The sequence below is a fragment of the Stenotrophomonas sp. IS26 genome (assembly GCF_054188265.1).
This window is the reverse complement of record NZ_JBSZJV010000027.1, coordinates 1-42,983: the sequence shown is the minus strand read 5'-3', so window position 1 is coordinate 42,983 and position 42,983 is coordinate 1. Positions and strand designations below refer to the sequence as shown.

Sequence of the window (42,983 nt, the reverse complement as noted above, 5' to 3'; positions counted from 1 at the left end):
GGGCTCGGCCCTGGTGCAGACCGCCGGCCGGACGATGGAAGAGATCGTCACCGGCGTGCGCCGGGTCAACGACATCATGGCCGAGATCTCGGCAGCCTCGAAGGAACAGTCCGCCGGTATCGAACAGGTCAACCAGACCATCACCCAGATGGACGAGACTACCCAGCAGAATGCCGCGCTGGTGGAGGAAGCGACGGCGGCCGCGCGCGCGATGGAAGAGCAGGCGCAGCAGCTGGGCACGGCGGTGGCGATCTTCCGCCTGCAGGCCAGTGCGGCGGCGGCGGGCACACCGGCGCGTCGTGCCACCCCCGCGCGGACCGCTGCGCGCGTGCCTGCGGCGGCAGTGGTCGGCGAGGACTGGCAGACCTTCTGATCCGGACCGGCGCGCCGGCAGGGCCGGTTCACCCGGTGCTCACCGCCGGGCGTTGGTAATCGGCGCTATTCTGTTTGCCGATGGTGAGCACATGACCTCTCGTTCCGACCGGCTCGGCCTGACCGCGTTGACTGCCCTGGTGGTCGGATCGATGATCGGCGCCGGCATTTTCTCGCTGCCACAGAACATCGCGCGCAGCGCCGGCCCGGGTGTGGCCTTGATCGGCTGGATGATCAGCGGCCTGGGCATGTTGATGCTGGCCTTCGTGTTCCAGAACCTGGCCAACCGCAAGCCCGAGCTGGATACCGGTATCTATGCGTACGCGCGCGCCGGGTTCGGCGATTACATCGGCTTTTCCGCGGCGTGGGGCTACTGGGTCTGCTCGCTGCTCGGCAATGTCAGCTACTTCGTGCTGATCTTCAGCGGCCTGGGCTATTTCGTGCCGGCCTTCGGCGAGGGCAATACCTGGCAGGCGGTGGCATGCGCCTCCGTGCTGCTGTGGGCGATGCACGCAATGATCCTGCGTGGCATCCGCCAGGCCGCCCTGGTCAATGCGGTCGTCACTGTCGCCAAGATCGTGCCCATCGTGGTGTTTCTGATCATCGCCGCCGTGGGCTTCAAGGCCGATATCTTCACCGGCGAGTTCTGGGGCACGGCGGAACTGGGCAGCCTGGGTGAGCAGCTGCGGGGCATGATGCTGATCACGGTCTGGGTGTTCATCGGCATCGAGGGTGCCAGCATCTACTCGCGGCGCGCGGCCAAGCGTTCGGATGTCGGGCGCGCGACGATCATCGGGTTTGTGTGCGTGCTCGCGCTGCTGATGCTGGTCAATCTGCTGTCGATGGGCGTACTGCGCCAGGAGGCGCTGGCACAGGCGCGCAATCCCTCGATGGCCTTCGTGCTGGAGGCCATCGTCGGGCCCTGGGGCGCCACGTTGATCATCATCGGCATGATCGTCTCGGTGCTGGGGGCATTGCTGGCATGGGTGCTGCTGTGCGCCGAAGTGCTGTACGCGGCAGCGGGGGATGGCACGATGCCGGCGTTCCTCGGGCGCGAGAACGCACGGCAGGTGCCCGCCAACGCGCTGTGGCTCACCAACGGGCTGATCCAGCTGTTTCTGATCATCACCCTGTTCAGTGCAGGCACCTATACCAGCCTGGTGCTGCTGGGGGCATCGATGAGCCTGGTGCCGTATCTGTTCTCGGCCGGTTACGGTGCATTGCTGGCGCTGCGCGGGGAAACCTATGGCGGACAGCCCGGGCTGCGGGTCCGCGATCTGCTGGTGGCCGGTCTGGCCACGGTATACGCGCTGTGGCTGGTCTATGCCGGTGGGCTGTCACAGGTGCTGCTGTCGGTGTTGCTGTACGCCCCGGGCATTGCCATGTTCGCGGCCGCCAAGCACCAGCATGGGCAGCAGCTGTTCACCCGGGCCGAGCAGGTGATCGTGGCGGCCGTGATCGTCGTTGCCGGCTGGGCGGCGTGGGGCCTCTACCAGGGTCATCTGCACCTGGCATGACCGCGCCGGATCGGCTCAGCCTTCCCGGTTGCCGCGCGCCACCAGTTCGGTCAGCAGATCGATCTGCTGTTGTTGCTGTTGCAGGACCTGCAGCAGGATCTGGTTGCTGACCGTATCGACCTTCTCGTGCAATGCCATGATCTCCAGTTCGGCCTTGAGGTTCACTTCGTAATCGTAGCTGGCCATGCGCCGGTCTTTTTCCGCCTGGCGGTTCTGGCTCATCATGATCACGGGCGCCTGGAGCGCGGCCAGCATCGACAGCATCAGGTTGAGGAAGATGTAAGGGTAAGGATCGAACGCGGTCGCACCGAGCACCTCGGTGTTGAGCACCACCCAGATCAGCAGGGCTGCGCCGAACAGCAGGATGAAGCGCCACGAGCCGCCGAACCGCGCGACCTGGTCGGCCAGCCGTTCGCCGAAGGTGGATTGCTCGGCCAGGCGCTGGTTGGGATCGTCGATGACCGCCTGGCGGCCGATGACGCGCTTGGCGATTGCGTCCAGGTCATGGGTCTGGCGGCCCAGCCACCGGGCGGCTTTTTCCAGTCGTTCGCTGTTGGGATGCGTGGACATTGCGGACTCCGGCGGACAGGTGCGGGCAGGGTGAGCCGCGGTGGGAGAACGCGTGGTGATGATGTGGCTGCTTCACGCTCCGCCGTTGGCTGCCGGTGCTGTCTGGAAACCGCGACGCCCCAGCCGCAGCGCCAGATGGACCAGCACGATCAACACCGGCACCTCCACCAGCGGCCCGATCACGGCGGCGAACGCGACCGGTGAGCCCAGACCGAAGGCGGCAATCGCGACGGCGATGGCCAGTTCGAAGTTGTTGCCGGTCGCGGTGAAGGCGATGGCGGTGGTGCGCGGATAGTCGCGTGCGATCCAGCGGCCCATGAAGAAGCTCAGCAGGAACTGCACGAAGAAGTAGATCGTCAGCGGCATGGCGATGCGTACCGCATCCAGCGGAATGCGCACCAGATCGCCGCCCTTGAGGCTGAACATCGCCACGATGGTGAACAGCAGTGCGATCAAGGTGACCGGGCTGATGGCGGGCAGGAAGCGCGTTTCATACCAGTCAGCCCCGCGCACCCGCAGCAGCAGCCGTCGCCCGAGATAGCCGGCCGCGAAGGGAATGCCCAGATACACCAGCACCGCGCCGGCGATGGTCCACGTGCTGACATCGATCACGCTGCGCTGCAGCCCGAACAACGGCGGCAGCACGGTCAGGAACAGCCACGCATAGACGCTGAAGAAGGCGATCTGGAACAGCGAGTTGAACGCGACCAGGCCGGCCACGTACTGATTGTCCCCGCGCGCGAGCTGGTTCCAGACCAGCACCATCGCGATGCAGCGGGCCAGGCCGATCAGGATCAGCCCGGTCATGTACTCCGGCCGGTCGTGCAGGAACAGTGCGGCCAGCGCGAACATCAGCACCGGCCCCACCACCCAGTTCTGCAGCAGCGACAGCGCCAGCACGCGCTTGTCGGCAAAGACGGCGGGCAGCGACTCGTACTTCACCTTGGCCAGGGGCGGGTACATCATCAGGATCAGGCCGGCGGCGATCGGCAGGTTGGTGCCGCCGATGGTCATGGCGTCCAGCGCGGCGGGCAGGCCGTCGAACAGGGTGCCCAGGGCCACGCCAAGCGCCATCGCCGCGAAGATCCACAGGGTGAGCCAGCGGTCCAGGAAGGACAGGCGTGGCGTGGCAGGTGTCGTCATCGCGATGGGCCCGGCAACCAACGGATCAGCACGACGGCGCGCATGGGCCAGCGGAACCGCAGTCCGCCTCGCCGGCGCAGCAGTTCTCGGTGAGGTAGCCGATCAGGCCGTTCATCGCCTCGAAGTCGGCGCGGTAGCAGATGCTGCGCCCACGCGGCTCCGCGCTGACCAGACCGGCCGCGCTCAGTTCCTTGAGGTGGAAGGACAGCGTGGCACCGGGCAGGCCGAGGTCGGCGGCGATTTCCCCGGGCAGACGGCCACCCCGGCCGGCCTGGACCAGCAGGCGGAAAACGCTCAGGCGGGTGGTATGCCCGAGGGCGGCCAGGGCGTGGGTTGCAGTTTTATGTTCCATGTTTCTAGAATAGTCGAACAATTAAGCCGGAGCAACCTCATGTCCTTGCTGCCCAACCTGACCTGTGCGGCGGTCGATCTCCCGGATCCCAGCCGGTTCGCCGGGCCCGCCAGTGCCCACCCGCCCCGGATCCTGGTGCTGTATGGATCGCTGCGTCCCCAGTCCTACAGCCGCCTGTTGGCCAGGGAAGTCGAGCGCTTGCTGCAGCACCTGGGCGCCGAGGTCCGTCTGTTTGACCCACACGGACTGCCGCTGGCCGATGCGGTGGACGCCGATCACCCCACGGTCCAGCAGCTTCGCGCCTGGTCGCAGTGGTCCGAAGGCCAGGTCTGGATCAGCCCGGAGCGCCACGGCACCCTCAGCGCCGTGTTCAAGAACCAGATCGATTGGCTGCCGTTGTCCGAAGGCAGCGTACGCCCCACCCAGGGCCGCACCCTGGCGGTGATGCAGGTGTGTGGCGGCTCGCAGTCCTTCAACGTGGTCAACGCATTGCGGGTGCTCGGGCGCTGGATGCGGATGGTGACGATCCCCAACCAGTCTTCGGTCGCCAAGGCCTGGCAGGAGTTCGATGCGCAGGGGCGGATGAAACCCTCGGCGTACTACGACCGTGTCGTGGATGTAGTGGAGGAGCTGGTCAAGTTCACCCTGCTGGTCCGTGACAACAGCGATTACCTCACCGACCGCTACAGCGAGCGCAAGGACGACGCGCAGGCGGCGCAGCTGGCCCGCGATGCCGGCGTGGTGGAGCCGGCCGCGACGCTGCCGCTTGCCGTGGGAGACCGCGCATGAAGGCGGTGATCTATCACAACCCGGCCTGCGCGACGTCGCGCAATGTGCTCGCCCTGATGCGCCATGCCGGCGTGGCGCCGGAGGTGGTGGAGTACCTGTGCACTCCGCCGGATCGCGAGCGTCTGATCGCACTGATCGCCGCTGCCGGCCTGCAGGTCCGCGATGCGCTTCGCCAGAAAGGCACCCCGTATGCCGCACTGGGCCTGGCCGATCCAACGCTGGACGACACCCGACTGCTGGATGCGATGCTGGCCCATCCGATCCTGATCAACCGGCCGTTCGTGCAGACCGAACTGGGGGTGCGCCTGGCGCGGCCCTCGGAGACCGTGCTGGAGATCCTGCCGCCGGTGCAGGCGCCGTTCCGCAAGGAAGATGGCGAGGTGGTGATCGACGCCCACGGCCGACGCGCCACAAAAAAGCCCGGTCAATGACCGGGCTCTTATCCACGCCTGCGTGCTGCCTTACCAGCGCATGCCGGCGAAGGGGTTCCAGCTGGTATCGCCCTTTACCTTTTCAAGGTAGTACGAATAGTTGGTGGTCAACGCGATCAGCACCGACCAGGCCACACCGATCGCACGGCCGACCACGTCCGGCAGGAAGGCCACGACGACCATCAGCACCAGGGTGATGCCCAGGATGGTCAGCGCCTTGCGCCACATGCCCAGGATCAGCAGGTAGATCCAGCTGAAGAACAGGGCGAAGAAGTTGAAGTTGACCTTGATCTTCTGGCCGAACGGCAGCGTCTTGTACGCGGCCTTGAAGGTTGGCGAATTGGGGGCGCCGTGCTGTTCGAAGAAGTTGAAGCGGAACTGCCACTTGGGGCTGTAGGGGGAAGCAGTGTTGGAATCCATATCCGAATCGTGTGTTGAAAACGATTACATGATAGCCGCAAGCTCTTGATCCGCGCCAATTTTTCGACGCTCTACATGCCGCCTGTCAGGGACTGCGCGGACCGTCACACATTCGTCCCGGTTTTCCGATAGGGTGCGCAATCCGCGCGGCAGGAAGCCCCGTGGGAAATGAGAAGTCAACGAGATGCCAGACCATGTCCATTGATGTGATGTCCCCCGAGCGCCCGCAAGCAGGGCCGCAGATTACCCCGTGCCCGGTTGCCACCCAGGCGCAACACCTGCTCGCCCAGCTGCAGTTTTCCCAGGTGAGCGCGCGCGCGCTGTCGCGCCCGCCGGTAGAGACCGACCTGGCCATCGCCGCCACCGCCGCCTGAGCCGCTGCCGCGCCTGTCAACGCTGCCGGCCCGACCCCCTCCAGGGCAGAAAAACTGCGCACCACCGGCGCCGCCTGATCCTGCGCAGGCGATGAGGACCGGTCGCGTTGCAGTAGGGGGCTGATCGGCGCCGCCAGCAAGCTGAATGGGCAGAAGCCCATGGCACAGGGCCTGCGCGCCCTTGGCCGCGAGGGGGCCTCCACTTGTCTCGATCCAAAAGCTGAATGCGGAGAAATCCCCGCGCCGCCCTTCGCGCGCACCTTACAATTCGCGCCCTAGACTGAGCCGCATTTTTCGTCTCAAGCGGTTTGGAGAGTTCGTGGGTTCCGGTAGTCACAGACATACGCTGCGTGCCGGTCTCCGGCCCGCGCCGACAGGACGCATGCGTGCCATCGTGTACGCCGGGCTCAGGATGCCCCTTTCCACACTTGGCACCCCCGGCCTGGCACGCCCTGCACAGGGACACCGCGCATGAGTACCCAGACCCTGAACGCCCCGCTGGACGCCGGCCGGGCGACGTTGCCGGCCGAGTCGCCGTTGCCGATGCCTGAGCAGTCCCTGCGCGAAGGGCAGCTGCAGGTTCCGCGCCAGCGCACCTCACCGCGGATGATCGGGCTGCGTCGTTTCTACATCCTGGGCGGTACCGCGGCGATGACCGCCGCCGCCAGCCGGATGATGTGGAAGGTGCTCGCCGTCAATGGAATCAGTGTGCTGGAAGCCTGCCTGCTGGTGCTGTTCGTGGGCCTGTTCGCCTGGATCGCGTTGTCCTTCGCCGGGGCGGTGGCCGGTTTCCTGACCGCGGTATTCGATCGGGGCTACAAGCTCGGCATCGATCCGGACGCGCCGCTGCCGACCGTGCATACGCGCACCGCGCTGCTGATGCCCACCTACAACGAAGATCCGCGCCGGTTGCTGGCCGGGTTGCAGGCGATCTATGAGTCGGTGGCCGAGACCGGCCAGCTGGCGAATTTCGATTTCTACGTGCTCAGCGATACCCGCCGCGATGACATCGGGCAGGCCGAGGAAGCGGCGTTCCACGCCTTGTGCGATGCGGTGGGCGGCCATGACCGCATCTTCTACCGTCGCCGCGGCGACAACAGCGGGCGCAAGGCCGGCAACATCGCCGATTGGGTCCGCCGTTTCGGCGGTGCCTACCCGCAGATGCTGATCCTGGACGCCGACAGCCTGATGACCGGCGACACCATCGTGCGCCTGGTCGCGGGCATGGAACACAACCCGGATGTTGGTCTGATCCAGACCCTGCCGGCGGTGGTTGGTGGGCGCACCCTGTTTGCCCGCATGCAGCAGTTCGGCGGGCGCGTATACGGCCCGGTGATCGGCCGCGGCGTGGCGTGGTGGCATGGCGCGGAGAGCAACTATTGGGGCCACAACGCGATCATCCGCACCCAGGCCTTCGCCGAGCAGGCCGGCCTGCCGTCGCTGCCGGGCAAGGAGCCGTTTGGTGGGCACGTGCTCAGCCACGATTTCGTCGAGGCCGCGCTGATGCGCCGTGGCGGCTGGGCCACCCACATGGTGCCCTACCTGAAAGGCAGCTATGAGGAAGGCCCGCCGACCCTGACCGATCTGCTGGTCCGCGACCGGCGCTGGTGCCAGGGCAACCTGCAGCACGCCAAGGTGGTCGGTTCCAAGGGCCTGCACTGGGTCAGCCGGATGCACATGCTGGTCGGCATCGGGCATTACTTCACCGCGCCGATGTGGGCGATGCTGATGCTGATCGGCATCGCGATTCCGCTGTTCCAGGGCGGCATCGACCTCAATGAAGTGCTGCATCTCTCGCCCGGTGTCTACTGGCGCCACCAGGATGAGACCCAGGTGATCCGCATGTTCGCGATCACCATGGTGGTGCTGCTCTCGCCCAAGGTACTGGGCTACCTGGCGATGCTGCTGGAGCCGGTCGAACGCCGTGGCTGCGGTGGCACCATCCGCGCCTTCATCTCGATGCTGCTGGAGACCATCCTCGCCGCGCTGATGGCGCCGGTGGTGATGTACGTGCAGTCGCGCGGTGTGGCTGAGGTGCTGGCCGGCAAGGACTCGGGCTGGGACGCGCAGCAGCGCGACGATGGCGGCGTGTCCTGGCTGGCGCTGGCGCGTGGCTATGGTGGGCTGAGTGTGTTCGGCCTGTTCATGGGCGCGCTGGCCTACGCGGTCTCGCCCTCGCTGGCCGCATGGATGGCACCGGTGGTGATCGGCATGGTGCTGGCGATTCCGGTGGTGGGCTTCACCTCCTCGCGCACCGCTGGCGTCTGGATGCACCGGCTGGGCCTGATGGAAATCCCGGAAGAATCGGCACCGCCCAAGGTGCTGGTGCGCGCGGCCGAGCTGCGCCGTGCTGCGGCCGAGGCACATCCCGCCGGCTGATCACGGCAATCCAGGTATCGCCGCCCCATTGCCGCGGGCCGCGGTCATAATGCGGCTTGAACGTACTGGAGCCGCCTGATGCTGGATACCGTGGAAAACGAAACCGGCGCCGACCCGCAGTGGTCGGTGCTGTGGCTGCATGGCCTGGGTGCCGACGGCCATGACTTCGCCCCGATCGTGCCCGAACTGGTGCGCCCGCACTGGCCGGCGATCCGCTTCGTGTTCCCGCATGCGCCGGTGCAGCCGATCACGATCAACAACGGCGTGCCGATGCGCGCCTGGTATGACATCGTCAGCATGGATTTCCGTTCGCGCGCGGACAGCGCCGGCGTGGACGCCTCGATCGTGGAACTGGAGCTGCTGATCGAGCGCGAGGTCGCCCGCGGCATTCCGGCCGAACGCATCCTGCTGGCCGGCTTCTCGCAGGGCGGGGCGGTGATCCTCAGTGCACTGCTGCGTCGCACCCGTCCGCTGGCCGGGCTGATCGCACTGTCCACCTATCTGCCGGATCCGGCCAAGGCAGCTTCCGCGCGCGTGGCCGATGCCATCAGCGTGCCGGTGTTCATGGCCCATGGCACCCAGGATCCGGTGATCCCGGTGGCGATCGCCGAGCACACCGCGCAGACGCTGAGCGCGCTCGGCCTGCCGGTGCAGTGGCACACCTACACGATGGCCCACCAGGTCTGCGCCGAGGAACTGCAGGCGCTGGGCGACTGGCTCGAGGCGCGCTTCGCCGCCTGACGCCATGAGCGACCCGCGCCAGCAGTCCTGGTTGCCCGAGCTGTGCCGCCTGCCGCGGCTGGCGGCGATGCTGGGGTTGGCCGAGCTGGTGGTCGTCGTGGTGGCGCTGGCCCCCGATGGCAGTCGCCACTGGACGCTGCCGGACTTCCTGTCCGCCAGCGGCTTCGCGTTGTGGCTGGCGCTGGCAGTGACGGTCAGCCTGTGCAGCGTGCGCGCGGTGCTCTCGCGCTTGCCCGAAGTGCCGGGCATGGTGCTGGTGGTGCTGATGACCGGGCTGATCGCCGGTGCGTGCGCGGCGATCGTGCATGCGCTGTACGGCGTGCTCGGCGGCAGCAGCTTTGCCCAGGCGGTCGGCTTCTGGCGGTTCACGTTGGGCAGTGCGGCGATGACCGCGCTGATCACTGCCTTGGCGCTGCGCTACTTCTACGTCAGCGACCGCGGCAGCGCGCAGATGCTGGCCAACGCACGGGCCCAGGCGGATGCATTGCAGGCGCGGATCCGGCCGCACTTCCTGTTCAACAGCATGAACCTGATCGCCAGCCTGCTGCGGCGTGATCCGGACGTGGCCGAGCGCGCGGTGCTGGATCTGTCCGATCTGTTCCGCGCAGCCCTCGGTGCCGGCGATGGCGATTCCACCCTGCAGGCCGAGTGCGAACTGGCCGAGCGCTATCTTTCGATCGAATCGCTACGGCTGGGCGAACGGCTGAAAGTGATCTGGCTGCGCGACGAGCCGCTGCCCTGGTCGTTGCCGATGCCGCGGCTGGTACTGCAGCCGCTGGTCGAAAATGCCGTGCTGCATGGCATCTCGCGGGTGCCCGCCGGTGGCACGATCGTGCTGGCACTGTCCAGTGACGGCACGAATCTGCGCATCCGCGTGCGTAACCCGGCACCGGACCCGGCCACGCGCGGGCTGCCGCTCCTGCAGGGCGCCGGGCATGCACAACGCAACATCGCCCATCGCCTGGCCTGGCGCTTCGGCCCGGCCGCGCGGATGACGGGGGCGTGGGCCGACGGCTACTATGCTTGCGAAATCACGGTCCCGGTCCAGTGAGGAAACTGTCTTGAAGGTGGTGATCGCCGACGACGAACCGCTGGCCCGCGAGCGCCTGCGCTCCCTGCTCGCTGACCAGGCCGGCATCGAGGTGGTGGCCGAGGCCGAGAACGGCGAACAGGCGCTGCACGCCTGCGCCGAGCTGCAACCGGACCTGGTCCTGCTCGACATCGCCATGCCCGGCCTGGACGGGCTGGAAGCCGCCCGCCATCTGGCCACCTTCGAGCCACGCCCGGCGGTGGTGTTCTGCACCGCGTACGACGCGCATGCGCTGTCCGCCTTCGAGGCAGCCGCGATCGACTACCTGATGAAGCCGGTGCGCCCCGAGCGCCTGGCGGCCGCGCTGGAGCGTGCGCGCACCTTCCTCGCCGGCCGCAGTGGCCCGGCGACCCCCGCCAGCCAGCAGGCGCGTACCCTGCTGTGCGCACGCCTGCGCGGCAGCCTGCGGCTGATCCCGGTCGAGGACATCCACTACCTGCAGGCCGAAGAAAAATACGTCGTGGTGCATCACGCCCGCGGCGAAGACCTGCTGGAGGAGTCGCTGAAGTCGCTGGAAGAGGAATTCGGCAACCGCTTCGTGCGCATCCACCGCAATTGCCTGGTCGCCCGGCACGAACTGGTCGAGCTGCGACGAAATGGCGCAGGCCAGGTCCAGGCGGTATTGCGGCATGGCCACGGGCCGCTGGAAGTCAGCCGCCGTTGCGTGGCCAGCCTGAAGCAGGACCTCAAGTACCTGTAGGCGGGGCTGTGCGCGACCGTTGGTCGATACGCCCCTGTGCGTCGATAATGGCGCCATGAAGACCCTGCGCATCGCCACCCGAAAGAGCCCGCTTGCCCTGTGGCAGAGCGAATATGTTGCCGACCTCCTGCGCCAGGCGCATCCCGGTCTGGAGGTGGTGCTGGTGCCGATGAGCACGCGCGGCGACGAGGTGCTGGATCGTTCGCTCGCCGCGATCGGCGGCAAGGGCCTGTTCCTCAAGGAACTGGAACTGGCCATGCTGCGTGGCGAAGCGGACTGCGCCGTGCATTCGCTCAAGGATGTGCCGATGGAGCTGGATGCGCCGTTCGCGCTGCCGGCGATGCTGACCCGTCATGACGCGGCCGATGGTTTCATCTCCAATCTGTACGCCTCGCTGGACGCGCTGCCGATCGGCGCGCGGGTAGGCACCTCGTCGCTGCGCCGCCAGGCCCAGCTGCGCGCGCTGCGCCCCGACCTGGAGCTGCAGGACCTGCGCGGCAACGTCAACACGCGCCTGGCCAAGCTGGACAACGGCGGCTACGACGCGATCGTGCTGGCCGTGGCGGGGCTGGAGCGCCTCGGCCTGGGCAACCGCATCGTGGCGCGCCTGGCCGCACCGGCGTGGTTGCCGGCACCGGCGCAGGGCGCGGTCACGGTGGAATGCAATGGCGAGGATGCCGGTGTGATGGCGTTGTTCGCCGCGCTCGACGATGCCGACACGCGCGCGTGCGTGGAAGCCGAGCGCGCGATGAACCGCGCGCTGCATGGCAGTTGCCACGTGCCGGTCGCCGGCTTTGCGCAATGGGAAGGCGAGAATCTGTTTCTGCAGGGCCTGGTCGGCGGTGTCGCCGATGGCCGCATCGTGCGCGCGGAGGCGCGTGGCCCGGCCAGTGATCCGGAGACGCTGGGCCAGCGCGTGGCGCGCGGCCTGCTCGATGCCGGTGCCGGGGAACTGCTCGCGGTCTGAGGCGCGTAGTGCCGGCCGCTGGCCGGCAGTCCATGCTGCACAAGGTACGCGATGAGCCGGCCAGCGGCCGGCACTACATCACGACGGCGGGCGCACAGGCGCCCGCAGCGATTACTTGAACTTGTAGACCACGTTCATGGTGGTCAGCGTGTCGGTCTTGCGCTTGTCATCGGCGACGTCGCTGTTGTGGCGCGCCTGCCAGCCGGCCTTCAGCGCCAGATGTTCGTTCATGCTCACCGACACGCCGAAATCGTTCTGCGCGAAGGTGTTGTACGAGCCCGATTCGACCAGCAGCGTGTTCACCAGGTCGGTGTTCGGGGTCAGCGTGTACTTGAGATCGAACAGGCCGCGGCCGATCAGGCCGGTGCGGGTCGCGTCGTCTTCGGTGTTGTGGGTGCGGCGCACACCGGGGCCGATCTGCGCATCCATGTAGAAGCGCTCGGCATCGATGATCCGGGTGCCGTAGCCCAGACCGAACGAGCTCTGGCGGTCGTAGGTGGCGAAATCGTCGCGCTCGTAACGCACCGTGGCGGTGATCTGGCGGTGTTCGCCCAGCTGCAGCGCGCTGCCGGCACTGCCGGTGTAACGGTTGGCGGTGGTGTTGCGGCGGCGGATGGTGGTGCCGTCGTCGTTGGTATCGGTGTATTCCGAGCGCGAGCGCAGGCCGAACAGATCCATGCTGTGCACCCAGTCATCGTCGGTGTAGCGCAGGCGCAGACGACCGTTGAAGCTCTCGGTATTGCTGTTGCCGCGGGCCGAGGCAAAGCCCAGTTCACCGCCACTGCCGCTCCAGGGGGAGGTCATCGCCGCCAGTTCGGCAGCGTCCTGTGCATAAACCGCCGGGGCGCAGAGCAGCAGGGGAACAAGCAACGAAACGCGCAGGGACATCAACGGTTCTCCGTGATCGGACAAGGGGGAGGGACAACAAGGGGGGGATGATACTTGATGCGTTCAGCGTCACATTCGGCGACGGGCCCCGGCTTTAGGGCACGTTCGGCCTCGGCCCCTGTTCAGGGAATATCGATACGCAGAGAGGCGTCGTCGAAGCGCGAATAGGTCACGGTGATCCGGAACGGCTGCCCGTTGGTTTCACCCTTGCGCTCGATCTGCACCGGCAGGCCCTGTGCATTGACCCAGTACAGCAGGCCATCCGGCGCGGCGGTTGCATGGCGCACCTCGTATTTGTGCGCGCGCTGGCCACCGGCGCGGTCTTCGCCGAGGTCGCGCACCTGCAGCTGTGCCGGCTCCAGATCGGCCGGCAATGGATTGCGCCACTGGGCCAGCATCCCTTCGGGCACCGGGATCTGGCGTACTTCGCCGGCACGCTGCAGGAAGAACGTGCCGCCAATGATGGTCTGCGGGCCATCGTCGGTGATCAGCCGATAGCGGTCCGGGGCCACGTAGTCCATCTGCGCCTCCAGGGCGCGCGGGCCCTGCATCTTCATCACCGCGTGGAAGCTGTGCAGTTGGCCGAAGCGCTGGCTGGCGGCCAGCACGGTACCGACCGGGTCGGCCGCCGGTGCGGCCGCGGCAGGCACCGCAGCCGCGGGCGTTTCACTGCGTCCGCAGCCACTGAGCAGCAGGGCGGCGGCGGACAGGGCAAGGGCGGGCAACAGGCGCATGACGGGCGGCAGCAGGCGGTGGGGGCCCCACGATAGCCGAAGATGCAGCCGAAGCCGCCACAACGACGGCGACTCGGACATAATCGGGTCATGGACCGATATGAACGCATCAACGCCCTGCATCGCCTGCTCAAGTCCGCCCGTTACCCGGTAACGGTGGCGGCCCTGCAGGAAAAACTGGAGTGTTCCCGCGCGACTGTCTACCGCGACCTGGCCTTCCTGCGCGATGCGCTGATGGCCCCGGTGGAAGGCGACGGCGAGGCGGGCTTCCGTTACCAGGCCGACGAGAGCGACCGCTTCGAGCTGCCGGGCCTGTGGCTCAGCTCGGAAGAACTGCACGCGCTGCTGGCCTCCCAGCACCTGCTCTCGCGCACGGGGGGCGGCGTGCTGTCCTCGGTGCTGGCCCCGCTGCAGCAGCGGATTGAAGGCCTGCTGGCCGCACAGGCCGGCGTCTCGACCTGGCCGGTTGACCGGGTCCGGGTGATTCCGCACCGCGGCCGCAAGTTCGATGAAGCCAGCTTCCGCGCCGTCGCCTCGGCGGTACTGGAGCGCAAGCAGCTGGCCTTCGAGTACCGGGCCCGCTCCACCGATGAGGCCACCCAGCGCACCGTGTCGCCGCAGCGCATGACCCACTACCGCGACAACTGGTACCTGGATGCGTGGGATCACGGTCGCGAAGGCCTGCGCAGTTTCGCGGTGGACCGCATCTACAAGGCACGCGTGATCGATACCACCGCGCGCGATGTGGATGAGACCGAGCTGGACGAACAGCTGGGCGCCAGCTACGGCATCTTCTCCGGGCCGCCCAAGGGCTGGGCCACCATCGTGTTCAGTGCCAAGGCCGCACGCTGGGTGGCCGATGAGCATTGGCATTCCAAGCAGCAGGGCCGCTTCCTGCCCGATGGCCGCTATGAGTTGAAACTGCCTTACAGCGTCTCGCGCGAACTGCTGATGGACGTGCTGCACTACGGCTCGGACGCGGAAATCGTGGAGCCGGTGATGCTGCGCGAACAGGCCAAGGCGCTGCTGGCACTGGCACTGACCAGTTACGAGTAAGCCGGCCGGGCCGGCATCGGCTCATGCCGTGGGGTCATATGCCCCGGATTCCGCAAGGGCCGGGGCGTGCGGTATCGTGGGGCGTTGCTGCCCTTATGGATCCCGCTGCCCCCATGAAAAAGTACCTGCTGCTCCCGTTGCTCGCCGCCTCGCTGGCCCTGGCTGCCTGCGGCAAGCCGGCCAACGATTCCAAGAAGCTGGTGGTTGCCGCCACCGCGGTGCCGCACGCCGAGATCCTCGCCGTGGTCAAGCCGATCCTGGAAAAGGAAGGCCTGACCCTGGATGTGCGCGTCTTCAATGACTACGTGCAGCCCAACGACCAGCTGGTGCAGAAGCAGGTTGACGTGAACTACTTCCAGACCGAGCCCTATCTGGACGCCTACAACCGGGACCGCAAGACCGACCTGGTCAAGGTGATCGGCGTGCATATCGAGCCCTTCGGTGCGTACTCGCGTCGTTTCAAATCGCTTGATGCGCTGCCCAACGGTGCCGACGTGGTGATCCCCAACGACCCGAGCAACAACAGCCGCGCGCTGATCCTGCTGCACAAGGCTGGCGTGATCACGCTCAAGGACCCGACCAATGCGTTGGCGACCCAGCGCGACATCATCGCCAACCCGAAGCAGCTCAAGTTCCGCGAGCTGGATTCGGCGATGCTGCCGCGCGTGCTGGACCAGGTCGATCTGGCCCTGATCAACACCAATTACGCGCTGGATGCCGGGCTCAACCCGACCCAGGATGCGCTGGCGATCGAAAGCAAGGATTCGCCGTACGTGAACTTCCTCGTCGCCCGCCCGGACAACAAGGACGATGCCCGCGTGCAGCAGCTGGCCAAGGCCCTGACCGGCCCGGAAGTGAAGGCTTTCATCGCCGAGAAGTACAAGGGTGCGGTCCTCCCGGCATTCTGACCGGCACCCACGGTAGAACCACGCCATGCGTGGCTGGCCGCACCCGCGCGGCAATGATCGCCGACGCGGGCCTCACCCCACGCGGAAGCCCATCGTCGCCTCCACCGCCTGCTGCCAGCCGCTGTACAGCGCCTCGCGCTGATCCACCGGCATCTGCGGGGTGAAGCGGCGGTCCACCGCCCATTGCTCGGCGATCTCCGCCCGGCTGCGCCAGAACCCGGTGGCCAGCCCGGCCAGATAGGCCGCGCCCAGCGCGGTGGTTTCGGCCACCTGCGGGCGCAGCACCGGCACGCCCAGGATGTCGCTCTGGAACTGCGCCATGAAGTCATTGGCGATCGCACCGCCATCGGCGCGCAGTTCCTTCAGCTCGATCCCCGCATCGGCCTGCATCGCCGCCAGCACGTCGCGGGTCTGGTACGCCATCGATTCCACCGCCGCGCGGATGAAGTGCTCCTTGGTGGTGCCGCGGGTCAGCCCGAACATCGCGCCGCGCACATCGCTGCGCCAGTACGGCGCCCCAAGCCCCACGAACGCGGGTACCAGGTACACGCCGCCATTGTCCGCGGCACGCTCGGCATAGGCCTGGCAATCGCTGGATTTGCCGAACATCCGCAGCCCGTCGCGCAGCCATTGCACCACCGAGCCGGCGACGAAGATCGAGCCCTCCAGTGCGTACTCCACACGTCCATCAATGCCCCACGCGATGGTGGTCAGCAGGCCGTTCTCGGATACCACTGCCTTCTCGCCGGTGTTCATCAGCATGAAACAGCCGGTGCCGTAGGTGTTCTTGGCCATGCCCGGCTCGAAGCAGGCCTGGCCGAACAGCGCGGCCTGCTGGTCGCCGGCGATGCCGGCAATGGGCAGGTGCTGGTCGAAGAAGAACTGCGCCTGGGTGGTGGCATACACCTCGCTGGAACTGCGCACCTGCGGCAGCATCGCGCGCGGGATGTTGAACAGCGCCAGCAGTTCATCGTCCCACTGCAGCGCATGGATATCGAACAGCAGCGTGCGCGCGGCATTGGTGACATCGGTGACGTGCGCCTGGCCGCCACTGAGGTTCCAGATCAACCAGCTGTCGATGGTGCCGAACAGCAGCTCGCCGCGTTCAGCACGTGCCTGTGCGCAATCGACGTGATCGAGGATCCAGCGGATCTTGGTCGCGGAAAAATAGGCATCGATCAACAGCCCCGTCTTGCGCCGGATCAGCGGCTCGTGGCCATCGGCCTTGAGCTGTTCGCAGATCGCATGGCTCTGCCGCGACTGCCACACCACGGCGTTGTGGATCGGCTGCCCGGTAGCCTTGTCCCAGACCACCGTGGTCTCGCGCTGGTTGGTGATGCCGATGCCGGCGATCGTGCGCGGGTCCACCTGGTAGCGGTTCAACAGCTCGGTGATCGTGGTGTAGACACTGGTCAGGATCTCGCGCGGGTCATGCTCCACCCAGCCCGGCTGCGGGAAGATCTGGGTGAACTCGCGTTGCGCGCTGCCGGCGATGCGCCCGGCATGATCGAACAGGATGGCGCGCGAACTGGTCGTGCCCTGGTCGATGGCGAGCACGTAGTGCTTGTCCATGGTCTGCTCCGTGGAAATCGATGCCGTGAGGCGTGACAGGCGTACAGCCTACGGCATCGAAACACGCGCCTGCAGGCTGGCGGCCAGCGCTTCTCGCTGTGCCGCGCCCACGCGCAAGCCCAGGTGGCTTCGGCGCCACAGCACGTCGTCAGCGGTGCGGGCCCATTCGTGCGCGATGAGGTAGTCCAGTTCGCGGTCGTAGAGGCCGCCGCCGTGGTCCTGGCCCAGCGCGTCGAGTGTCTGTGCGCCGGCGAGCAGCCCGACCGCACGGGTGCCGTAGCTGCGGGCCAGGCGCTGCAGCAGGGCAGGGGGCAGGCGAGGGTGGTCACGCTGCAGCGCTTCGGCCACCTCTATGGCGGTGCCGCCATCGCCCCCCGGCAACGGTGGCCCACCGGCAGTCCACGCCGCGCCCATCTCCGGCAGCGCGGGTGCGAGCCGCCCCAGCGCGTCCTCGGCCAGTGCGCGGTAGGTGGTCAGCTTGCCGCCCAGCACGCTCAGCAGCGGCGCGCCGGCCGTATCCACCGCCAGCCGGTAGTCGCGCGTGACCCGCGATGCATCGCGGTGATGATCGGCCAACAGGGGGCGCACCCCGCTGTAGCGCCAGACGATGTCCTCGGCGCGCACCGGAACGCGCACGAACCGGTTCACCGCCTCGAGCAGATAGGCCTGTTCGTCGGCGCGGGGCTGCACCTGCGCCGGGTCGCCGTCGTAGTCGGTATCGGTGGTGCCGATCAGGGTGAAGTCCTGTTCGAACGGAATCGCGAACACCACCCGCTGGTCGGGTTGCTGGAACAGGTACGCACTGTCATGGGCGAACAGGCGCGGCACCACCAGGTGGCTGCCCTGCACCAGCCGCACTCCCAACGGGGCATCGAGTCCGGCCCGTTCCAGCACAGTGCCGGCCCACGGCCCACTGGCATTGACCACGCAGCGCGCGCGGAGGCGCTGCACGTCGCCGTTGGCGGTGCGCAGTACGGCCCACCAGTGATCGTGGTGGCGGATCAATTGTTCGCAGCGGGTGCGTGTGCGGATGTCGGCGCCGCGCTCATGCGCATCGAGCGCGTTGAGCACCACCAGCCGGGCATCGTTGACGCGTGCATCGGCGTAGGTGAAGCCGGTCCGGTAGGCGGGCTGCAATGCAGCGCCGCTCGGATCGCGCTGCAGGTCGATGCGCTGCGAGCGCGGAAAATGGGGAGTGGCATGGCCAAGGTGGTCGTAGAGCCACAGGCCCGTGCGCAGCATCCACGCCGGGCGCAGATGGCGCGCATGCGGCAGCACGAAGCGGGTCGGGGCGATCAGATGCGGCGCAAGCTGGCGCAGCGTTTCGCGTTCGTTGAGCGCCTTGCGTACCAGCGCGAACTCGCCCTGCTGCAGGTAGCGCAGGCCGCCATGGATCAGCTTGGTGCTGGCGCTGGAAGTGTGCGCGGCCAAGTCATCCTGCTCGCACAGGCAGACCGACAGGCCGCGTCCTGCTGCGTCGCGGGCGATGCCGGCGCCGTTGATGCCCCCGCCCACCACCAGCACGTCGAAGGATTCGCTCATCGGCTCCCCGGGGCGGACCGGTCCGGTCCATCGTCACCCCAGTGTCGGCCACCGGCCGGCAACGCCCGATGAAAGTTTCAGGCCCCACGTTGCAGGCCCCACAACGACAACGGGCCCGCGAGGGGCCCGTTGTACGTATTGCGTGGAAGTGGAACGGCGTGCTTAGAAGCGCGCGCCGATGCCGAAGCCCACGGTCCACGGATCCAGCTTGGCCTTGTCGCCGGTGCCTTCACCGTTGACGGTCAGCTCCGGGCGCGAATGCATGTAGCGGGCATCGGCACGGGCGAACCAGGTGCTGTTGATGTTCATGTCCACGCCGACGGTGCCGATCGCGCCCTTGGCGGTCTTGACGCCGATATGGCCGATGTCGCTGGCGAGGTCTTCATTGCTGAAGTTGGACTCGTAGTAACCGGCGCCCACGAACGGACGGAACACGTTGTCGGCCTGGCCGAAGTGGTACTGGCCGCTCAGCGCGATCGGCTGCTGCTCGACGGTGCCCAGGCGGGCGCCATCGGTGCCGCGCACGCGGTGATCGAACTTGTCGGCTGCGCCCCACAGTTCCACGGCCCAGTTGTCGTTGATGTAGTAGCTGAAGCTCAGGGTCGGGGCCGGGCCGCCGTCCACCTTGCGCACGCCATCGAGCGGATCGTTCTTGGGCTGCAGCAGCGACACGCCGCCGACCACGGCGAAGTGCTTGCCAGAAGCGGTATCAACAGTGCTGTCCTGCGCGAAAGCAGCCGGCGCAAAAGCAAGAGCAGTCAGGGTAGCCAGGGTCAGGGTACGGATGGAGCGCATGGGGGAATCTCCTCAGGATGTTTTTGTTCTGGGCCCCGGTGTTGTGGGGCGAGGCAACCGTAGTCCCCGCAATATGAATCGCATCCGACGCACGTTAAAATTTAGTTGTTTCCATTCAGCGATCAGTGCGAAACCGCTGCATTTACGGGCGATGATGCGATGCCTGACATTCATTCATCTGGTGATGGTGTGATGGAAACCACAACGTGCATCGGCCTCCCTGCGCAGCTGGACGTCGACTGCCGCGTGCTGGTACTCGGTTCGATGCCGGGTGTCGCATCGCTGCAGGCGGGGCAGTACTACGCCCATCCGCGCAATCGTTTCTGGCCGCTGATGGGCGTGCTGTGCGGGATCGACGCGGCGCTTCCTTATCCGGATCGCGTGCGCGCATTGAACGCGCGCGGTGTGGGCGTGTGGGATGTGATCGGGCAGTGCGAGCGACGCGGCAGCCTGGATGCGTCGATCGTGCGCGGCAGTGAAGTGCCCAATGCGCTTGGGGTACTGATCGACGGATGGCCTGCGCTGCGCGCGATCGCCTGCAATGGCGGCACCGCGTACCGGGCGTTCCAGCGTTTCATCGTGCCGGCGCTGCTTGATGCGGCGCACGAGGTGCCGGTCTGGTCGCTGCCCTCCACCAGCCCGGCGAACGCGGCGTGGCCGTTGCCTCGGCTGGTGGAGGCATGGCAGCCGCTGGCCGATGCCATCCGGCGCTGAGGCGGGGACAGCGCCGGACAATACGGTACCGACTGGAAAATTCCACTTTGCACTGTGCCAAGCCCAATCCGGCCAAAGCAGATGCCTGCAACAGCCTGTCCCGGGACAGCGGCGCTGAAAATTCGCCAAGCTGGTTGGCGCTGGCGCGCGAAGCCCCCACAATAGGCGATTCCCTACACCAGATTGCCGGAGTTTTCCCCATGGCCGAAATCAAGGAAGCACTTGTCCCCGATATCGGTGACTACAGCGATATCCCGGTAATCGAGGTGCTGGTCGCCGTTGGAGATACCGTCAAGAAAGACCAGGGTCTGGTGACGCTGGAATCGGACAAGGCCACGATGGAAGTGCCGTCCTCGGTGGCCGGTATCGTCAAGGAAATCAAGGTCAAGATCGGCGACAACCTCTCCGAGGGCAAGCTTGTGGCCCTGATCGAAGTCAGCGAAGCCGCCGCTGCGCCGGCCGCTGCTGCTGCCCCGGCCCCCGCTGCCAAGGCCGAAGCCGCCGAGACCGCGACCAAGGTCGAGCCGGTCGCCACCCAGGCCGAGCCGGACAAGCTGGCCGCCCGTGATATCGAGCAGTCCGCTGCCAAGCCGACCCAGCCGGCCCCGGCCGCCGCTGCCCCGTCGGGTGGCTCGCCGACCAGCCCGCCGGTGGCCTTCAACGCCGACAGCGTGCTGCCGCAGAAGGTGCCCTACGCTTCGCCGGCCGTGCGCGTGTTCGCCCGCGAGCTGGGCGTGGACCTGAACCAGCTGAGCGGCACCGAGAAGGGGGGCCGCATCACCAAGTCCGACGTGCAGAAGTTCGTCAAGTCGGCCCTGGCCGGCGGCGGCGCTGCCACCGGCGGTACTGTGGCGGCCGGTGGCGGTCTGAACCTGCTGCCCTGGCCGAAGGTCGACTTCAGCAAGTTCGGTGAGGTCGAGGTCCAGCCGCTGTCCCGGATCAAGAAGATCTCGGGCGCGAACCTGGCCCGCAACTGGGCGATGATTCCGCATGTCACCCAGTTCGAGCAGGCCGACATCACCGAGCTGGAAGCCCTGCGCGTGGCGCTGAACAAGGAAAACGAGAAGGCCGGCATCAAGCTGACCATGCTCGCCTTCCTGGTCAAGGCCAGCGCCGCGGCGCTGAAGAAGTTCCCGGAGTTCAACGCCTCGCTGGATGCCAGCGGCGAGAACCTGACCCTGAAGAAGTACTTCAACATCGGTTTCGCGGCCGATACGCCGAGCGGCCTGGTCGTGCCGGTGATCCGCGACGTCGACAAGAAGGGTGTGGTGCAGATCGCGCAGGAATCCGGCGAACTGGCCAAGAAGGCCCGCGACGGCAAGCTCGGCCCGGCCGACATGAGCGGTGGCTGCTTCTCGATCAGCTCGCTGGGCGGCATCGGTGGCACGGCATTCACCCCGATCGTCAATGCACCGGAAGTGGCCATCCTGGGCGTGTCCAAGTCGTCGATCCAGCCGGTCTGGAATGGCAAGGAGTTCGCCCCGAAGCTGATGCTGCCGTTGTCGCTGAGCTATGACCACCGCGTCATCGACGGCGCGCTGGCCGCCCGCTTCACCACCTACCTCTCGCAGGTGTTGGCCGACATGCGGCGCGTCCTGCTGTGAAGCAGGGCCTGGTCCTGGCCGGGCTGCTGATGGCGCTGCCGATGGCGCAGGCGGGCGCGCGCGAATGCGCGTCCGACCTGGGCCATGGCTGGCCACCGGCGGTCGGCAACTATGGCCAGGCGGTGGAAACCCTGTTCGATGGCACGGTGCAGCCTGCGCTGTCACTGGTGAGCCTGCCCAAGAGTGGCGTGGAGACCGGCGTCGCCTTGCTGCCCGGCTCCCAGGACCAGGCATGGACCCTGCGCTACAGCCGGGCCGACAAGCGCGTCTACACCTGGAACAGCGGCGCCCGCCAGGGCGGTGTGGAACTGCGTGTGGACCAGGCCCCGGACCAGTACCAGGTCAGCATCCCGGCGCCGTTGGCGCAGCGGATGCTGCACAGCTGGCAGGCCGCGCTGGCCGCGCAGGTGCCGGGCGACCGCAAGGCGCCGGTGCTGGACGGTGACGTGCTGTCCTTCACCGTGGATGGCCAGCGTTACAGCGGCACCCGGCCGGCGTGCGGCGCGGGCCGGCTGATGATGAAACAGGTGGCGCTGCTGATCGAAGCCAGCGACACCAAGGAAAAGAAGCTCGACCGTCGCTGGAAAGATCTGGACGAGTCGCTCGACGAACTGCAGCAACTGCTCGGCGGCAAGGCCGGCTGAGCACCAGGAGAACACGAATGGCCGCAATTGAAATCAAGGTTCCTGACATCGGCGATTACAGCGGTGTCCCGGTGATCGAACTGCTGGTCGCCGTGGGTGACACGGTGAAGAAGGACCAGGGTCTGGTCACGCTGGAATCGGACAAGGCAACGCTGGAAGTGCCGTCCTCGGCCGCCGGTGTGGTCAAGGAAATCAAGGTCAAGCTCGGCGACAACCTCTCCGAAGGCGACGTCGTGCTGCTGCTGGAAGCCGAAGGCGAGGCCGCCGCGCCTGCCGCGCCGGCCAAGGCGGAGGCGCCGAAGGCCGAGGCTGCCCCGGCCAGCAAGCCGCCGGTGACCCCGTCGCACCGCGCCCCGGCCGAACCGGCCGCGCCGCAGCCGGCGCTGTCGTCGGGCAAGCCGGCCGATATCGAGTGCAAGATGGTGGTGCTGGGCGCAGGCCCGGGCGGTTACACCGCTGCCTTCCGTTCGGCCGACCTGGGCGTGGACACCGTGCTGGTCGAGCGTTACGCCAGCCTCGGCGGCGTATGCCTCAACGTGGGCTGCATCCCGTCCAAGGCGCTGCTGCACGCCGCCGCGGTGATCGATGAAGTCGCCCACGCCGGTGATTTCGGCGTGGAGTTCGGCAAGCCGACCATCACCCTGGACAAGCTGCGCGGCTACAAGGAAAAGGTGGTCACCCAGCTGACCAAGGGCCTGGCCGGCATGGCCAAGCAGCGCAAGGTGCGCACCGTGCAGGGCCTGGCCAGGTTCGTCTCGGCCAATGAGCTGGAGATCGTCGGCGACGACGGCAAGACCCAGCTGCTGCGCTTCGAGCAGTGCATCATCGCGGCCGGTTCGCAGGCGGTGAAGCTGCCGAACTTCCCGTGGGACGACACGCGCGTCATGGATTCCACCGATGCGCTGGAACTGGCCGACGTGCCGGGTTCGCTGCTGGTGGTCGGTGGCGGCATCATCGGCCTGGAAATGGCGACGGTGTATGCGGCGCTGGGCAGCAAGGTGACCGTGGTCGAGTTCATGGAGCAGCTGATGCCGGGCGCTGACAAGGACCTGGTCAAGCCGCTGGCCGATCGCCTGAAGAAGCAGGGCGTCGAGGTCCACCTGAAGACCAAGGCGACCGACGTCAAGGCCGAGAAGGCCGGTATCACCGTGTCCTTCGAAGCGGCCGTGGAAGGCGAAAAGCCGGGTCTGGACGCGACCACCTTCGACCGCGTGCTGGTCGCGGTGGGCCGCTCGCCGAACGGCAAGAAGATCGATGCCGAGAAGGCTGGCGTGCAGGTCACCGACCGTGGCTTCATCCCGGCCGACCGCCAGATGCGCACCAATGTGCCGCACATCTTTGCGATCGGCGACATCGTCGGCAACCCGATGCTGGCCCACAAGGCCACGCACGAGGGCAAGCTGGCTGCGGAAGTGGCCGCCGGCGAGAAGAAGGAGTGGGTGGCGCGCGTGATTCCGTCGGTGGCTTACACCAATCCGGAAATCGCGTGGGTCGGCGTGACCGAAACCGAAGCCAAGGCCAAGGGCCTGAAGGTCGGCGTGGCCAAGTTCCCGTGGGCCGCCAGCGGCCGCGCGATCGGCATCGGTCGTACCGAGGGCTTCACCAAGCTGATCTTCGACGAAGAGACCCACCGCATCATCGGTGGTGCGATCGTCGGCGTGCACGCGGGTGATCTGCTGGCCGAGATCGGCCTGGCGATCGAGATGGGTGCGGAGGCCGAAGACATCGGCCACACCATCCACGCCCATCCGACGCTGAGCGAATCGGTGGCGATGGCCGCGGAAATCTACGACGGCACGATCACCGATCTGTACATGCCGAAGAAGAAATAATCGGTCGATCACCGCCCTGGGTGGTGACGCCGGTTTAACGAAAAACCCCGGTGAACGCCGGGGTTTTTTGTTGCTGACCTCCCGGCGGCCACCGGAGGTCTGTCGAGGCGGGCACGGATACCCTGTGGGGCGAAATCAAGGAGGAGGTGGCGGCCACAGGCCGTCGCCGGGGGACATTCGCACGACAGGGTGTCCGTGCCCGACCCCCAAACAACCCGCAGTTGCTCCCCAAAACAAAGCGCACAAAAAAAACGCGGCCCCCGATATTTCGGAGGCCGCGCTTGGAGAGAGGTAGTGCGAAGGGCTTAGAAGACGAAGCTGACGCCAGCCACCGGACCCTTGAACTCCTGCTTCAGACCGATCGTGCCATCGCTGCCGCTCTGGTCCACGTCCAGCTTGAACCAGTCGTAGCCGGCGAACACGCCGAAGTTCTTGGTGAAGCGGTAATCGACGATCGCATTGGCGCGGCTCAGGTCGCCGTCGTAATCGTCGAAGTTGCCCCACTTGGTGTTCAGGTACTGGCCCTGGAAGGTGATCATCCACTTCTCGGACGGCGTGAAGCTCAAGCGTGCACCGACCACCGGCGCCACACCGTCGGCCTTCTCGTCCAGGAACTCGCCCTGGTACAGGTCGCCGACATCGGCGTAGGCCTTGGTGCTGACCTTGGCGTACTCGGCACCCAGCTGCAGGCCGAGGTCGAACTTCTCGGTGTCCACCACCGAGTAGTCATACACCAGGCTGGCGACCTGGTACTTCAGCTCACCCTTGATGAAGCTGCCGGCCGGCACAGTGGTATCGCCGAAGCTGACACCCTGATCGAGGGTCTCGCGGCGATCCTTGTCGTACTTGAAGTAGTTGAACAGCAGGCGCTGGCGGTTGCTGATACGGAACATGCCGTCAATGCGCGGCTCCCATTCCTTGCCACCGAGGCCGAAATCTTCGGAGAAGCCAACGTCCTGACCCGCGATGTTGGTGTTGCCACGGATCGTGTTGTCCGAATCGATCTGCATCGCACCCAGGCGCAGGGCGAAGCGGTCATCGCCTTCGGCGGCGTGGGACGGAGCGGCGTAGGAGAGTGCGGCCAGAGCGACTGGCACGGCAAGCAGGGAGAGCATCGGGCGCATCGGGGGTCCTTGCGGTGGTTCTAGTGATGTGCCGTCACATTGCCCACTGCGACGTCCACCATTCGTGAAGGTATGGTGGACGCAGTGTGTACCGTTCATGCAGACAGAGGGCACACAGGTCTGCCCCGTGGCCGTTTTCGGATGGAATCACCGTTCACGACCGGCCGCGCTGGGCCTGATTCTGGATCACACAGGCAGCACCGCAAAAAGAGGGTGGCCCCGGAGAGGGCTTCGGGGCCACCCTGTACTGGCCTGCGCGCGGGACGCCGACGAGGATTCAACGGCAGGCTGATGGGTCTGACCCGGGTGCGCGACCAAAGTTCAACATGTTGCACTGCCGCATCGGGCGCCTCTTTGCGCAGTGGGATTGGCCCGAGGGTGGAACAGGTTTCCACAACCCCCCAACGGCGGGCTTACATCCGGGATGAACAGGCAGCGGTTGTCTCTCAAATTGTCCCATTGCTATAATTTGGCGGCTCGACGAGGCGCTGGCTTGCTGCCTCGGCCTTTCCTACTCACAACCATGCAGGACATTCACGTGCTGAACTCCGTTGACGCGGGTCGGCGACTGATGCTGCGCGCAGCGGTTTACCCGCTGGCTGCAGTGGCTGTCCTGGCTCTTGCCCTGCTGCTGTGGGGAGGCCCGAAGGCCGCTCTGGGGGCGCTGCTCTCCGGTGTGGCGGTTTCTGCAGCCGGCTGGGTCGCCGCGCGGATGGCGCTGGGCGGCGGGGTGCAGGCGGCAGGTTCGGCGATGACCCGCCTGATCCTGGCGGTGGTGGCAAAGTGGGTGCTCGTATTCGGCGTCCTGATGGTGGGGTTCCTGGTCTTCAAGCTGCCTGCACTGGCGCTGCTGGCCGGTATCGCCGTCGGGTTGATGTTCCAGGTCCTGGCTCTGGCCAGGCGCTGATCCAATTTATTTAACTCAAGGTTCCGGACACATGGCAGGCGAGGCGCTAACTCCCACCTCCTACATCCAACATCACCTGCAGAATCTTGTGGTGATGCGTGACAGCCCGTGGGCGTTGCATCTGGATACTATCGCCACGTCGGTCCTGATGGGCCTGATCATGGTGTTCGCCTTCTGGATGGCCACGCGCAAAGCGACCGCAGGCGTCCCGGGCAAGTGGCAGGCGTTCATCGAGATCTGCCTGGAGTTCGTTGACCGCCAGGCCAAGGACACCTACCACGGCACCAGCAAGCTGGTGACCCCGATCGCGATCACCATCTTCTTCTGGATCCTCTTGATGAACCTCATCAAGATGATTCCTGCGGATTTCATCGGCTACCCGATGAATGCCTTCACCCAGTGGGTGGCCGGCATGATGGGCGCCGCCCATCCGCATGATTACGCGTTCTGGAAGCCGGTTCCCACCGCCGACGTCAATGCCACCCTGGGCATGTCGATCAGCGTGTTCTTCCTGATGCTGTTCTTCGCGCTGCGCTCCAAGGGCCTGGGTGGCTTCACCAAGGAATTCCTGACCGCGCCGTTCGGCAAGTGGATGCTCCCGTTCAACCTGATCCTCAACATCGTCGAGTGGCTGAGCAAGCCGATTTCGCTGGCGATGCGACTGTTCGGCAACATGTTCGGCGGTGAGATCGTCTTCCTGCTGATCTGGGTGCTGGGCGGTGCGGGTATCGCCGGTGCCATCGCAGGCGGTGCATTCGGCTTGGGCTGGATGCTGTTCCACCTGCTGGTGATTCCGCTGCAGGCGTTCATCTTCATGATGTTGTCCATCGTGTACCTGAGCCTGTCGGAAGACGCTCACTGAGTTTCGCTTCACCCTTCATCCGTTTGTTTCTAAACCCTTAGTTATCCAAAGTTCCAGGAGAAAACCATGTACTTCGCCGTCCTGACCAACCTCGCCCAAGTCCAGAGCTCCACCGTCCTCGCCGTCGGCATCATGATCGGCCTGGCCGCGCTGGGTGCCGGTCTCGGTCTGGCCATCATGTCCGGTAAGTTCCTGGAATCGGCCGCGCGCCAGCCGGAACTGATTCCGGTGCTGCAGGTCCGCATGTTCATCACCGCCGGCCTGATCGATGCCGCGTTCATCATCTCGGTCGCCGTCGGCCTGCTGCTGGCCTTTGCCAACCCGACCATCGGCGAGTTCGTTGCACGTCTGCCGGCCGTTGCGGGCTGATCCAGCGAAAGCGAAACGATCAGGCGCCTTGTGCGCCTGATCGCGGATGAAGGACGGCTGCGCCGCTTCGGGCGGCGCAACCACCCCATCACCCCAGATTGAGCGAACCCCATGGATATCGGTTTTACCCTCGTTGCCCAGGCACTGGCGTTTGCCGGACTGATCTGGATCATCGCGACCAAGATCTGGCCGCCGTTGATGAACGCCATCGAAGAGCGTCAGCAGAAGATCGCTGAAGGCCTTGCCGCTGCTGACCGCAGCCAGAAAGACCTGGCCCAGGCCCAGGAAAAGGTCAACGATGCACTGAAGGATGCGCGCACCAAGGCCAACGAGATCATCGATCAGGCCCATGCACGCGCCAACCAGATCGTTGATGCCGCCAAGAATGAAGCCATCGTCGAAGCCAACCGCCAGAAAGATCTGGCCTACGCCGAGATCGACGCTGCCGCCAACCGTGCCCGTGAAGATCTGCGCAAGCAGGTGTCCGCGCTGGCCGTAAGCGGTGCCGAAAAGCTGCTCAAGCGCGAAATCGACGCCAACGCCCACAAGGCGCTGCTCGACGAGCTGGCCTCGGAGATCTGATCGATGAGCCAGGCCCTCACGCTTGCACGCCCGTATGCCCGCGCCGCGTTCGCGACCGCGCGCGACGAAGGCACGTTCGCGCCGTGGTCGGACGCGCTTGCGTTCTCCGCCCACGTAGCTGCCGACCCGCGCGTGGCGGCCTTGCTGTCGAACCCGGAACTGGATCGCGGCGATGCCGTCGCGATGCTGGTGCCGGAATCGTCCAGCGAGACCTTCGGTCGCTTCCTGGCCATCCTGGCCGATGCGCACCGTCTGCCGCTGCTGCCGGAAATCGCCGGCATGTACGACCAGCTGCGCGCTGAAGCCGAACACGTGGTCAAGGCCACGGTGACCTCGGCCACCGAATTGTCCGGCGCCGAACTGGACGCCATCAAGGCCGCGCTGCGCAAGCGCTTCGGCGCCGAGGTGGATGTGACGACCGCAGTGGATGCGTCGCTGATCGGCGGTGCCGTGATCGACGCCGGTGATGTGGTCATCGATGGCTCGCTCAAGGGCAAGCTGTCGCGCCTGCAGACCGCGCTCGCTAACTGAATTCATTTAACGTCCGGCGTGATCGCCGGCACTAGGACTTGACGATGGCAACCACGCTCAACCCCTCCGAAATCAGCGAACTGATCAAGAACCGCATCGAGAAGGTCAAGCTGGCCGCGGAATCGCGCAACGAAGGCACCGTGACCAGCGTGTCCGACGGCATCGTGCGCATCTTCGGTCTGGCCGACGTGATGCAGGGCGAAATGATCGAACTGCCGAACAACACCTTCGCACTGGCCCTGAACCTGGAGCGCGACTCGGTCGGCGCCGTGGTGCTGGGTGATTACCAGAACCTGCGCGAAGGCGACGTCGCCAAGACCACCGGTCGCATCCTGGAAGTGCCGGTCGGTCCGGAAATGCTGGGCCGCGTCGTGAACGCGCTCGGCGAGCCGATCGACGGCAAGGGCCCGATCGCGGCCAAGGCCACCGCGCCGGTGGAGCGCGTTGCGCCGGGCGTGATCTGGCGCAAGTCGGTCGACCAGCCGGTGCAGACCGGTTACAAGTCCGTCGACTCGATGATCCCGATCGGCCGCGGCCAGCGCGAGCTGGTCATCGGTGACCGCCAGACCGGCAAGACCGCCCTGGCCATCGATGCGGTGATCAACCAGAAAGAAACCGGCATCAAGTGCGTGTACGTCGCGATCGGCCAGAAGGCGTCGACCGTGGCCAACATCGTGCGCAAGCTGGAAGAGAACGGCGCCCTGGCGCACACCGTGGTGGTCGCTGCGACCGCGTCCGAATCGGCCGCGATGCAGTACATCAGCGCCTACTCGGGCTGCACCATGGGTGAGTACTTCATGGACCGCGGCGAAGACGCGCTGATCGTGTACGACGATCTGTCCAAGCAGGCCGTGGCCTACCGCCAGATCTCGCTGCTGCTGAAGCGTCCGCCGGGCCGTGAAGCCTACCCGGGTGACGTGTTCTACCTGCACTCCCGCCTGCTCGAGCGCGCTGCCCGCGTGTCCGAAGAGTATGTGGAAAAGTTCACCAACGGCGCCGTCAAGGGCAAGACCGGCTCGCTCACCGCGCTGCCGATCATCGAAACCCAGGCCGGTGACGTCTCGGCCTTCGTGCCGACCAACGTGATCTCCATCACCGACGGCCAGATCTTCCTGGAAACCGATCTGTTCAACTCGGGCATCCGCCCGGCCGTGAACGCCGGTATCTCGGTGTCGCGCGTCGGTGGTGCGGCCCAGACCAAGATCATCAAGAAGCTGTCCGGCGGCATCCGTATCTCGCTGGCCCAGTACCGTGAGCTGGCGGCGTTCGCGCAGTTCGCCTCGGACCTGGACGAAGCCACCCGCAAGCAGCTTGAGCGCGGTCAGCGCGTCACCGAGCTGATGAAGCAGAAGCAGTACGCCCCGATGTCCATCGCCAACCAGGCGCTGTCGATCTACGCCGTCAACGAGGGTTACCTCGACGACGTGCCGGTCAACAAGCTGCTGGCGCTGGAAGAAGGTCTGCATGCCCACTTCGCCAACACCCAGGGCGAGCTGATCAACAAGATCAACGCGACCGGCGGCTGGGACAACGATATCGAGGCTGCCTTCAAGAAGGGCATCACCGAGTTCAAGACCACCGGCAGCTGGTAAGCCGCATGTAGAGCGGGGCGTTGCCCCGCTTCACTGTGACAAAGCGGAGCACCCCTTCGCTCTACGGGAATAAGAGATGGCAAGCGGACGCGAAATCAAAACCAAGATCAAGAGCGTGCAGAACACCCGCAAGGTGACGCGTGCGCTCGAAATGGTCTCGGCCTCCAAAATCCGCAAGGCGCAGGAGCGGATGAAGACGTCGCGTCCGTATGCGCAGGCGATGAAGCAGGTGATCGGTCACCTGGCCCAGGCCAGCACCGATTACCAGCATCCGTTCCTGGTCCAGCGTGACGAGGTCAAGCGCGTCGGTTACATCGTGGTCTCGTCCGACCGCGGTCTGGCCGGCGGCCTGAACAACAACCTGTTCCGCAAGATGCTGGGCGAAGTGCGCCAGTGGCAGGACAAGGGTGCCGAGATCGATGTGGTCACCGTCGGCCAGAAGGCGTCGACCTTCTTCCGTCGCGTCAAGGTCAACATGGTCGGCACGGTCACCCACATGGGCGATGTGCCGCACCTGGAACAGCTGATCGGCGTGATCAAGGTGATGCTCGATGCATTCACCGACGGCAAGGTCGACCGCGTGTACCTGGTCTACAACCGCTTCATCAATACGATGACGCAGAAAGCCAGCTTCGATCAGCTGCTGCCGTTGCCGGCTGCTGAGAAGCAGGTCGCGCATCACGACTGGGACTACCTGTACGAACCCGACGCTGCGACCGTGCTCGAGCACGTGATGACGCGGTACGTCGAGTCGCTGGTGTACCAGGCGGTGCTGGAAAACGTCGCGTCCGAGCATGCAGCCCGCATGGTCGCGATGAAGTCGGCCAGTGACAACGCGAACAAGCTGATCGGAACCCTGCAGCTGGTCTACAACAAGGCCCGCCAGGCAGCGATCACCCAGGAAATCTCCGAAATCGTCGGCGGCGCGGCAGCAGTCTGACGCGCACAGTCAAAGCACACATTAGAGGATTGCAGCAATGAGTCAGGGCAAGATCGTTCAGATCATCGGCGCCGTCGTCGACGTCGAATTCCCCCGCGAGTCGGTGCCGAAGGTGTACCACGCGCTGAAGGTGGATAACACCGAAATCACGCTGGAAGTGCAGCAGCAGCTGGGTGACGGCGTGGTCCGTTGCATCGCGCTGGGCTCCACCGACGGCCTGAAGCGCAACCTGGTCGCCACCAACACCGAACGCGCCATCTCGGTGCCGGTCGGCGCAGGCACGCTGGGCCGCATCATGGACGTGCTGGGTCGCCCGATCGACGAAGCCGGTCCGGTCACCGCCAGCGACACCTGGGAAATCCATCGTGCCGCGCCGTCGTACGAAGACCAGTCCCCGGCCACCGAGCTGCTGGAAACCGGCATCAAGGTCATCGACCTGATGTGCCCGTTCGCCAAGGGCGGCAAGGTCGGCCTGTTCGGCGGCGCCGGCGTCGGCAAGACCGTCAACATGATGGAACTGATCAACAACATCGCCAAGGCGCACAGCGGTCTGTCCGTGTTCGCCGGCGTGGGTGAGCGTACCCGTGAGGGCAACGACTTCTACCACGAGATGAAGGACTCCAACGTCCTGGACAAGGTCGCGATGGTGTACGGCCAGATGAACGAGCCGCCGGGCAACCGTCTGCGCGTCGCCCTGACCGGCCTGACCATGGCCGAGTACTTCCGCGATGAGAAGGACGAAAACGGCAAGGGCAAGGACGTGCTGCTGTTCGTCGACAACATCTACCGCTACACCCTGGCCGGTACCGAAGTGTCGGCACTGCTGGGCCGTATGCCGTCGGCCGTGGGTTACCAGCCGACCCTGGCCGAGGAAATGGGCGTCCTGCAGGAGCGCATCACCTCCACCAAGAACGGCTCGATCACCTCGATCCAGGCCGTCTACGTGCCCGCCGATGACTTGACCGATCCGTCGCCGGCCACCACCTTCGCCCACTTGGATTCGACCGTGACCCTGTCGCGTTCGATCGCCTCGCTGGGTATCTACCCGGCCGTGGATCCGCTCGACTCGACCAGCCGCCAGATGGACCCGCTGGTCATCGGCCACGAGCATTACGACACCGCCCAGCGCGTCCAGCAGACCTTGCAGAAGTACAAGGAACTGAAGGACATCATCGCCATCCTGGGCATGGACGAACTGTCCGAAGAAGACAAGCAGGCCGTGACCCGCGCCCGCAAGATCGAGCGCTTCTTCAGCCAGCCGTTCCACGTGGCCGAAGTGTTCACCGGTTCGCCGGGCAAGTACGTGTCGCTGAAGGACACCATCCGTGGCTTCAAGGCCATCGTCGATGGCGAATACGACCACCTGCCGGAACAGGCGTTCTACATGGTCGGCAGCATCGAAGAAGCGGTCGAGAAGGCCAAGAAGATGGCTGAAAAGGCCTGATGCGGCGGGGACGGGCGAGATGCCCGTCCCGACCCGTCACACGGGGTGGGCGCACGCCCACCGCTGAGGACATCCTGCGGTGGGCGCGAGCCCACCCTAAAGCGAGAAGAGTTTCATGAGCACCATCCGTTGCGACATCGTCAGCGCCGAGCAGGAAATCTTCCGTGGTGAGGCGACCCTGGTCGTGGCCACCGGTGAGCTGGGTGAGCTGGGCATCGCGCCCAAGCATGCCCCGCTGATCACCCGCCTGAAGCCGGGCAAGGTGGTGGTGACCACGCCGAGCGGCGAGCAGATCGACTTCGCCATCTCCGGCGGCATTCTCGAAGTGCAGCCGCAGGTCGTGACCGTGCTGGCCGACACCGCGATCCGTGCCCAGGACATCGACGAAGCCTCGGTCCGCAAGGCCAAGGAAGAAGCCGAGCGCATCCTGGCCAACCGTGGTGAAGCAATGGAAGTGGCCGAAGCGCAGCAGCGCCTGGCGGAAGTGTCCGCCCAGCTGCAGGCGCTTGAGCGCCTGCGCAAGAACCTCAAGCACTAAGCGGGGCGGCGCGACGGCGCCATCCGCGAAGGGGAAAACGCCGGCTTGCCGGCGTTTTTTTTGCCTGCCTCCCGGTACGCCGGATCAGCGGAAGATCAGGGTCCGCATCAGCAGGAACGACAGACCGGCCAGTGCGCCTTCGACCAAGGGTTTGGCCAGCCACGCATAGCGTAGCCCCATGTGCTCGGCCGCCAGCGTCACCAGCAGCGTGCTGATCGCGGTCAGCACCGCCCACAGCAGCGCGAAGCGCACGAACCGCGGCCAGCCCAGACGGTGTTCACCATCGTGGGCGAACGTGTAGCGGCCGTTGAGCCAGAAGCCGAGCAGCATGCCGCTCACGCGCCCCAGCAGGTTGCCGGGTGCGGCTGGCATTCCCAATGCGGTGGCAGCCACGAACACGGCCCAGTCCAACACCAGCTGGATCAGGCCCACGACGAGATAGCGGCTGCCTTGGCGGAGGAGACTCACGTGCACTCCGGGTGCGGACAATCCCACATGTTAACGAGCGTCGCACTAGAATTCCCATCAACGATTCCCGGAACGTGATCTACCCATGACCCAGCCCCTGCACGTGATCATCCTGGCCGCCGGCGCCGGCAAGCGCATGAAGTCGGCCCTGCCCAAGGTGCTGCAGCCGATCGCCGGCCGCCCGATGCTCGCCCACGTCATCGACACCGCACGCCAGCTGCAGCCTGAAGCGATCCACGTGGTGTACGGCCATGGCGGCGAAGCGGTGCGCCAGGCATTCGCCGATCAGCCTGACCTGCGCTGGGCCGAGCAGGGCGAGCAGCTGGGCACCGGGCATGCCGTGCTGCAGGCCATGCCGGAAGTGCCGGATGCGGCAACCGTTCTGGTGTTGTACGGCGATGTGCCGTTGATCCGCGGCGAGACGCTGCGCCACCTGCTGTCGCAGCCGGGCCGCCTGGCCGTGCTGGTGGCCGAGGTGGCCGATCCGACCGGCTATGGCCGCATCGTGCGCAATGCCGAGGGCAAGGTCGGCGCGATCGTCGAACAGAAAGACGCCAGCGACGAACAGCGCAGCATCCGCACCATCAATACCGGCATCATCACCGCCGAATCCACGGCACTGCGCCGTTGGTTGTCCCAGCTCTCCAATGCGAACGCGCAGGGCGAGTACTACCTGACCGACATCTTTGCCGCGGCAGCCAGCGATTACACCCCGGCCGAGATGGCGTTCGTGCAGGATCCGCAGGACGCCGAGGGTGCCAACGACCCGTGGCAGCTGGCCCAGCTCGAACGCGCCTGGCAGCTGCGTGAAGTGCGTGCACTGTGCGCCCAGGGGGCGCGCGTACTGGACCCGGCACGGCTGGATATCCGTGGCACGGTGACCGTGGGCAGTGACGTGCAGATCGACGTCAACGTGATCCTGGAAGGTCGCGTGGTGCTGGGCGACGGCGTCAGCATCGGCGCGTTCACCCGGCTCAAGGATGTCAGCCTGGCCGCGGGCACCGTGGTCAAGCCGCACTGCGATCTGGACGGGGTGATCAGCGAAGGCGCGGCGGAGATCGGTCCGTTCGCCCGGCTGCGTCCGGGTACCGTCCTCGCGGAGGGCGCGCACGTCGGCAACTTCGTGGAAACCAAGAAGGTCGTGCTCGGCGCGGGCAGCAAGGCCAACCACCTCACCTACCTGGGTGATGCAGTGATCGGCAGCAAGGTCAACATCGGCGCGGGCACCATCACCTGCAACTACGACGGCGTAAACAAATCGCAGACGACCATCGGCGACCGTGCCTTCATCGGGTCCAACAGCTCGCTGGTCGCGCCGGTCGTGATCGGCGAGGGCGCCACGGTGGCGGCCGGCTCGGTGATCACCCGTGGCGCGCCGGCGGACAAGCTGACCGTCGCACGCACACGCCAGGAAACCATCGACGGCTGGAAGCGCCCCACGAAGAAGTAGTGCCGGCCAGCGGCCGGCGCTAGCGGGTGTCGGCAGGCAGGAACACCGCCACGCACAGGCCACCTTCGCGGCGGTTCTGCAATGAAATGCGGCCGCCGTGCGCTTCGACGATCTCGCGCGTCAGCGCCAGGCCGAGGCCGGTGCCGTTGCGCTTGGTGGAATAGAAGGGCATCAACGCGTTCTGCAGCACCGCTTCGTTCATGCCCTTGCCGCGGTCCAATACCTCCAGCCGCAGCCACTGCGGCAGGCGGGTCAGGCGCAGCTCGACATCCTCATTCGGTGGTTCGGCGTCAGCGCAGGCTTCATGCGCGTTCTTGAGCAGGTTCAACAGCGCCTGCCCGAGCTGGGCGATGTCCACCCGGCTGTGCAGATCATCGGGAATTCCGGCCATGCGGAACGGGATCTGGTGCTGAAGGCCGGTCAGGAACAGGTTCCACTGCACGGTCTGCAACTGCGGCTGCGGCAGCTTGGCGAAGCGCGCGTAGCCCCGGATGAACCCTTCCAGGTGGCGGGCGCGCTCTTCGATGGTAGTGAACACTTCTTCCAGCCGTTCCGTCTTGCCGCGCCGGACCAGCTCGCCACCGGAATGCGCCAACGAGGCGATCGGGGCCAGCGAATTGTTCAACTCGTGGCTGATCACCCGGATCACCTTCTTCCAGGTCTGCACTTCCTGACGGCGCAGCTCAGCGGTCAGCAGGCGGATCAACAGCAGGTCGTGCGGGCGGCCGTTGAGATGGAAGTTGCGGCGGGACAGGTGATAGATCTGCTCGTCGTCTTCATCACGTTCATCATCATTGTCCTGGCCTTCCCCGCGCACCGCGAACAGGCTGTCGCCCCCGCGGGCGATGGCATCGCGCAGCTCGATCGGCATCGTCGCCATGACGTCGTCCATGCGCTGGCCTTCCAGTTTCCAACCATTGTGCAGCAGCTTGCGCGCCGCCAGGTTGGAGAACACCACGCGCTGCACGCCGTCGCCCCCGTGCGCCAGCAACAGCATCGACACCGGCGTGTTCTGCACCATGGTGTCCAGCAGCAGCTCGCGCTGGACCAGGTCCTGGCGCTGCGCACGCAGCACATCGCCGAGTTCGCGGTGGGCCTGGACCAGATCGCCCAGCTCATCATTGGAGGGCCAATAAATGCCGAAGTTGTATTCGCCGTCGCGGTAGCTGCTGGTGGTGCCGGACAGGGCGCGCAGCAATGAGCGGATCGGCGCCGTCGCGCGGCGCAGGCTCCACCACATCAGCGCAAGCAGCACGACAACCGAGATGCACGTAACCGCCCAGCCATGGTCCAGCCAGAACGCCAGATACCACGGAAATGCAGCCGCCAGTGCTAGCACCGGCAGCAGGCGCAGGAACAGACGGAAGGTGAACGAGCGCCGCTTCATTCGCGCGGGATGCCGTAACGGTCCATGCGCCGATACAGCGCCTGGCGGCTGAGCCCGAGCTCGGCCGCCGTCTGGGCGATGATGCCGTGGTTGTGGGCCAGCGCGGTTTCGATGCGGCTGCGGTCCGGGTCCACGGTCGGGCTGGCCGCGCGCGGGGCCGCGGCGCGCGGCAGGTTGAGGTCGCCTGCCTCGATGCGCGGTCCGGTGGCGAACAGTTGGGCGCGCTGCAGCACGTTGCGCAGCTCGCGCACATTGCCCGGCCAGGGATGCCGCTGAAGCGCGGTGGCCGCAGCGGTGGACAGTGGCTTGCCACTGTCCAGGAAGCGTTCGGCCAGCGGCAGGATGTCGCCGGGCCGCTCGGCCAGCGGTGGCAGCGCCAGCTCGACGGTATTGAGGCGGTAGTAAAGATCCTCGCGGAACTGGCCATCGCGGATCATCGCGGGCAGATCGGCGTTGGTCGCACTGATGACGCGCACCTTGACCTGCCGCTCGCGGTTGGAGCCCAGCCGTTCGAAGCGGCCGGTTTCCAGCACGCGCAGCAGTTTCATCTGTCCACTGGCAGAGAGATTGCCGATCTCATCCAGGAACAGGGTGCCGCCATCGGCGGCCTCGAACTTGCCTTCGCGTGCCTTGTTGGCACCGGTGTAGGCACCGGCCTCGGCACCGAACAACTCCGCCTCGATCAGCTCGGACGGAATCGCGCCGCAGTTGAGCGCGACGAACGCTCCCTTGGCTACCAGCGAGTTGGCCTGGATGATCTCGGCGATCTTCTCCTTGCCTGCGCCGTTGGGGCCGGTGATCAGCACCGGCAGTGCCGAGCGTGCCACCTGGCAGGCCAGGTTGACCACACGCTCACTGGCCGGATCGGCCACCACGGCGCCGCGCAGATCGTAGCGGGCCTCCAGCGCCGAGCGATCCCGTTGCTCGCGGTCGCGGCGGCGGTCCAGTTCGCGGCGGGTTTCCGACAGCTCCAGCAGGTTGTTGACCGTGATCAGCAGCTTGCGGTCGTCCCATGGCTTGGCCAGGTAGTCCGCAGCGCCCGCCTTGACCAGATCGACCGCACTGCTCAGATGTGTCCAGGCGGTCAACAGGATCACCGGCAGATCCGGATGGCGCGCGCGGATCTGCTGGAACAATGCTTCGCCTTCTTCGCCGGAGGTGGTGTCTTCGGTGAAGTTCATGTCCTGGATCACCAGATCCACCGGCTGTTGTTCCAGGATCGCCAGCCCTTGTTCGGGCGAGATCGCATGCAGCGCCTCGATGTCGTGCAGCGAGAACAGCACGTCGAGGGCGGTGCCGACGCTGGCGTTGTCGTCAATGATCAGGATCGAGGGCATGCGTCAGCGTAGGGCCGGAAGTGGAATCAAGAGTACCGGAGCGCCGGGCCAAGGGGCAGATGGCCCGGCGCGCTTGGCTCAGTTGCCGGCGCCAGGCGCCTGGGGGATGGGCGGGGTCTGCACCGCCAGGACGTCGCTCCAGGCGGCGGTGTTGACATCGACGGTCACCTGGTTGCCCTTGCGCAGCACGACGACGGGCACCCGGGTGGCCTTGTTGCCGACCAGTGCATGGGTGAGGTCGGCCATGCGCCGGACGGGCTGGCCATCCACACGCAGAATCCGATCGCCGCTGCGCACGCCGAAATAGGTGCTTGGCTCGGTGGTGGTAACGCGCACGATGCCATCCCGTGCATCCACCACCAGGTGGTGGCTGTCATCGCGCCACTCCAGGCGCGCGGTATCGGTCTGGGTGGCGGCCAGCGCGGGAGCGCTGGCCAGCAGGAGGGAGAACAACAGGGTAGCGAGTTTGGTCTGGCGCATTTCAGGCACTCCGGGTGGCAACGGCAGGGGGGACGGCGGCGGCACGACGGGCCGGGCCGAAGACAGCGATCTGGCCGAGCAGCCACAGCAGCACCGCGCCGATCGGCAGGTAGCTGATGGGCATGCGCGGCAGCTCGTAGTTGTTCATCAGCCACAGGTTGATCGTGTAGGCCATCAACATGCCCAACACGATCCCCACGGTGGCCAACAGGAAGTTCTCGGTCTGGAAGTAGCGCAGGATCTGGCTGCGGGTTGCCCCCAGCGCACGGCGGATGCCGATCTGCTTGGTGCGCTGCTGCACCCAGAAGCTGGCCAGGCCGACGATGCCCAGTGCAGTGACGACCAGCAATGCCACGCACACGGTGATGAGCAGGCCGACCATGGCGCGGTCATTGGCGAAGTACTTGTTGCGTTGTTCCTCGTAGGTGTACTTGCCGTGCACCAGGCGGCTGGCGTCCACCCGCTCCAGGGCTGCGACGGCGGACTTGAGCACTTCGTCGCGGCGGGTTGGATCGGTGACACGCACCAGGTAGAAGCCCTCGTCATAGGTGGTCCGAAGCGGCAGCACGATCGAGAACTGCGTGTCACCATCACGTGCCGTCGGGCGAGCCAGCACCTTGACGATGCCGATGATGCGCAGCGGCATGGAGCCGCTGTAGATCGTCTTGCCCAGTGCATCGCCGCCGGGGAACATCTTGTCGGCAATTGCCTTGGTGACAACCACCGCCGAGCCCTTGTCCGCCGCGACTTCGTCGTTCTTGACCTCTTCCAGATCGCGATATTCATCGGGCTGGAAATCGCGACCGGCGATCAGCTCCACGCCCAGCGTATCCAGCGCACCTTCCCGGGCGAAGTACTGGGAGGAGCTCAGCGTTGGGCGCTCCTGATCGGGGACCAGGCCCAGGCTGGTATTCCAGGAGCTGTTGCGGAACGGGATCTGATTCAGCGTCACTGCGCTTTTGACGCCGGGAAGCGCGTGCAACGCCGCCAGATCCTCGCGGGTACGTGCCACGGCGTTGACCTGGGGGCCGATGCCGCCCAGCCTGACTTCGATCAGTTCGGTTTCGGCGATGCCGCTGGGCTGGTTGATCTTCTCGATGCGCTGACCAATAAGGAACAGCGCATTGCAGACGATGGCGCAGGTCAGGGCGATCTCCAGCACGATCAGTGCCGCGGCGGTCTTGTGCCGGCGCAGGGTGGAGAGGATGGGACGGATATCCATGGTGTGCTCCGGATCCTTACTGCGATTTGAGTTGGATGGCGGGCGTGACCTGCATGGCGCGCAGCGCCGGCAGGAATCCAGCCAGCAGGCTGGCGACCAGGGTCAGCGCGAAGGTCATCAGCAGCATCTGTCCATCCAGCGTGGCCAACTTGGCGTAGTCCACGGGTTGTTGGCGCACTGCATACAGCCCGACCATCGCCAGTACCAGGCCGAGCAGGCCCCCGGCCAGGCCGACCGTGCCGGCCTCGATCAACGATTGCAGGAAGATCTGGCCACGGCTGGCACCCAGCGCACGGCGTACCCCGATCTCACCACTGCGACGCAGGAATTTGGCCAGCAGCAGGCCCACCGTGTTGATCAGGCAGACCAGCAGGAAGCCCATCGCCAGCCACAACTGCAGGCGCACATCACCGGGGACGACCTTCTTGAAGTCCAGCCATTCCATGACATTGCGCAGGCGCACGTTGTTGGGTCGTTCAAAGCGACCGGCAGCACGCTGCTGATCGGAGTAGTTCTCCAGGTAGCGGCGGTACTCTGCGGCCTGGCCGGGGTTTTCCAGCTCCACCCAGTACTGGATCCAGGTGCAGCTTGCGCTGGGCCCGGTGGGATCGGTCTCGTTGCGACGACCGAAGCAGTCGATACTGCCGTTGCGGTCGAACTTCAACTCGATCGCCGTGGAGAACGGCAGGAAGACGTCCTCGCTGTCGCCGTAGCGACCGGTATACAGATCATAGAAGTGCGGATTGGGGTGCCAGTCGCCGAGCACGCCAACGACGGTCATGGTGTTGCCGTTGACGCGCACCGATTTGCCGACGCTGTTGGCGCCCTCGAACAGCTTCTGGTTGAGTGTCTTGGAAATCACCGCGACCCGGCCGCGACCTTCATCCTCAGTCTCCTTCCACCCTTGGCCGTACAGGAACGGGGTATCGAACATCGGGAAGAAATCGCTCGAGGTGTAGCGCGCATCGGTGCTGAACGGGCGCAGCGTGCTGCTGTCCGGCTCAATGGTGACGCCACCGCCGGTCATCATCGCCTGGCGCTTGGCATGCTTCTCACGAAGCAGCTTGTCCGCATCGAATCGGGTCAGCTGATCGGCGGGCTCTTCTCCGGGCTGATAACCGAGCAGGGGCTGTGGATCAACCAGGACGCTGAACAGCCGGTCGCTCTTCTGCGGAATCGGATCACCGGACAACACATGGAACACGGTCAGCGTGGTCATCGAAGCGCCGATACCCAGCGCGATGGCGATCACCATCAGCGCGGTCAGCACTTTGTTGCGCCGGAAGCTGCGCAGGGCCAGTCGGAAGTAGTAAGCAATCATGGCCGGCCTCAGTCGTTGGCGATGGCGGCGGCAACCGCGGGGCGCGGCGTGGCGAGCACCGGATCGCGCAGCAGGTCGGTGACCTGGCCATCGACGATGTGCACGTTGCGCTTGGCGCGCGCGGCCAGTTCCGGATCGTGGGTGACCATCACGATCGTGGTGCCCTTGGAATTGATCTCTTCCAGCAGCTCCATCACGCCCCGGGCCATCTGGCTGTCCAGGTTGCCGGTCGGTTCATCGGCCAGCAGCAGGCGCGGGCTGCCGGCCAGTGCACGTGCGATCGCGGCGCGCTGCTGCTGGCCACCGGACAGTTCGGCCGGGTAGTGCTTCATGCGCGAGGCCAGGCCCACCTGGCCAAGCGCGTGCTCGATGCGCTGCTTGCGTTCGGCCGCGGGCATGCCGCGGTAGCGCAGCGGCACATCGACGTTGTCGAACAGGTTCAGGTCGGAGATCAGGTTGAAGCCCTGGAAGATGAAGCCAATCTTCTGGTTGCGCAGGCGGCTGCGAGCGTCGTCACCGAGTTGGCTGACGTCCTGGCCATCGAGCAGATAGGTGCCGCTGGTGAAGGTCTCCAGCAGGCCGGCGATGTTGAGGAAGGTGGTCTTGCCCGAACCGGACGGACCGGTCACGGCGACGAACTCCCCTTCGCGGACATGCAGGTCCAGCGACCGCAGGGCATGGGTTTCCACCTGTTCGGTGCGGAAGACTTTGGCGACCGAGCGCATTTCAAGCATGGCTGTTTTCCTTTGAGGGTCGAGAAGATCGAAAGGGACTGAATCAGTTGATGGAGACGCGCTCGGCGTCGCCGAACAGATCACTGCCGGACACCACGACGCGATCGCCGGGCTGCAGGCCAGAGAGGATTTCCACTTCGCCCAAGCTGCTCACACCGAGCTTGACCGGGCGACGGACCGCACTGCTGCCGTCCATGACGTAGGCGTAGCCGTTGCCCTGTTCGACGAACGGGCCACGTTCGATCTTGAGTGCGTTGCGGCGGGTATCGAGCAGCACGCGTGCCTGCATCCGCTGGCTCTGGCGCAGGCCCTGTGGCTGCTTGTCAGCAAAGCGGATGCGGGCGTTGACCTCACCGGCGACCACTTCCGGGGACACCGCGGAGATCTCACCGGCGAACTGGCCGCTGCCGCCGGTCAGCTGTGCCGGCATGCCGATCGACAGCTCGCGCGCGAAGCTCTCCGGCACCTTGATCTCGATCTCGAAGCGGGACAGGTCGACCACGCCCAGGATCGGCGCATTGGCGACGACGTTGGTGTGCTGGGTGGCTTGCACCTGGCCGACCTGGCCATCGAACGGCGCGCGCAGGGTGAGCGCGTCGACCTGACGTTCGACTTCGGTGACCACGGCGCGCTGGCGGTCGGCCAGCAGGCGCTTGTTGCGCGCATCCAGATCGGCGCCCTGGGCCTTGAGCATGGCGTCCTTGCGGGCGTGCTCGAGCTGGATGTCGCTCTTCTTGACGGTGTCCTCGGCCTTGGCGACATCCACCTGCGGCACCGCGCCACCATCGAAGCCGCGTTTGTAGCGCTCCAGGTCGCGCACCGCGGCCTGGCGTTCGATCACGGCCTGGTCGGTGTCTTTCTGGGCGGTGGCGCGGGCCAGCGTGGCATCCAGGCTCGCGCGGCTCGCCTCGGCCTGCAGCCCGGCCAGCGTGGCCTGTTCCTGGGCCAGCTTGCTGCGCAGCTCAGGGCTGTCGATCACGGCCAGCTCCTGGCCCTGCTTGACCACATCACCGGCCACGACCTTCAGATCCACGTTGCCGGCGGAGATCGCATACAGCACCGGGTTGTTGGCCGCGATCACACGGCCGTCCGCAGCGATGTCGCGGACCATGTCGCCCCGGGTGACCTCGGCCACGCGGACACGTGCGCTGTCGAACGAGCGGCTGGCGCCGAGCCAGGCGCGGGCGGCGAAGCCGATCGCCAGCAGCACGACCAGGGCGGCGACCGCCGGCCACAGCCAGCGCTTCCACGGGGCGGGCGCGGCATGCGAGGAAAGGGTCTGGTCCTGGGCGGAAGTGTCGCGGATCATGGGGCTCGTTCGCGGTTGGGTTGTGAAGTACCAAAGCAGACTTCGTGCCAACTTTTCACCCTTTCAAAACAAGGGCTTGCGATCGGGGCGGCGTGTCCGCGTGTCCGCGGACACCGGACCGGACACTTTCGTTAAGCCGACAGCGCCCAAGCCGCCGGGGCGGCCACGCTAGAATGCGAGGCTAACCAGCTGGGATCTGAATCTATGTGCGGCATTGTGGGAGCGATCGCGCATCGCGACGTGGTACCGGTC

44 protein-coding genes are annotated in these 42,983 nt (G+C 66.0%); 26 read left to right on the top strand and 18 right to left on the bottom strand.

Annotated features, from left to right (window positions below; translation table 11 throughout):
* Both ACW6W5_RS16785 and arcD read left to right on the top strand, forming a co-directional pair.
* Positions 1–373, top strand: a 373-nt coding sequence (locus ACW6W5_RS16785) for a methyl-accepting chemotaxis protein (RefSeq protein ID WP_458233665.1), incomplete at its 5' end; no start/stop codon positions are given.
* 91 nt (positions 374–464) lie between these two features.
* The gene (gene arcD, locus ACW6W5_RS16780) at positions 465–1,889 is read left to right on the top strand and encodes an arginine-ornithine antiporter (protein WP_121040133.1); all 1,425 of its coding nucleotides are present in this window, start codon (positions 465–467) and stop codon (positions 1,887–1,889) included.
* A gap of 15 nt (positions 1,890–1,904) precedes the next feature.
* On the opposite strand, the gene ACW6W5_RS16775 is transcribed toward arcD, so the two are convergent.
* The 3 genes from ACW6W5_RS16775 to ACW6W5_RS16765 form a co-directional block, all read right to left on the bottom strand.
* On the bottom strand, positions 1,905–2,459 hold the full coding sequence (locus ACW6W5_RS16775; RefSeq protein WP_121040131.1) for a DUF1003 domain-containing protein: 555 nt from the start codon (positions 2,457–2,459) through the stop codon (positions 1,905–1,907).
* A gap of 72 nt (positions 2,460–2,531) precedes the next feature.
* Positions 2,532–3,602, bottom strand: coding sequence for an ACR3 family arsenite efflux transporter (arsB, locus tag ACW6W5_RS16770; protein WP_152151075.1), 1,071 nt, complete (start codon positions 3,600–3,602; stop codon positions 2,532–2,534).
* A gap of 25 nt (positions 3,603–3,627) precedes the next feature.
* Positions 3,628–3,954 (bottom strand): ArsR/SmtB family transcription factor, encoded by a 327-nt coding sequence (locus tag ACW6W5_RS16765; RefSeq protein ID WP_121040127.1) that lies wholly within the window; start codon positions 3,952–3,954, stop codon positions 3,628–3,630.
* 39 nt (positions 3,955–3,993) lie between these two features.
* Between ACW6W5_RS16765 and arsH the strand changes: the two genes are divergently transcribed.
* Together arsH and arsC are read left to right on the top strand one after the other, a co-directional pair.
* On the top strand, positions 3,994–4,743 hold the full coding sequence (arsH, locus tag ACW6W5_RS16760; protein ID WP_121040125.1) for an arsenical resistance protein ArsH: 750 nt from the start codon (positions 3,994–3,996) through the stop codon (positions 4,741–4,743).
* The gene (gene arsC, locus ACW6W5_RS16755) at positions 4,740–5,174 is read left to right on the top strand and encodes an arsenate reductase (glutaredoxin) (protein ID WP_121040123.1); all 435 of its coding nucleotides are present in this window, start codon (positions 4,740–4,742) and stop codon (positions 5,172–5,174) included. The genes arsH and arsC overlap by 4 nt, the downstream gene beginning before the upstream one ends.
* Before the next feature lie 30 nt (positions 5,175–5,204).
* Here arsC and ACW6W5_RS16750 read toward each other — a convergent pair whose 3' ends face one another.
* Entirely contained in the window at positions 5,205–5,594 is a 390-nt protein-coding gene (locus ACW6W5_RS16750; protein ID WP_088433745.1) for a DUF2628 domain-containing protein, read from the bottom strand.
* A gap of 194 nt (positions 5,595–5,788) precedes the next feature.
* Between ACW6W5_RS16750 and ACW6W5_RS16745 the strand changes: the two genes are divergently transcribed.
* The 6 genes from ACW6W5_RS16745 (at position 5,789) to hemC (ending at position 11,845) form a co-directional block, all read left to right on the top strand.
* Positions 5,789–5,968 carry a hypothetical protein gene (locus tag ACW6W5_RS16745; RefSeq protein WP_121040121.1) on the top strand — a complete coding sequence of 60 codons (180 nt, stop codon included), beginning with the start codon at positions 5,789–5,791 and terminating at the stop codon, positions 5,966–5,968.
* A 471-nt stretch (positions 5,969–6,439) separates the two neighbouring features.
* On the top strand, positions 6,440–8,347 hold the full coding sequence (mdoH, locus tag ACW6W5_RS16740) for a glucans biosynthesis glucosyltransferase MdoH (protein ID WP_121040119.1): 1,908 nt from the start codon (positions 6,440–6,442) through the stop codon (positions 8,345–8,347).
* 75 nt (positions 8,348–8,422) lie between these two features.
* Complete coding sequence (locus ACW6W5_RS16735) at positions 8,423–9,088, top strand: alpha/beta hydrolase (protein ID WP_183073762.1); 666 nt, start codon at positions 8,423–8,425, stop codon at positions 9,086–9,088.
* Positions 9,089–9,092: 4 nt separating this feature from the next.
* The gene (locus ACW6W5_RS16730; RefSeq protein WP_121040115.1) at positions 9,093–10,139 is read left to right on the top strand and encodes a sensor histidine kinase; all 1,047 of its coding nucleotides are present in this window, start codon (positions 9,093–9,095) and stop codon (positions 10,137–10,139) included.
* Between the two features lie 10 nt (positions 10,140–10,149).
* Positions 10,150–10,878: a LytR/AlgR family response regulator transcription factor gene (locus ACW6W5_RS16725; protein ID WP_121040113.1), complete on the top strand. Its 729-nt coding sequence runs from the start codon at positions 10,150–10,152 to the stop codon at positions 10,876–10,878.
* 55 nt (positions 10,879–10,933) lie between these two features.
* On the top strand, positions 10,934–11,845 hold the full coding sequence (gene hemC, locus ACW6W5_RS16720; RefSeq protein ID WP_152151077.1) for a hydroxymethylbilane synthase: 912 nt from the start codon (positions 10,934–10,936) through the stop codon (positions 11,843–11,845).
* A 111-nt stretch (positions 11,846–11,956) separates the two neighbouring features.
* On the opposite strand, the gene ACW6W5_RS16715 is transcribed toward hemC, so the two are convergent.
* Both ACW6W5_RS16715 and ACW6W5_RS16710 read right to left on the bottom strand, forming a co-directional pair.
* Positions 11,957–12,733, bottom strand: a complete 777-nt coding sequence (locus tag ACW6W5_RS16715) for a DUF481 domain-containing protein (RefSeq protein ID WP_121040108.1) — start codon at positions 12,731–12,733, stop codon at positions 11,957–11,959.
* A 122-nt stretch (positions 12,734–12,855) separates the two neighbouring features.
* Positions 12,856–13,467, bottom strand: a complete 612-nt coding sequence (locus ACW6W5_RS16710) for a hypothetical protein (RefSeq protein ID WP_121040106.1) — start codon at positions 13,465–13,467, stop codon at positions 12,856–12,858.
* Between the two features lie 90 nt (positions 13,468–13,557).
* Here ACW6W5_RS16710 and ACW6W5_RS16705 point away from each other — a divergent pair, with 90 nt between their 5' ends.
* Both ACW6W5_RS16705 and ACW6W5_RS16700 read left to right on the top strand, forming a co-directional pair.
* Positions 13,558–14,523: a helix-turn-helix transcriptional regulator gene (locus tag ACW6W5_RS16705; protein ID WP_121040104.1), complete on the top strand. Its 966-nt coding sequence runs from the start codon at positions 13,558–13,560 to the stop codon at positions 14,521–14,523.
* 113 nt (positions 14,524–14,636) lie between these two features.
* The gene (locus ACW6W5_RS16700; RefSeq protein ID WP_121040102.1) at positions 14,637–15,431 is read left to right on the top strand and encodes a MetQ/NlpA family ABC transporter substrate-binding protein; all 795 of its coding nucleotides are present in this window, start codon (positions 14,637–14,639) and stop codon (positions 15,429–15,431) included.
* 72 nt (positions 15,432–15,503) lie between these two features.
* Here the strand turns inward: ACW6W5_RS16700 and glpK are convergent, their stop codons facing one another.
* From glpK to ACW6W5_RS16685, 3 genes are all read right to left on the bottom strand, one after another.
* Positions 15,504–17,003 (bottom strand): glycerol kinase GlpK, encoded by a 1,500-nt coding sequence (glpK, locus tag ACW6W5_RS16695; protein ID WP_152151079.1) that lies wholly within the window; start codon positions 17,001–17,003, stop codon positions 15,504–15,506.
* 48 nt (positions 17,004–17,051) lie between these two features.
* Positions 17,052–18,545: a glycerol-3-phosphate dehydrogenase gene (gene glpD, locus ACW6W5_RS16690; RefSeq protein WP_152151081.1), complete on the bottom strand. Its 1,494-nt coding sequence runs from the start codon at positions 18,543–18,545 to the stop codon at positions 17,052–17,054.
* Positions 18,546–18,707: 162 nt separating this feature from the next.
* The gene (locus ACW6W5_RS16685; protein WP_019183623.1) at positions 18,708–19,340 is read right to left on the bottom strand and encodes an OmpW/AlkL family protein; all 633 of its coding nucleotides are present in this window, start codon (positions 19,338–19,340) and stop codon (positions 18,708–18,710) included.
* A 192-nt stretch (positions 19,341–19,532) separates the two neighbouring features.
* Here ACW6W5_RS16685 and ACW6W5_RS16680 point away from each other — a divergent pair, with 192 nt between their 5' ends.
* The 4 genes from ACW6W5_RS16680 to lpdA all read left to right on the top strand — a co-directional run bounded on the left by ACW6W5_RS16680 (position 19,533) and on the right by lpdA (position 24,134).
* Positions 19,533–20,054 carry a DNA-deoxyinosine glycosylase gene (locus tag ACW6W5_RS16680; RefSeq protein WP_152151083.1) on the top strand — a complete coding sequence of 174 codons (522 nt, stop codon included), beginning with the start codon at positions 19,533–19,535 and terminating at the stop codon, positions 20,052–20,054.
* Between the two features lie 200 nt (positions 20,055–20,254).
* On the top strand, positions 20,255–21,658 hold the full coding sequence (gene aceF, locus ACW6W5_RS16675; protein WP_121040090.1) for a dihydrolipoyllysine-residue acetyltransferase: 1,404 nt from the start codon (positions 20,255–20,257) through the stop codon (positions 21,656–21,658).
* Positions 21,655–22,302, top strand: a complete 648-nt coding sequence (locus ACW6W5_RS16670) for a hypothetical protein (protein ID WP_428999808.1) — start codon at positions 21,655–21,657, stop codon at positions 22,300–22,302. Before aceF ends, ACW6W5_RS16670 begins: the two co-directional genes overlap by 4 nt.
* Before the next feature lie 17 nt (positions 22,303–22,319).
* Positions 22,320–24,134 (top strand): dihydrolipoyl dehydrogenase, encoded by a 1,815-nt coding sequence (gene lpdA, locus ACW6W5_RS16665; RefSeq protein ID WP_152151085.1) that lies wholly within the window; start codon positions 22,320–22,322, stop codon positions 24,132–24,134.
* 305 nt (positions 24,135–24,439) lie between these two features.
* Here the strand turns inward: lpdA and ACW6W5_RS16660 are convergent, their stop codons facing one another.
* A complete protein-coding gene (locus ACW6W5_RS16660; RefSeq protein ID WP_121040084.1) occupies positions 24,440–25,258 on the bottom strand; it encodes a TonB-dependent receptor in 819 nt (272 codons plus the stop codon).
* Positions 25,259–25,796: 538 nt separating this feature from the next.
* Between ACW6W5_RS16660 and ACW6W5_RS16655 the strand changes: the two genes are divergently transcribed.
* From ACW6W5_RS16655 to ACW6W5_RS16615, 9 genes are all read left to right on the top strand, one after another.
* Positions 25,797–26,165: a hypothetical protein gene (locus ACW6W5_RS16655; protein ID WP_172407534.1), complete on the top strand. Its 369-nt coding sequence runs from the start codon at positions 25,797–25,799 to the stop codon at positions 26,163–26,165.
* 31 nt (positions 26,166–26,196) lie between these two features.
* Entirely contained in the window at positions 26,197–27,027 is an 831-nt protein-coding gene (gene atpB / locus ACW6W5_RS16650) for a F0F1 ATP synthase subunit A (protein ID WP_121040081.1), read from the top strand.
* A gap of 66 nt (positions 27,028–27,093) precedes the next feature.
* Positions 27,094–27,396, top strand: a complete 303-nt coding sequence (gene atpE, locus ACW6W5_RS16645) for a F0F1 ATP synthase subunit C (RefSeq protein ID WP_088433762.1) — start codon at positions 27,094–27,096, stop codon at positions 27,394–27,396.
* A gap of 111 nt (positions 27,397–27,507) precedes the next feature.
* Positions 27,508–27,978: a F0F1 ATP synthase subunit B gene (locus ACW6W5_RS16640; RefSeq protein ID WP_088433763.1), complete on the top strand. Its 471-nt coding sequence runs from the start codon at positions 27,508–27,510 to the stop codon at positions 27,976–27,978.
* 3 nt (positions 27,979–27,981) lie between these two features.
* Entirely contained in the window at positions 27,982–28,509 is a 528-nt protein-coding gene (locus ACW6W5_RS16635; protein ID WP_088433764.1) for a F0F1 ATP synthase subunit delta, read from the top strand.
* A 44-nt stretch (positions 28,510–28,553) separates the two neighbouring features.
* Positions 28,554–30,101, top strand: a complete 1,548-nt coding sequence (gene atpA / locus ACW6W5_RS16630; protein WP_088433869.1) for a F0F1 ATP synthase subunit alpha — start codon at positions 28,554–28,556, stop codon at positions 30,099–30,101.
* A gap of 76 nt (positions 30,102–30,177) precedes the next feature.
* Entirely contained in the window at positions 30,178–31,041 is an 864-nt protein-coding gene (atpG, locus tag ACW6W5_RS16625) for a F0F1 ATP synthase subunit gamma (protein ID WP_088433765.1), read from the top strand.
* A gap of 37 nt (positions 31,042–31,078) precedes the next feature.
* Positions 31,079–32,485 carry a F0F1 ATP synthase subunit beta gene (atpD, locus tag ACW6W5_RS16620; protein WP_121040078.1) on the top strand — a complete coding sequence of 469 codons (1,407 nt, stop codon included), beginning with the start codon at positions 31,079–31,081 and terminating at the stop codon, positions 32,483–32,485.
* Positions 32,486–32,600: 115 nt separating this feature from the next.
* On the top strand, positions 32,601–33,023 hold the full coding sequence (locus ACW6W5_RS16615; protein WP_019183637.1) for a F0F1 ATP synthase subunit epsilon: 423 nt from the start codon (positions 32,601–32,603) through the stop codon (positions 33,021–33,023).
* Positions 33,024–33,107: 84 nt separating this feature from the next.
* Here the strand turns inward: ACW6W5_RS16615 and ACW6W5_RS16610 are convergent, their stop codons facing one another.
* Entirely contained in the window at positions 33,108–33,491 is a 384-nt protein-coding gene (locus ACW6W5_RS16610; RefSeq protein WP_152151087.1) for a GtrA family protein, read from the bottom strand.
* 85 nt (positions 33,492–33,576) lie between these two features.
* Between ACW6W5_RS16610 and glmU the strand changes: the two genes are divergently transcribed.
* Positions 33,577–34,941 carry a bifunctional UDP-N-acetylglucosamine diphosphorylase/glucosamine-1-phosphate N-acetyltransferase GlmU gene (glmU, locus tag ACW6W5_RS16605; RefSeq protein ID WP_152151089.1) on the top strand — a complete coding sequence of 455 codons (1,365 nt, stop codon included), beginning with the start codon at positions 33,577–33,579 and terminating at the stop codon, positions 34,939–34,941.
* A gap of 19 nt (positions 34,942–34,960) precedes the next feature.
* On the opposite strand, the gene ACW6W5_RS16600 is transcribed toward glmU, so the two are convergent.
* The 7 genes from ACW6W5_RS16600 to ACW6W5_RS16570 form a co-directional block, all read right to left on the bottom strand.
* Complete coding sequence (locus ACW6W5_RS16600; protein WP_121040069.1) at positions 34,961–36,328, bottom strand: sensor histidine kinase; 1,368 nt, start codon at positions 36,326–36,328, stop codon at positions 34,961–34,963.
* Entirely contained in the window at positions 36,325–37,665 is a 1,341-nt protein-coding gene (locus ACW6W5_RS16595) for a sigma-54-dependent transcriptional regulator (protein ID WP_121040066.1), read from the bottom strand. The genes ACW6W5_RS16600 and ACW6W5_RS16595 overlap by 4 nt, the downstream gene beginning before the upstream one ends.
* Positions 37,666–37,743: 78 nt before the next feature.
* Positions 37,744–38,145, bottom strand: a complete 402-nt coding sequence (locus tag ACW6W5_RS16590; RefSeq protein WP_152151091.1) for a PDZ domain-containing protein — start codon at positions 38,143–38,145, stop codon at positions 37,744–37,746.
* 1 nt (position 38,146) lies between these two features.
* Entirely contained in the window at positions 38,147–39,367 is a 1,221-nt protein-coding gene (locus tag ACW6W5_RS16585; protein WP_121040060.1) for an ABC transporter permease, read from the bottom strand.
* Between the two features lie 16 nt (positions 39,368–39,383).
* Positions 39,384–40,688 carry an ABC transporter permease gene (locus ACW6W5_RS16580; RefSeq protein WP_121040057.1) on the bottom strand — a complete coding sequence of 435 codons (1,305 nt, stop codon included), beginning with the start codon at positions 40,686–40,688 and terminating at the stop codon, positions 39,384–39,386.
* An 8-nt stretch (positions 40,689–40,696) separates the two neighbouring features.
* The gene (locus tag ACW6W5_RS16575; RefSeq protein ID WP_121040054.1) at positions 40,697–41,422 is read right to left on the bottom strand and encodes an ABC transporter ATP-binding protein; all 726 of its coding nucleotides are present in this window, start codon (positions 41,420–41,422) and stop codon (positions 40,697–40,699) included.
* Positions 41,423–41,465: 43 nt separating this feature from the next.
* Entirely contained in the window at positions 41,466–42,731 is a 1,266-nt protein-coding gene (locus ACW6W5_RS16570; protein ID WP_121040051.1) for an efflux RND transporter periplasmic adaptor subunit, read from the bottom strand.
* Positions 42,732–42,983: the final 252 nt, after the last annotated feature.

Excerpts from the sequence above, each read along its gene's own strand:
- arcD (WP_121040133.1), top strand. The coding sequence starts at position 465 with ATGACCTCTCGTTCCGACCGGCTCGGCCTGACCGCGTTGACTGCCCTG.
- ACW6W5_RS16775 (WP_121040131.1), bottom strand. The coding sequence starts at position 2,459 with ATGTCCACGCATCCCAACAGCGAACGACTGGAAAAAGCCGCCCGGTGG.
- arsB (WP_152151075.1), bottom strand. The coding sequence starts at position 3,602 with ATGACGACACCTGCCACGCCACGCCTGTCCTTCCTGGACCGCTGGCTC.
- ACW6W5_RS16765 (WP_121040127.1), bottom strand. The coding sequence starts at position 3,954 with ATGGAACATAAAACTGCAACCCACGCCCTGGCCGCCCTCGGGCATACC.
- arsH (WP_121040125.1), top strand. The coding sequence starts at position 3,994 with ATGTCCTTGCTGCCCAACCTGACCTGTGCGGCGGTCGATCTCCCGGAT.
- arsC (WP_121040123.1), top strand. The coding sequence starts at position 4,740 with ATGAAGGCGGTGATCTATCACAACCCGGCCTGCGCGACGTCGCGCAAT.
- ACW6W5_RS16750 (WP_088433745.1), bottom strand. The coding sequence starts at position 5,594 with ATGGATTCCAACACTGCTTCCCCCTACAGCCCCAAGTGGCAGTTCCGC.
- ACW6W5_RS16745 (WP_121040121.1), top strand. The coding sequence starts at position 5,789 with ATGTCCATTGATGTGATGTCCCCCGAGCGCCCGCAAGCAGGGCCGCAG.
- mdoH (WP_121040119.1), top strand. The coding sequence starts at position 6,440 with ATGAGTACCCAGACCCTGAACGCCCCGCTGGACGCCGGCCGGGCGACG.
- ACW6W5_RS16730 (WP_121040115.1), top strand. The coding sequence starts at position 9,093 with ATGAGCGACCCGCGCCAGCAGTCCTGGTTGCCCGAGCTGTGCCGCCTG.
- hemC (WP_152151077.1), top strand. The coding sequence starts at position 10,934 with ATGAAGACCCTGCGCATCGCCACCCGAAAGAGCCCGCTTGCCCTGTGG.
- ACW6W5_RS16715 (WP_121040108.1), bottom strand. The coding sequence starts at position 12,733 with ATGTCCCTGCGCGTTTCGTTGCTTGTTCCCCTGCTGCTCTGCGCCCCG.
- ACW6W5_RS16710 (WP_121040106.1), bottom strand. The coding sequence starts at position 13,467 with ATGCGCCTGTTGCCCGCCCTTGCCCTGTCCGCCGCCGCCCTGCTGCTC.
- ACW6W5_RS16705 (WP_121040104.1), top strand. The coding sequence starts at position 13,558 with ATGGACCGATATGAACGCATCAACGCCCTGCATCGCCTGCTCAAGTCC.
- ACW6W5_RS16700 (WP_121040102.1), top strand. The coding sequence starts at position 14,637 with ATGAAAAAGTACCTGCTGCTCCCGTTGCTCGCCGCCTCGCTGGCCCTG.
- glpK (WP_152151079.1), bottom strand. The coding sequence starts at position 17,003 with ATGGACAAGCACTACGTGCTCGCCATCGACCAGGGCACGACCAGTTCG.
- glpD (WP_152151081.1), bottom strand. The coding sequence starts at position 18,545 with ATGAGCGAATCCTTCGACGTGCTGGTGGTGGGCGGGGGCATCAACGGC.
- ACW6W5_RS16685 (WP_019183623.1), bottom strand. The coding sequence starts at position 19,340 with ATGCGCTCCATCCGTACCCTGACCCTGGCTACCCTGACTGCTCTTGCT.
- ACW6W5_RS16680 (WP_152151083.1), top strand. The coding sequence starts at position 19,533 with ATGGAAACCACAACGTGCATCGGCCTCCCTGCGCAGCTGGACGTCGAC.
- aceF (WP_121040090.1), top strand. The coding sequence starts at position 20,255 with ATGGCCGAAATCAAGGAAGCACTTGTCCCCGATATCGGTGACTACAGC.
- lpdA (WP_152151085.1), top strand. The coding sequence starts at position 22,320 with ATGGCCGCAATTGAAATCAAGGTTCCTGACATCGGCGATTACAGCGGT.
- ACW6W5_RS16660 (WP_121040084.1), bottom strand. The coding sequence starts at position 25,258 with ATGCGCCCGATGCTCTCCCTGCTTGCCGTGCCAGTCGCTCTGGCCGCA.
- atpB (WP_121040081.1), top strand. The coding sequence starts at position 26,197 with ATGGCAGGCGAGGCGCTAACTCCCACCTCCTACATCCAACATCACCTG.
- atpE (WP_088433762.1), top strand. The coding sequence starts at position 27,094 with ATGTACTTCGCCGTCCTGACCAACCTCGCCCAAGTCCAGAGCTCCACC.
- ACW6W5_RS16640 (WP_088433763.1), top strand. The coding sequence starts at position 27,508 with ATGGATATCGGTTTTACCCTCGTTGCCCAGGCACTGGCGTTTGCCGGA.
- ACW6W5_RS16635 (WP_088433764.1), top strand. The coding sequence starts at position 27,982 with ATGAGCCAGGCCCTCACGCTTGCACGCCCGTATGCCCGCGCCGCGTTC.
- atpA (WP_088433869.1), top strand. The coding sequence starts at position 28,554 with ATGGCAACCACGCTCAACCCCTCCGAAATCAGCGAACTGATCAAGAAC.
- atpG (WP_088433765.1), top strand. The coding sequence starts at position 30,178 with ATGGCAAGCGGACGCGAAATCAAAACCAAGATCAAGAGCGTGCAGAAC.
- atpD (WP_121040078.1), top strand. The coding sequence starts at position 31,079 with ATGAGTCAGGGCAAGATCGTTCAGATCATCGGCGCCGTCGTCGACGTC.
- ACW6W5_RS16615 (WP_019183637.1), top strand. The coding sequence starts at position 32,601 with ATGAGCACCATCCGTTGCGACATCGTCAGCGCCGAGCAGGAAATCTTC.
- glmU (WP_152151089.1), top strand. The coding sequence starts at position 33,577 with ATGACCCAGCCCCTGCACGTGATCATCCTGGCCGCCGGCGCCGGCAAG.
- ACW6W5_RS16600 (WP_121040069.1), bottom strand. The coding sequence starts at position 36,328 with ATGAAGCGGCGCTCGTTCACCTTCCGTCTGTTCCTGCGCCTGCTGCCG.
- ACW6W5_RS16595 (WP_121040066.1), bottom strand. The coding sequence starts at position 37,665 with ATGCCCTCGATCCTGATCATTGACGACAACGCCAGCGTCGGCACCGCC.
- ACW6W5_RS16590 (WP_152151091.1), bottom strand. The coding sequence starts at position 38,145 with ATGCGCCAGACCAAACTCGCTACCCTGTTGTTCTCCCTCCTGCTGGCC.
- ACW6W5_RS16585 (WP_121040060.1), bottom strand. The coding sequence starts at position 39,367 with ATGGATATCCGTCCCATCCTCTCCACCCTGCGCCGGCACAAGACCGCC.
- ACW6W5_RS16580 (WP_121040057.1), bottom strand. The coding sequence starts at position 40,688 with ATGATTGCTTACTACTTCCGACTGGCCCTGCGCAGCTTCCGGCGCAAC.
- ACW6W5_RS16575 (WP_121040054.1), bottom strand. The coding sequence starts at position 41,422 with ATGCTTGAAATGCGCTCGGTCGCCAAAGTCTTCCGCACCGAACAGGTG.
- ACW6W5_RS16570 (WP_121040051.1), bottom strand. The coding sequence starts at position 42,731 with ATGATCCGCGACACTTCCGCCCAGGACCAGACCCTTTCCTCGCATGCC.